We start from the raw sequence: 57,671 nt of genomic DNA, 5'->3' as shown, positions 1-57,671 counted from the left end.
TGATGGATTTATGAGCTGCATTACCTTTGAAAATGGCGTAAAGGCTTTGGTTGAGGTGGGCACCACCAACTATACCAAGCTCCCCCGCTGGTACGTAAAAGGCCTGGAAGGAACCGCAAAAATTGACGATTGGGATTTGTCCGGCGAGATCATTGCCGCTACCGGCCGCAAGGATGTCCCGGCTCCGGCGCCGATCCAAGCGGGTGTGGGACTCACCAAAACGATGGCGCCTCCTTCGGAAGAGGCCACCGAAAAAATCGCCTTCCCGGAGCCTAAAGCGGATTTTGTTCCGTTTTATCAAAATTTTTATGAGGTCGTTCGCGAAGGCGCGGAACCGATCGTGAAAAATCATGAAGTTCGCAAAGTCATGAATGTTATAGAGGATATTTTTAGGGTAAGCCATAAAGGATAATCCGGGAAATTCATTGGCCAGATGCAAATCCGCATCCAATTACCATTCAACACGAAAAAGGTTAACCAAGCGGTTAGCCTTTTCGTGTTGAAACAGCTTCGACTTCCTTCTTTAGTCTTTAGGCCTGAGCCTCGGGATGCGGCGTTCTATAAGCCCTGTAAAATGCGCGAATGTCATCGGCGAAAAGCTCCGGTTCTTCCATAGCGGTAAAATGTCCGCCGCGGGGCAGCGAAGTCCAGCGAGTTACATTCAGGTGGCGCATTGCCCATGCTTTGGGCGGCAGCAAGACATCTGCCCGGAACAGGGCAAGGCCTGTCGGAACCCCGATGTAGCCGAGTGGCGGCAAAGAATGCGCATTTTCATAGTACATATGTGCTGTCGATCCTACTGTGTTCGTCACCCAATAAATCATAATATGCGTGATGAGTTCATCCTCGCTGAATTTTTGCGCTAGGTCGCCGTCACAATCGCTCCATGCCCGGAATTTCTCTAGCAGCCAACCGGCCAAACCTGCGGGCGAGTCGGAAAGTCCATAAGCCAGCGTTTGCGGGCGTGTCGATTGAATGGACATGTAGCCTCCTTCCTGAGAGAGCCATGCCGCCGCATTATTCTTGTATTGCCGTTCTTCTTCCGAAAGCTTGGCCTGATCGGGCGAAGCCATGAGATCTCTGATAATCCCGATATCGGTGAGATGGATGCCGTATAACAACTCAGGATGGTTTGCTGCCAGGTATCTTGTTACGCCGGAGCCCATATCCCCGCCTGCGGCGGCAAATTTTTGGTAGCCCAATTCTTCTGTCATCAGCTTAGCCCACATTTCGGCGACACGAAAATTGTTGACGCCGGGGTGTTTAGGGCGGCTGGAGAACCCGAATCCGGGTATCGAAGGCACAATCACATCAAAAGCGTCCTCAGGGTTGCCGCCGTGGCTGGCCGGATCCGTAAGCAGCGGGATAATTTTTCGGTAACGAAGGTAACTGTCGGGCCATCCGTGGGTAAGAATCAGGGGCAAAGGGTTAGGTCCTTTCCCGCGCTCATGCACGAAGTGCACGTCGATCCCGTCGATATTGCAGCGAAACTGGGAAAAGCGGTTCAGCTCGGATTCTTGGGCGCGCCAATCGTAATGGTCTCTCCAATACGAAACTAGCAATTTTAAGTAACTTAATTCCGTACCTCGTTCCCAACCCTGGTTTTCAAGTTCATCCGGCCAACGGATGTGCTGCAGTCTGTATTTTAGATCGTCCAGGATTTCGTCGGAGACTTGAATATGAAAACGTTCGATAGCCATCAAGATTCCCCTCCTAAAAGTTTTGTGAGCCTTACTTCCTGAGTCAACTTCGCACAAACTTGCTTCGCCAAGCATGGACTTAGTTGTTACATCGTTATTATATCCCTCAAAATTGTGTGGTACACTGGCATAAATGAAGCATCTAACTATACTATTTGATAATAGGTGACTGCTATGCCGCAAATGGATCGATACAAAAACCGTACCGTGAACATCGAATTTGCCGCCGTGGAGGATTTTAGCAATCTTCCATATCCTGAACGTCTAACTCTGATTTTCATTACGTCCGGAAGCATGAGCGGGATATTAAACGAACGCCCGATCGTTATCGCCGCTCCCGGCGTTCTTTGCCTGGCTGAAGATGATGATCTGAAAGTCCTTGAGAAGCAGAACATTGCCGCACAATCCTTTAGTTTTCATCCCGAGTTTCTGAACAGCGTAACTCTTTCCGAAACCCAGGGTTACTTTCCGTCTGCTCCGAGAATACAAACAGGTCTTTCCTTTTTTGAATGTGATCATCCCAATAGAGGTGTGCCTCGTATAACCGAGAAAGCATATCCGCTTTTATTTGAATGGTTTTTTGTACTTGGTACGGAAGTGCAGGCGCAAAGCGATGAACGGTGGGCGTGCAGAATAAAAAAATACTTTATTCAAATTATGGGTTTGCTTGAGGATTTGAATCGCAATAGCGAACAATCGCCTGTTGATTTGGTGTTGGAATATATACACACGAATTATCCCAGAAAAATTACTTTGGAAGATTTGACGAATTGCGCTCATTTGAACCGTGTGACGCTTAATAAGTTGTTTCAGGAAAGATGCGGAACTACAGCGATCGGCTACTTGCTTTCGCATCGTTTGAAAGTAGCGGGTGATCTGTTAACGCATACGGATATGAACCTGAATGATATCGCCCGTGCCACCGGATTTGAGTATGATACCTACTTCATCAAGCAATTTACATCCAAAAAAGGGATCTCGCCGACAACGTATCGGACGATGTCCCGTAAGTTCTCGGCCGTTCAATAACGCAATGCTGAAATTGACAACATTCAAAGGATGCTTTTATAAAGCTACAGGAACGGAATACCTAAAACCTATTTTGGATGATGTGGACTTTTCTGGAGAATAGTCTCTATTTTCGCCACACAAAGGCCTTGCCGGTCATTTGTGTGGTTTTTTTGCGTTCACAACGTTCTTTTTTGAGCAGTTCTGTTGAAAAAGAAACCCCTCCTGTTTTAAAAAGTGCATTTCTGTCCACGGGAGGAGAATTAACCGTATTTATCGTATTTCCGCCAACGTTTTTATTTGACTTGGATGTTTTAGTGGTGGTGATTCCCTATGGATTAGCTCTGGGTATATTCGGAGTCGTTCTTCCGCCGCTTTTGTTTTTCAATTGGCATGCCGCATGTGGATGAACGCCAATTAGGCATTTATTGTTTAATTGGAGTTTTTTTATTTCGAGATCCTTGAAAATGCGGACTAAACATTTCAATAATCCTGACCGTACATTTTATCTTCTCTCGTGTTGATTATCTGACGCTAAGGAGAGCTTTTTATGAAACAATTCATCCAATAACAGGATTTCTGCTTTTTGGCTGACGGCATGGTTACCAAGCTTTACATCGATGATAAAGTCATTGCTCAGCATCTGGCGGTATGATGATATAATATCGCTCTCAGGCCATTCTCCCATTACCTTCATTTCAGGCGGGATTACCGGGATTCCGGCTTGCTCAACCAGGCGAATATTTTGTTTAATATCTGCGGCGACCTTGCTTAGCGTGCTCTCGCTTCTTGCCGTCTCTATATCCACCATTCCGTCATTTGTATAGAAATGCTTGTTGACTATAGCGAGCGCAGCATGTGAAACATGGAATGCCTGAATGTTATTCTGGATTTCATAATGCAAATCCGCTGCTTCTAATATTTTGGCAAGTTCTTTCAATCTTTCGGTCGTTTGTCCATGGATTTCACCAAAAATGGTTCCTTGATGTTTTTCGGAACCGAACTCTGCGTACAGAACATCTTCTTTGATATCTCCGCCTGCACCCGGGAATCCCGGGAGTAACCGGTCGCCCACGATTTCAAGCCAGGTGTCATATCCAATGGTGTTGGTCAAGGTGACAATGGTTTTGCTCTGATTATTCTTGATCGCTGTCAGGGCAGATTCGGCTTGATCATATCGTACGGGAACAAAGATGAAATCATAAATGTCCTCGTTTTCAAGTTTTTCTATCGTCTTGACCGATGTTTGCTTTATCGTTCCATTATCGTTGTATCTCAGTCCGTTCCTTTTCAACGATTCCAGCCTCTTTCCTCGTGCCAGTAAGGTGACGTCCAGTCCTGACTGTGCAAACCTGAGTGAATATACACTGCCAATCACACCGGCGCCAAATATCAAGAGTCTATTTTGTTTGGTATCCATGGTGATCCTTCCTTTCAACGAATTATTCACAGATTGCTTAAGCAACACCTGTCGGATAAAATGATAGTACAGCATTCGTATGATTTCAACCGGCAAAGTTAGCGAAAAGTCGCATAGACAACACATTGTGATAATTTGATGCTTAGTTAGGGGATATAGATATGGTAAATCAGGAAGATCCAAGGGTTTTGCGTACACGACAGTTAATAGGGGAAGCATTCAGAGATTTGTTGCAGAAGAAAGGATTTGATGCCATAACCATAAAAGATATTGCACAGAGAGCCACTATTAACCGCGCCACTTTTTATGCCCATTATGAAGATAAATATGCTTTGTTGGAAGAAATCACGGAACAGGCATTTCACGAGATGATTCCTGAACAAGTGGTGAATGCGCGGGAGTTTACCGATGAAATATGCGACCAGTTGATCTTGCTGACACATAACTACATTGTAGATTTTTATCGGATATGCAGAATAGATTCCAACGCATTTGCTACGCTTGTCGATGATAAAATAAAGAAAATGTTGCAGCAAACCATAGAAAGCATTCTTTTGAAAGAAGATACCAGACATAAGACAGACCGCGATCATGTAAAGATTATTGCGGCCATGACTGGTTCGGCAATCTATGGCGCTGCGCATTATGGGGTTACGGTTGGGGGAAACAATAGAGCTGATTTACTTGTAGATATAGTTCGTCCTTTTGTAATGAACGGACTGAGGCAGTATCGCAATGGGCTATAAGGTCCAGCAACCGGTTCATGAATCGGAGCGGCCGGTTGCTGGACGCGAATGGTTGCTACAGTCTGAGATCGAAGCCGGAAGCGCTGTTTAGCATGCGGTTCGTCCCCCATCCCGTCGCATAACCGTAGCTCGGCGACATGAGTCCTTGCCCGGCGATTGACAAAAGCGCTAGGCTCAACAGTTCTTTGTTCCGGCTGCCCAATCCGGCAATGAACGGGAACAGCATAGAGTAGGGGGATTGCGGGTAATTGCCCAGCCCCATCTCAGAAAGCCCAACATACGGATAGGAATTAAGGGATGGTGCTTCCGATAACATCGGAGTCAGGTAACTTGAAAAAGGCACCGCTCCGTTCTCCGCTTCAAGCTTTCGGACCGGGGATTCCATGCAGCGGCACACGTGGTCTCCCAATAAAGCGACTTGCATTCACGATCATCCTTTCATGCATCTGATTTATAAAAAGACTATAATTATAGTCCTTTTACCGAACAAAGCCCTACCTGCATCATTGCTTGTCAGTACAATGCCAGCTGTTCCAATTGCTCGAGACTGGACAGGTCCGTCAGCACGCTTTTGCCGACACCGAAGCCCCAATACTTGACGTAATTGTAAGGATATTGTATCGTCACCAGCACATGTCCTTCTTGTAATCCTTGTTCCCGGACCGAATCGCGAATCGGCTGCGTATCCACATAGATCGGACAATCCCTTTCGGTCTCCGAAAGTATCCGTAGGCGGGTCCGGAACTGCCCAAGCGGCAAGCTGTCAAAGTCTGACTTGAGCAGCATGGAGACGCTTGGGTTGTTGGACGGGAGGCCGCTCATTTGCTCCGCAATGCTGGACAGGGTCTGCTGACTGCGCGGATCGGTACGTTCGTCCAACCAAAACGCGTATAGTTTTGGTGAATTATCCGCATATAAAGCAGCGTACATATTGTTTGAAGGCAGCAGGCAAAAAAATAAGAAAACAAACAGGCAGACACCCGAGATAGCCTTGAGTTTGCCCTGGCGCTCGGTTCGGAAATTGGCGATCGTTCTGATCCGTTCCGCCAGTGGAGCGTGCCGGGTCACCAAGTTCGCTCCGATTCCGGGAAGAGAAGGCATGCTGTTCAACTCCCCTTGTCTAATGAGCAGCATCCCGTAGCGCGTTTGTTCCTCACGTCTGAGCAGCAGCAACACGCGCGAATCGCAGCGGATTTCCAGATCATCGCGATACTTATGTACGGCCAAGTGCACGAGCGGATTTATCCAATGAGCGATCTGCAAGGCTCGGGACAAACCGAGCAAGAGGAGGTCTTTTTGCTTGTAATGCATCAACTCGTGCAACAGAATAAACCGCAATTCTTCCGCCGAATAGTTCTTGTCGTAGTCGTATGGCAGCAAAATGACCGGCCGGCGTAATCCGTGAAGCGCGGGGAAGAGAATCCCCGATCTCATTAGACGGACATGCCCGCGTATGCCGGCTTCCTCTCGGCATTTGTCGAACAACTCAAGCAGTTCCCGGTCCTCGCATGAAAGTGCTGATCGGACAAGTCGGCGCGTCCGGCGGCTTCGTGTCCAATCGATGGCCGCATAAATGCAAATCCCGCCAATCCATACGCATGCGACCGCAATAACTACCTCCGTCAGGCTTGATTGGGTGCGGGTGGATTCGATCAATTGGTGCTCCAACGAAGGGAGGGGAATCCACGTTTCTTCGCCGTCACGGTACACACGCGTTTCCCGGGAAGGGGGGGAAAGGGCGGGTGGACCCAATACAACCTCCCTGACTTCACTCCAGCCCCTTCCTATAGAAGAGAACGCGGCGCCGACGCCGAATTGCCGCTCGTACAGGTAGGCGTCAGTCCAGTTTTCAATGCTGGTAGGACTCGGGATCGCGAAAGGCAGGCAAAGCTTTAACAGGAATAGGAGCCAGAGCCAGCATATCGTTTGGGGCCCCAGCAGTTTGCGTCCGAACCGGCGAAGCATCAGCACGAGGAGCGCGATCACGGAGGCCGCCAGCGTCAATTCGATTCCTTTCAAGGCGAGCAAAGGCAGCAGTATATCCATCAGGGCCGCTCATCCCCGCGGGGCTCGTCATTTTGGGACAACAGTTGTTTGAGCATTTCCGCCTCGCGCGGGGATAGGCCCCCGTCCTGAAGGAATCCTGCCAGAAGGGAGTGCCTGTTCCCGTTATAATACATATCCAAAAATTGCTGCCGCTCCTGCCGCAAATAAGCTTCCTCTTCGATCAGAGGAAAGTAATAATAGATTCGGCTGTCGTGTTCATCCACCTTAAAACCTGCGAATTGTTTCCTTACCAAATTTCGCAGCAGCGTCTTGATCGTGCGAAAATGCCATTCGGCTTCCATGGACACCTGATCAATGATGACACTGGCGGTGCAGTTTCTTTCCTTCCACAACACCTTCATGACGACCAGTTCGGAAGGGCTGATGCTCTGTGCTTTTTTTCTCAAAGAAAATTTCCCCTTTTCTACAGATGCGCTGGTTAGTTAAAAGATATATCGGTCGGAAGAAGGACTATGTTTATAGTCTAATGAATTTCATCTTGAGAAATCCATGTCTTTTTTCTAGAAAAATAGAATCAAAATCAGAAGAAAGGCAAAGGGAGTGCACCAATGATTTATCCAAGAAGCTTCAAGCTTCTTCTTGTACGAGTCGAAATCCCAACATATATCCCTCCTGCCAACCCAATCAAGCTGGCAGAGCAAATCAATGAGCTTGCACGCTGTATGCCAAAATCCATAATTTGGATGCAAAACCTTTGCAAACGGCAGAATGGTTTGAACTGGACAACGTACAATTTTTTTATCGATTTTTTCATAAGCATAAGCGGTTGTTTGAATGAAGGCAGACCAGATTTGTTCAGTAAGAAGCCTTTTCGCAGAATGCTGATTCTCGAAAAGGCTTCTCTATTAATAGAATGATGCGGTTTAATCTCAAAGCTTGAACACAGAAACGGAACGCTGCAGTTCTTCCGCCAGTTGGGCCAGCGATTGGGCGGTGGCAGCCGTTTCTTCACTGCTTGCGGCCGCTTCCTGCGTTGTAGCCGAGATATTCTCAACCGCGGAGAGCACGGTGGCGGTTTGCGCAGCCTGCTGCTCGCTGGCGGCAGCGATCTCTGCCACCTTTTGGCCGGCATCATTGACATAGCTGACGATGTGCCCAAAAGATTCTCCGGTGCGTTCGGACAATTCCGCACTTTCCTGCACGGATTTTACACTGGCGCGTGTATTTTCCTGCATTCCTTTAATGATGCCCGTAATTTGCTTCGTGGCTTCGCCGCTCCGTTCGGCTAATTTCCGTACTTCGTCGGCGACGACCGCAAACCCGCGCCCTTGTTCTCCGGCCCGCGCGGCCTCAATAGCGGCATTTAGCGCCAGCAGATTGGTTTGATCCGCAATATCTTCAATAACCCCGATAATTTCGCCGACTTTTTGCGAGTCATCTTCCAGTCTTGTCATCTGCAGGCTTACCGATTTCATGCTTTCGCTGGATGACTGAACGACCCCGCTGCCTTCTTCGGCGATGCGCACCGTTTCGCTGGACAATTCCGAGGCCTGTTCGGTATTGCGGGCCACAGCATGAATCGCTGAGGACAATTCTTTGAACAGCTCGCTGATGGTTTGGGCATCATTGGCTTGGCTTGCATTCCCGCTGGCAATCTCCTCGGTGCTGGCCGAAATTTGCTGCGATGCTGCGGCGAGGCTTTGGGAGTGGCTTAAAATGTTGCTGACGGTTTCCCGCAAGCTGGCCACCATGTTATTGACTCCTTGGGCGAGTTGTCCGATCTCATCCTTGGTGGATATATCCAGTGCGTTTTGCAGATTTCCGCCTGCTACTTCTTGGACGAGGTGAGCGACGCGGGCGAGGGGTCTCGATATAATCTGCGAGATCACGTATCCGAGCAAAATAGATATCACCACGGAAGCTGCGATAACAACAATGGATACATTCCGGGAGGAAACGTACAATGCTTCGCCCGCATCTTTGGTCTCGTCAGCCTCCGCCATATTGATATCGATCAAAGTGTTCAACAAGTCTCTGATTTTATTGCCGACCGTGGTCAAATCGTTGTTGATCAGCGTCTTCATCTCGTCACTGCGTCCATTCAATCCTAGTTGCACAGCTTTATCAACCAAAGGTGCATATTCATTCCAGAGTCCGTCAAACGGCTCCAAAGCAGCCGCGGATTTATCGCTCAGGACCGTATTGCGAAAAGCGTTCATATGATTCATCAGTTCTTTTTTCTCTGTTTCCAGGAGTTCTGCGTTGCTCTCTTGCGCGGCTCTGTCATCCGCCATATAGATGTTGCGAATCAGCACCCGCATGCGGGTGTAGCTGATCTGCGCCGATTGTACGGATTGTAAGGGAACAAGGCCATATTCGTACATGGACTTCACGGAACCATTCATTTTGTTCAAATTATTAAGACTATAAAAGCCAACAAAAGCGAGAATCAGAGATACTAGCAAAAATGCGGAAATCAGCTTTACGCTCGTTTTCAGATTATAGAAAAATTTCATTTAATGATGCCTCCTAAATTGATGAATTTGCCTGTGCATGGCCGGAAAGCTTAACAACGCTTTCCACGTCAAGAATAAGGGCCACATTCCCGCTGCCTAAAATGGTTGCTCCTGAAATGCCGCCGATTTTGCCGATAAAGCTGCCAAGACTTTTGATAACGATCTCCTGATTGCCCATCAGCTCGTCTACCGCCAGCGCGGCTCGTTTTTCGCCTCTTCCGATAATGACCATGGGCAAATAACGCCGAACGGGGGGACGCGGATACTGAAAATGATCGTGCAACCAGATGACAGGAATAACTTGATGACGAATCTTAATTACAGGTTTCCCGCGCAATCTTTTGATTTCTTTGGCTTCGATCCGGGTAATTTCCGCCACACTGCTCATGGGAATAATAAATACCCGCCCGCTGATATTAACGAGCAGTCCTGTGACAATGGCTAAAGTAAGAGGGAGGCGGATACGGAACAGGGTACCTTGTCCCTTAACGGTCTCAACATCGATCATGCCGCTCATTCGTTCAATATTGTTGCGGACGATGTCCATGCCGACGCCGCGCCCGGAGACATCGCTGACTGCGGAAGCCGTGGAAAAACCGGGCTTGAAGATGAGCTGCAAAGCTTCCTCATCGCTTAAGCGCCGGGCTTCGGTTTGCGATAGCAGCCCTTTGCTTACCGCGGATCCGCGAAGCTTGTCCGCATCGATGCCAGCGCCGTCGTCCCGGATTGAAATCACGACATGGTTGTCCTGATGTGCGGAGGACAAGGTGACCGTACCGCGTTCGCTTTTGCCGCTCAACCGCCGTTGCTCCGGCGCTTCAATGCCGTGATCAACGGCATTGCGCAGCAAGTGGATCAAAGGATCGCCAATTTCTTCAATTAATGTGCGATCCAGTTCGGTGTCTTTACCCTGCAAAATGAGGTCTACCTGCTTGCCCAAAGATTCGGCCAAATCTCTAATCATGCGCGGAAAACGGTTGTACAACTGCTCAATCGGAAGCATCCGGGCTTTCATCACACCGTCCTGCAGTTCGCCGATGAGCAGGCTCAAGTGATCGGAAAGCTGAAATAGCTCTTCCACAAGGTCATCAGAACCAAATCTTTGTCTAAATAACGTATTCACCTGTTGGATCCGCGTCTGATCAATAACCAGTTCACCCGCCAGATTCATCAGATGATCCAGCCGTTCAATATTGACTCGGATCGTTTGCGATTTGCTTTTTGTCTCCGTATAAACGGAGCGCTGCGCAGGAGGCTGTCCCACATCCCCCGGCAGTTCCTCCTTTGCACCTCCGGAAAATGCATTGGGGGGTTCGGGAATAACTGATTCCGAGGCAGCATTCATGCTGAACTGCTGAAGTTGCTGCAGAAGAGGAGAAATATCCGAAGTTTCGGCATCGGTTCGGACAATTTCCGCTTGGAGCCCTTTCATGACATCGAGTCCCGTGAACATTAGGTTGATCAATGGCTTGGTGACCGTTCGTTCACCGTTTCGCACTTGATGGAGCAGATGCTCAAGTTGATGGGTCACTTCCTTCATTTTGTGATAACCCATGGCTGCCGAGGAGCCTTTCAAAGTGTGCGCGGCCCGAAACAGCCGATCAACGGCCGTGTCGGTATCCCCCTCATGCTCAAGACGCAAAACTTCTTCTTCAATATATTGAAGCTGTTCATCCAGCTCTTCTAAAAATAATGCTCGGTATTCCGATAGATCCGTCACCGGTTCGCCTCCTAGCTGTTTCCGATAAGCACTTCATCCAGCTTTAGAATTCCCACCAGGCTTTCATCAGACGCCAACCCAATACCTGTAAAATAACTGCCGCTTACATCGGCAATCTTGTCGGGTGGAGGCTGAATGTCCCCAAAGGTAGTTACTTTGCTAACCTTGTCCACAATGATTCCGACCGCTTCCTGTTTGTGGTTGACGACCACGATACGCGTATTTTTCGTGTACTCGTCCGGCTCCAGCATAAATAAGCTTCTTAGGCTGATGACAGGTACAATCCGGCCGCGTAAATTGATGACACCCTGAACATATGAATAAGTATTGGGGATATCCGTGATTTCCTGCATTTTAATAATTTCATGAATCTCGGAGATGGAGATCGCGTAGTTCTCACCATCTACACAAAACTCGATGTACTGCTCATTGTCCGTTGAATGCATGCGCGATTTCCCTACCTTTCTTGAAAAAATTCGAAATAAGACGTGTCCGACTCAAGCAGTTCAAGTGTCAAGCGGGTGATATCAGGATCGAACTGGATGGCTCTGTTCCTCCATAGCTCCTGCTTGATCTGTTCCAATGGCAAACTTTGACGGTATGGACGTGCGCTCATCATGGCGTCAAAGGCATCGGCTACAGAGCAGATGCGGGCCAATAATGGAATGTCCTGTTCTCTCAATCCATAGGGGTAACCTTGCCCATCCCAACGCTCATGATGATAAAGAATCACTTCGATGACCGGTTCTTCAAATTCGGAGATGTTATGTAAAAGGTCGGCGCCCACCTGCGGATGGAGTTTGATAATTTTCCATTGGCGCGGGGTAAGGGGCGCAGCCTGCTCCAGCACATCCAAAGGCAGCATGATTTTCCCCAGATCATGAAGAAAGCAGCCGCGCAGCAAGTTTTCTTTATCGCATTCCTCCAGATTCATCTCCGTGGCTATACGTTCCGCCAGCATAGCTACCCGTATGCTATGCCGATAGACTTCAGGACGTTTTGCGCGCATAAAGTTGATCAACTGAATCAGTGATGTTGAATCTTGCTGTACCATAACCTGATTGTCAATAAATTTCTGCAAGGAGCTCATGGTGTTCTCTCCTTTTCTTGTGACATATTTGAAAAATAGAAGCCATCCAAGTTACGGCGTTGGCCTTGGTGAAAAGCCCTCCTTTCCTTTAAAACATAACCTCCGGCAGACCTGTGAATGTCTTTCCTCCTGCGCTGGTCCAAGGGCTAGTGAACAAAGTCCATAGCAGGTCGTATAATGATAATTATCCGACAAAATTTGGGGAGGATGGATAATGACTACCAATAGCAACAAGAATGCTGCAAATCAGTTGACTATGCTGCATACGAACTTGAATAACTTTAGCGACGAAAAAATCGTGCACATGTTTGTGAGTGCCTGCTGTACGGCAGACAATACGAGGAGGAGCTACTTGAGGGCAATCCATTGTTTTCGGGAGTTCATCGGGTTCAAGAAGCTTGATTCGGTAACATGGAGAGAGATTGAGGCCTTCAAGCTGTACCTGCAGCAACGCGAGAAAGTAACCTCCAAACGCGCATTGGCCCCGGCTAGCATCGCCGCTTTTATTGCTCCGCTAAAATCGCTGTACAAGTGGGGGAGCGACAGCAACGTAGGTTTTTTTGAAAAGAATCCTACAACGAATGTGCGTTTGCCGGTAATTCAGGTGACCAGCCACCGTAACTTTTTAACCAAAAAGGAAGTAGGATTGTTGCTTAAGCATTTGCAGCAGCAAAGCCAAAGAAATTATTTGATGGGGCTTTCGCTTGTATTGCTTGGTCTGCGGGTGTCCGAACTGAATTCGGTGTACTGGGGAAATTTCCATACTGATCCTATGGAGACCAGCGTTTGGCTTACGCTTCACTATACAAAAGGAGGGAGGACAAGAGAAATAAAGGTGCCCCAGCATTTATGGGAAATATTTGCGGAATATGCAAGGGGTCTAGCCGGTGGCGCGGAACCACCCGATACGCTCAGGCTGTTTCCTATTTCTACGAGACAAATTGAACGTATCATTCGTAAAGCCGGGGAAAGCTGCGGCATTACAAAAAAGCTTACGCCCCACTGGCTGCGGCATACCAACGCAACCTTGGCTTTGCTGGGAGGAGCTTCGCTTCAGCAAGTGCAGGAAACGCTTGGGCATGCGCATATCAATACGACTCAGCGATATTTGCATACTGTAGAGCAAATGAAAAAAGCAGCTCCGGATTATGTACAGGACTGCTTAAAGGAATTTATTAACTGACGTACTATGCAAAAGCGTGCTATTTGGCCTATAATTTGATTAAGCGCTCCGCAAAATTTTATTTTTTTCTACATTTTTACCCATGTCTTTTGTCGGATAATTATCATTATGCGACCTTTTTCATCATCATTACTATTTTAGGCTGTTTTCTCATTCTTTAAGCAACATATTGCTCAAGTTAATTATTTACAATTTGTACATATTGGCGATACCGTCCGAGAAGTTGGTTGCGATGGTCCTTCGCAGTTTTATCGGTTTACCGGCAGTTTTTTTTGTCAAGCGAGTCCTAGGTTATGTCATGGGAGCTCGCTTGATTTATTAACTCAACATTCGCAGAGCAAAAATCAGCTTGAGTCCCTGAGCTGAAGGTATTCAAAGAATTAAGAGTGGCAAGAAACGCGGAAGGGCGTTGAAAGCTTGAGGCATGGGGGGGAGGCGCGGCAGATCAACACTCGCGTCCGGAGACTTTGCACGATTATCCCGTTTGATCAGATAGCAGAGAGAAAGACAAGCTTGGGAGAAAAAAATATTTGGTGGAGAAGCAGATAGGTTCGAGATAATTTAGACGGGCTTAAGAGAAGGAATAAGGTTTAGGGGAGGTGAAACAGACCGGACAAAAGATCAAGTAACGGCTGCTGAATGGCTGAAGATCCGTTCCCGCATTGATCTCCATGTTTGCTCTCTCCCAAAGATTGAGAATTTTCGAACATAAGTCGACTTATTTTCATTATACAAAACATACGTTCCCTTATCAAGCCGAAAATGTCACCTGAACCGCCTCATTTTCCCCTCTCTTTTTCTTCTCACTTTTTTTGGAACCCTTGCTCTAGCCTCCTTCCCCCGTTCCCTGAACGAAAGGAATAATCGTGCAAAGGCAAGCGGCAGGCTGGAACATCAAGTGGAAAATGGTTCCTAATCCAAAACCAACATGCGGCATGCCGATTGAAAACAAAAGGGGAGGAAGGACGACCCCGAATACTCCCAGAGCTAATCCATAGGGGATCAACCCCATTTAAACATCCAAGTCCAATAAAAACGTAGGCGGAAATACGATAAATACGGTTAATACCCCTCCCGTGGAAAGAAGAGCGCTTTTTAAAATGGGAGGGGTTGCTTTTTCAACAGAGCTGCTCAAAAAAACGAATGTGGAAAAGGTTAATGCCGCAAGCATTCCCCAAATGCTTCCTGCCACGACAACGCCAGGCGTTCCTGAAACAGCATATTGGCCGCCAAAACGGAACCGACCAGAAGCAGCCCAATGGAAATAAGCTTACGCTTTGTCGGCTTTTTTATGGAACACCCACTCCAGCAGAGCACCGATCCCAATCCGGACAAGATTAGCTTCAATATTTGTATACGCGAAGAAATACTGTCCACCGGTTACTGCCGACACTGTGAAACCTGCCGAATACGCCAATTTGACAAAAGTGGACAATATTCCATAACAGCAACCGCCTAAAGGAGGTCAGGTGGATTGGCACATAAGTAGACGCATGAGTCTATGGTGGGACAAGAAACACAAGAAGCGGAAAGCTAGCCGCGTCAATGTCTTTGCCCTCCTACCTCTCGCTGGTCTGAAAACCGTATCGACTTGGGGTTAGCCGTATTGTCCAGGTTAAGCCGATTTTGGCTCTGCGAAAGTTCAATTAATAGGAGCCCGTAAATTGGACATGTCCCGGAACGATGTAGGCTTGGCTGGTGCCGTTTTCAGGCAGGGCGGGGATCGTATCGGTCAGCGTTTGACCCCTGATATCGGTGATGCGAATGGTCAGGTCTTTCGTACCCAGACCGGTTCCCAGAAAATGATTGTAAGGTTGCTTTTCGAGATTGACCCAGGTCCCGTTTTGCAGCACTTCCATTTTTAATACCGGGTATTTGTGGTTTCTGACTTGAATCGCCGCCCACCACTGGCTGCTGCCTTCTTTAATCCGGTACTGGACATTTCCGGTAATCGGCGCTTCAACCACTTTCCACTTGATATCAATTTTCCCGTCTACCATATTTCCGATTTTGGCAAATGCGTTAGGAGATAAGTCCAATGCACCGCTGGCCCCTTCAGGGTACAAATCGGTGACGTAAACCGTAGTGGTGCCGAGCGGTCCCTCCACTTCCAGGTAGGCCCCGGCGAGTGCGGCGTTGATGCCTCCATAGTTGTACTGTGCCGGATTCAAAGCGGTGATTTCCAAATCCGCCGGGATCGGATCAAGCAAAGCGGCGCCGCCTGAATAACCGGAGCCCGTGTAGGTCGCATATCCGGTGTACGTATCTTCCCAAGCCGCGGAAGCAGGCAGGGCAAACCCGATTAAACTTAACATTAAGGCGAGAGCCGGCACGCTTGTTTTCCAGCGGAATTTTACTTTTGTCATCATCATTCCCTCCTTTGGCAACCAGAAAAAATAGGTTATATTAAATCATTTCATGATCTGCCATATTTTTCAATAGGAATATTTAACCTAAAATATAATCCTAATTTCTTCTCAGCGGCGGAATCACCGGAACATGAGCGGCTTTGGGGATATCCGTAGGATCGACTTTAAAAGACGGGTTATATTTTTGCGGGTCCGTGATCGACTCCGGTTCTGTAGACCGCCAGATAAACAAGCATACCGGGCAATGATAGAGTTCCCAGGCTCCTTTTACCGGCGAACTCGCGAGCACGGACGCTTTTTCTGAATTGCAGCGCGGACAGGTTTTCATAGATATACACTCCTTTGTTGAATGGAAATGAGTCGCACGGTTATTTCTGTCTGAGCAGCTCAGCCAGCTTTTTCTCCCATACGTCCGTATTTAGCGGAGAGTCAAGCGGCTGCGAATAATGGCCCCGCGTTTCCGGCGCTTTTGGCGTGGTCGCATCGATAATCAGTTTATCGGTGATGCCGGCGGGGTCGGAACCCGGATCAAGCGGTAGAACGGACAAGTTCGGTAGGACAACGACGTCGTATTTCGGGTTCATTTTCGTGGAGATGGCCCACATGACCTGGGGCAGATTAAACGGGTCGACGTCCTCATCGACGACGATGATGACTTTGCAGTAACCCAGCCCGTGCGGTGTTGTCAGCGCGCGCATGCCCACGGCTTTGGCAAATCCGCCGTAACGGGTTTTGGTGGAAATGACGGCCAGCAGCCCGTGTGTATACATCGCATTTACCGCCACGATTTCCTCGGGATAGGCGTCTTTCAGTTGCTGATACAGAGGAACGCAGGTATTGATCGCCATCATATAATCAATTTCCGTCCAGGGCATGCCGAGATACAGATGTTCAAAAATCGGGTTGGTACGGTGGTAAACCTTGGAGATCTTGATGATCGGCATCGCGCGGCCTCCGGAATAATGCCCGGTGAACTCGCCGAACGGACCTTCAAACTCCCGGTAGCGGGAGACGATTTCCCCTTCCAGCACAATCTCGGCTCCCCAAGGGACGTCCAGGTTTCCATGCTCCAGCCGGACAATCGGATAAGGCGCCTCCTGGATCGCTCCGGCCATTTCGTATTCGGACTGGTCGTACAGAATCGGCGAACCTGCCACGGTGGTAATCACCGGTTCGCACCCCAGCGCGATCGCCACTTTGAGATTTTGCCCTGTTTCTTCGGCCTGGCGGAGATGAATGGCAATGTCGTGCTGAGCCACCGGTTGAATGCCCAAGGTATCCTTGTTTTTCACCTGAAAGCGGTATACGCCGGCGTTTTGCTTGCCGAAATGTTCAGGATCGTATTGGTCCCGCGAGACTACGACGGCTTTATCGATGTAAAATCCGCCGTCTCCCTGGTTCAGCCGGAACAAAGGAAATAGCTCAAACAGATTGATATCTTCGGTGATTTGGTTTTCCTGAAACGGCGCCTTAGTCTCGCGTCTTACGGCAACCGGAAACTTGGCGAATCTGCGGGCAAATTCAAAAAACTGCTCTTTGACCGGCGTGTTTTTCGGCAGTCCGAGCATCAGCGCATGATTCTCCCAGGAGCCGATCATGTTCATCGCTATGCGTGCGTTGCGATAACCGTAAATGTTTTTGAACAAAAGCGCCGGCGAGTTTCCCCCTAAATTAGCCACAGCGCGTCCGGCCGCTCCAATGTCGGGTTCGGGCTTTACCTCTTCTTCAATGTTCAGCAACTGCCCTTCCTGTTCAAGTGCACTTAGAAATTCCCTGAGATCTTGATACGCCATAGGGCGGTTTCCCTCCTTAAGATGGATTGGTTGTTTATTAAATTTCTTACATACAAAGTGTAGAGCGGGAGTTAGTATAGTTAAAATATTTGTTGGCTATGTTGTCCATACTTTTTGGCTATATATGGATTGGAGGCGGCCTTATATGGATATCAGACAGCTGAAATACTTTGTGGCGATCGCGGAGGAAGGCAAAATTACGGCAGCGGCAAGAAGGCTGCATATGGCGCAGCCGCCGCTCAGCAAGCAGCTTAAGGGGATGGAGGACGAGCTCGGCGTATTGTTGTTTGAACGGCATAAACGGAAGGTGAGCCTGACTCCTGAAGGGGAAGTGCTCTATCAAAACGCTAAGCAATTGCTCGCCAGCTTCTCCGAACTGGTCACGGAAATGCGGGAAATGAACAAGGAGGCGCACGGATTCATTTCTGTCGGTTCAAGTCTGTACTGTGCGGCATTAATGCTGTCCAAGATGAGGCGCATGCGCGAAAAATACCCCGATATGCAGTATAAAGTCTGGGAAGGGGACCCGGTTCGCCTGGGAGAATTGATAGAGAACAGGGAGATAGAAATCGCGATTAGCAGCAGTCCGCTTCCGGTAAAGGGCCTGAGCTCGTTTCGCTTGCCGCCGGACCCTTTAGTGCTGGTGATTCCCAAGCATTGGAGCTTGGCGGACCGTGAGCGGGAAGCGGTTGGGTTTCAACGAATTGCCGATCTGCCGTTGATTGTGCTGCGCTCTGCCAGCAGTGATGGGATGTACGGGCGAATTATGAAGTGTTTTGCCGATCTGGGTGAGGTTCCGCACATTTTATGTGAATGCCATGATTCGGCGATGCTGCTCAGTATGGTTACCGGCGGATTCGGGGCGGCTTTGCTTCCTAAATCCGTTTTGGACTTAAGTCCGCCGGGCAACTACAAAGTTTTGCAAATCACCGACTGTCCGCTTTGCTCCGAGCCGTCAGTCATTTACCGCAGCAGCGGGTACTTGTCCAAAGCCGCCAAAGAATATATGGAGTTGTTTAAATGATTTTGCATTAAAACAACAAGTTCGGACGGTGATGGACTTTCCGTGTTAGTGTTGTGCTTTTATTATTTAGTCCAGATGTTTTATATTGATAATCTATGTCTATAGCTTAGTGAATTGCGAAGATAGATAAACTGCCAAACCTATCGGGAGCAGTATCAAAATGTATCCTACCTTACAAAAATGATCGGATCATACAAAAAAGTGCGTACTATTCAAGCACAGGGCAACCTGATAACCTACATGTAGAACGGTCGATCCAAAATTCGCCGAGTGCGACGGTCGTTTAAAAACATATAGGTGAGGTGCGAAAGTATGCAGGAATATCAACTTACTTTGAATGATAAGCGAATCGTATGGGGGAAGGCTATCGATATTGAGCCTCTCATTGGCAAGTATCCCGGCGATTCCATCAGACAGGGCGTAAACGCGGCTTTGGATTGGAATTTGCCCGCGGGAATATATCGGGCGAAAGAGATCGTTATGGAGCTCGATAAGATGCTCGAGGCGATGCTGGTACAGCTTGGAGAACCGGTGAACAGCGATCCGGCGGTGCTGCTAGACAGCCTTCAAGCCAATTTGGCGATTTCCGGACGCGTGTCATCTTTGCCGCTGGGGCCATTGGCGCTTGAGGATAAAGCCGGCGCCGAGATTACGGCTCAAGCGGTGCGCATCGGCGAGCAATTGGTAAGCTGGGCCAGGGAGATAAATGCCGGGAAAAAGACGCTCGCCAAGTATGGGCCGGAAACGCTCGGAAAGCTGGAATTTAGAAGCCATTGTTACGGTCATGCCTTGATCCCGGAGGCGATTGCTCAGGTTTGGGGACCCTTCGGCGGCCCAAGGGTCATGCAGATTTATAATGAATACCTGCACCAATTCGTTTTGCTGCGGGATGCCTTGCTTCCGTTCGCCAATTGGGAGGAGGTTCCGTTCGAGGTCAAGGAGTACGCGGAGTTCAAAGGGCTGCGTTTTCTGGAGCCGGCCCGGGAGATTTTTTTAACGCAATTACTGGGGAAAAAGTTGACGCACAAATCGATGGTCCAGTATGCGCAAAGTGTGGTCAGTTCAGGGTTAACCAAAGCCGGTTACGGCTTCCAATATCGTCTGGGAACCGTCTTGCCGGCGGGTTTGGGAGAGCAGGCCGGGACGGCGGCGCGCTATCTGCTGAAATGGCATCCGGTACAAACCATAGCGGCAGATGGAGCGGATGAAACACAAGAGTTGGCCGCGGTCTCCTTTGACTATGAATATGAAGATTATTATGCCGCGCCGCGCAACGAGGCGGGAAAGGGGGCACCGGTAAACAAGGAGGAAAGGCTTGCTTATTCCGGGGAGCATAATGATGAACCAGCCATCGCCCGGTTGTTGCCAAATAGGAGAGACGATCGAACAACCCTGCGGTTCAGCTTGAAAATGGAAGGCCGCGAGTTTGCGGTAGATCTCGGCCAGCTTTTTAGGGGCCAGCGGTTTTTATATCGTCCGCATGGGAGCGACAATCCCGATACCGCAGCCGCGAAGCGAAACTCCCTCAGCCGGCACCTTGCGGCAGACATTCTCTCGCATTCCGGTCTGGTGACGAACACCGATGGCATTCATTTTATTCCAACCGGCGGAAATGAACTTGTGTTATGGGCTCTGCTAGGGAAGCTGTATCCCGAAAATGTGGTTTTATTGGACAGAGGGAATCCAGAGGAACTGGAAGCGGCATATGTTTCCGGCAAGGGGTTCGGAACGCAATTTTTAGTGCTGTAAGTCTTGCTCGCAGCGCTTCTAAAGCGGAGCAAGGGCTGGGCGGCCAATACACGAAGGAAGCTTGTGATCACGGAATACGCGGTTAAGGGGGGCCCTTTAACCGCGTATTTTCCTTAAGCATGCTTATGATTGGTGTACGATACTTCATCGGGAAAGCTTTCGATATAGGTGGTGCCAAAATCGCATAACATCAAAAGCATGGGAGCCAATTGTTTGCCAAGCTCGGACAAATCATATTCCACTTTTGGCGGTGAAACCGGATAAACCTTGCGGATAATGAGCCCATCGTTTTCCAGCATCTTGAGCTGCATCGTAAGCATGCGCTGGGTCGCTTCAGGGAGCAGCCGCCGTAGTTCATTATACCGTACCGGGCCTTTGGCTAAGTGGTTCAAAATGGCGATTTTCCACTTCCCGCTGATTAAGCTGAGAACAATTTCCGAAGTACAGCGATAGGTTTCGTTTCTAAAGTTGATCATCTATCAACACATCCTTGTCAGAAGTATTGAAGCATTTAGTTTCTTCCTTAAGCTGAATTAAATTACGGATTGATCATTCCATATATTAAGTTGGGGCAGGCTCCCTTGTCAAGGAGTTGTGGATCGATTAGTATAAAAATCATAAGGGAGGTCATCTTATGCCACGAACGGGACGTCCACGCGCATTTAATCGTGACGAGGCAGTGGCTGCCGCCATGCTTCTGTTCTGGGAATATGGCTATGAATCCACTTCACTGGCTCAGTTGCGGGCGGGGATGGGAAATATATCGGCGGCGAGTTTTTACGCGGCGTTCGAGTCCAAGGAAGCGCTATTCCGCGAAGCGGTGGATCGATATATATCGACTTATGGACATGTTTCGGAAATTTTCAGGGATACGAGCATATCAGCGAAAGAGGCCATGGAGCTGGGATTGCGGCAATCGGCGCGAATGCAGACGGAGAATTCCCATCCTCGGGGTTGTCTGCTGGTTTTGTCCGCTGTAAACTGTTCCCCCGAGCAAAAACACATCAGAGAGATGCTGGCCAAGGAAAGGGAGCGGGTCCGCGGTTGGCTGAACGATTGTATAGAACGGGCCGTGGCCAACGGAGAGTTGCCCAAATTCACGGATACCTCCATGGTGGTTACGTTATTTGAAACATTTTTACGAGGAATTTCCACGCAAGCCCGGGACGGCGTTCCTTACGAGGTTATTGACGCAGCCATTACAGAGCTGATGAGCGTATGGGATGCGCTAGCGGCCAAGCCGGGCGAGCAGGGGAGCGTTTGAGCGGGACAAATTATATGTCTAACCGCAGCAGTTGACTTGGGAATTACCTGTATTAGAAATGAGGAGAGTATGATGCTTCCATACACGGAACAACTGGGCCGTCTTCTCGGCAGCTATCCAAGGACTTCCGCAGCTATACTGGCTTCCTATTGTAAAGTTATTGCGTTATATGGTGATCGTGAAGATGCTGCGGCACTTTTCAGGCTTTTTCAGGAGCAGCCCGGAAATTATAGATATGTTATGCTGCTCGAACCTGTAATGAGATGCGGCGATCTGGAGCTTGCTGAAGAGATAGACCATACCCCGAGTGGGAAAACGATCAGGGTACTTCGAGTCGATTGTTACAGAAGTAATACCTAAATTTTGTGACAGAGGTGAATAAACATGCTTTGGACTCCATTATTTGAATCCGGGAAAAAAAGTAGAATAACAAAAAAGAAACCTGCGGATCGCAAGTGAAGTCCGAAGGTTTCTTTTTTTCATATTTCCGGTCACAGGCTGCGGATCCAATCGGCATGCGAGCCGATAAAACGGCATACGGCCGACGATTTTCTCGTTTGGTCTTGCAAGACTTGAGCCGGATCGAGTCCGGCCTGATAGCGGTGCAGGAAGTGCAGGAAGACGTCCAGCTTGCGGAGCTGGAGCAGCTCGGGCAGCCGTTCCAACTCCTCCGCCACAAGCGTGCGCACGCTGCGATAGCCGGCCAGCATTTCCTTCGCGACGGCTCTCGAGAGGCCGCCGGGAGCAGAGAGCTGCTCGGCCAGGCAGACGGCGAGTTCCATCGCCCGGAGATCGCGGGTGGCGAACTCGAAGTCAAGCACGGCGCGGATTTCCCCACCTTCCACGAGGACGTTGGAGTGCGAGAAGTCGCCATGAATCCATTGCCGCTCCAAGCGGCGGATGGATGCGGCCTGGGCGGACAACGAATTCAGGACGTCCAGCAGGAAGCCGGCATCTCCGGCCAGCGCGCTGAGAGCCGGATCCGTGTTATAGAGGCGGCGGGCGCTTGCCGCCGCTTCTTCAGTATCCGGGCCGAGCAGCTCATCGTAAGGCGGATAAGCGGGCGCGGCTGCAGGCTGCAGCTCCTCCATGGCCAACGTGAGCTCGCCGACGGCACGCCCGTAGGCGTAAGACAAGTCGTGGCGGCCGGCCGCCGGTTTCGCGCCGGGCAAGTACGCGAACACGGCTGCCAGCTTTCCGTCCGGCGCGGTCGTCCAGGTCCCGCCTTGTTTGGTATGAAGCGGGCAAGGGATTTGAAACGGCAGCGCTTGCCGCGCCAGCAGGAGCAGCAGCTCGTGTTCGGCCGCCAGCTTCAGGTCCGAACGATGGTTCTCATAAACGCGCAGAACCTGAACCTGTCCGTCCTCAAGGACGGCGTAGCGGGTGGTGTTGTTCATGCCGCTGTCGCGCTCTTCGATCCGCAGGGCGGGAGGTAGCGGATAAGCGGCCAGAATAGCTCGGTAGTATGATTGGTTTGTTGTGTCCATTTGTTTACAGGCTCCTTAGGTTGGTTCAGCAATCATTATATCATCGACTCTAAATGTTCCTTAATTGGCCCTACTATGACCATTAATTGCAAATCATACAACTAACTTTATATCCATTCACCCAATCCTTCGTTTAATTGCATTTCATACAGTTAGTTCCTCGTTTCTTTGCCTTATCTTAAAAGATGGCGGAGTAATTGCAGGTTTTACACTTAAACAAGCGCTGTGGCAGCATTCCCGGATTAGTAATTGTACATTTTACAACAATTCCATTCAACAATGAACCAAGAAAGCTGCAGTAGGCAGCAGGTACGCTCGAGTGGGGCGGCTCCACTACAACTGCTGCTATGATTCATAGTGACACTCTCCCATTTTGTAGTAGAATATGACTATAGTTCATATAGACTATTTCTAATAAAAAGTTTGTTAAGAATATGAACTTGTAAACGGGAGACATAATGACGGAGGAAGGAGAATTTATTTGGAAGCAAGGTATTGTTCTTCATGCGGACAGCGTACAAGTACGACAGCCCGCTTTTGTGAAAACTGTGGGAAACCTTTGGAGCACCAAGCTTATCGGCAGAAGGCAAATCAACAACAAATAAATCAACAACAAACGCATCAAGGGCGAACGTATCAACTTCAAGCCCCCACTTGGAAAAATCACCAATCAAACTCTAATGATGTGCCTGAACTTGAATGGTTAAGGTTGTATACCCACGGTGATAAATATATTGAAAAATGGCGTAAAGATTCTAAATGGAATTGGCCGGCTTTTCTTTTTTCGCCTGTATGGTTCGGTTATCGAAAAATGTATGCCGAATGCGCGATATACATAGGAATCACCGTCGTGTTGGGATTGTTTGAACTGTTATTGGGCTTCTCGCTTAGGTATGCGTTTACAATAATCTTTATCTTAAACGGAATATTCGGAAATAAATTGTATTACCGCAAAGCCAAAAAAGAGATTGATCACATCCTTTTATTGCATGCAAATCCGGAAATTCGCCGTAATCTAATTCAACAAAAGGGTGGAACCTCCGGTTGGGGCATTGCCTTTGGAATAATTATGCTTCTAATCGGAGCCATTATCCTGGGATATTTGGAAGAGTTAACCTACTAAACGACGTTATTGCATAACTTGGCGCAAATGCGAGAAAGGACAGTTCTCTATAAAGAGGGCTGTCCTTTTTTGCTTTCTGAGGAGGGGGAGAATCAGGCTAGCGAGAGTTGATTTAGAATGCAGCCGCTAACCGTTAAATCTTATATTGTTTGGGCTGCTCCTGAAAGTAATCGACGACATAATCCCGGAACGTGCGCGCGGCAACGGAAAGGTAGCGGTCCTTCAGCCAGGCGATTTGATACGTGCGCCGGCAGTCGGGGTTTTCGATACGGATCAGCCGAAAGCCCATTTCCTGACCTTCAAAAAGGGTTTCCGGCAAGAAGGCGACGCCAATCCCGGTGCGCAAAAAATGAATGACTCCGGATAATTCATCGACCTCGCAAACCACATTCGGAGCGAAGCCGGCCTGCTCGCAAAAAGCGTCGGTCATCTGCCGAAAAGGATTTTGCGCATGAATGCAAATAAACGGATCGTCCGCCAGCTCGCTTAAGTCGATGTTTGACCGATCGGCCAAACGATGCGCCAAAGGCACGGCGATGTTGATATTTTCGGTGAGGAACGGAATCCCTTCAATGCCTTCTTCCTGCAGCGGAGGGAAGGTGATGCAAAAATCGATGTCCCCGCTTCGCAATTGCTTGATTTTATCCAGGGTCGAGGCCTGGGTGATCTGCAGTCTGGCCTTGGGATGCCGGGAGATAAACGAGCCGATGACGTCGGTAAAACATTTGTGCGTCGTGGTCGACAGAAAGACGCGGCCGCCTTCCAAACCAGCCAAATCCGCAACCTCCGCGCGTCCCTCTTCGATTAGAGCAAGGGCAGGTTCAATCTTTTTCAAAAAGGCCTTCCCGTATCCGTTTAGCTTAATATGCCTTCCATTACGGTCGAACAAAGGAACCCCCAAATCGGCCTCCAGCCGCGCGATCGTTTGACTCAGCGCGGGCTGGGCTATGCGGATTTCCTCCGCGGCTTTCGTCATATGCTCAAGACGGGCGACGGTCCGGAAATACTGCAGCTGCAAAAGTTCCATAATCTACACCTCATATTCATACACTCAACAATATAAAAAGATAAGGAAATATATATTATTCAATATACAATAAAGCTTTTACAATAGCCATAGATACGGACACTGACAATACGTCCAGGTCCCGGACAGGAGGTGAACGATGGAATGGCGGGCGAAATGCTCAGTCAGTTAATCAAATGGAACCGGGTCTTGAGAACGGTTCGGCAAGAGGAGGGAGAGAGGGCATGAAAGCTGCGGCGATTGCTTCGTTTGGGCCGCCGGAAGTGCTGAAGGTTATGGAACTGGAGAACCCTAAAGCCGGTAAAGGTCAAGTTCGGGTAAGGGTAAGAGCCGCCGGCGTTCAGCCGTTCGATTGTTCGGTTCGCGGCAGCGGATGGGCGCCGCCGGGACTTCAGATCAGCTTCCCGCAAATTTTAGGCAACGAGTTTGCCGGCATCGTCGATCAGGTTGGAGAGGGCGTTGCGGATTTTTTCACCGGAGATGAAGTTTTGGGTTGGGCGCTGCTGGCCTGTTATGCCGAGTTCGTGGTCGTTTCTGCCGATCAGATCGTGCGTAAACCAAACGAAATGCCTTGGGAAGAAGCGGGCGGCTTGCCGGCGTCGGGTCAAACCGCTCACACGGCGCTTAAGGAGCTGGGCGTCGGCCCGGGCGACACGGTATTGATTCACGCCGCGGCCGGCGGGGTAGGCACCTTCGCCGTGCAGTTGGCCAAAGCTTGGGGAGCCAACGTCATCGGCACCGCCAGCTTGCGCAACCACGATTATCTCCGTTCGCTTGGCGCGATCCCCGTCGCTTATGGGAACGAACTCGTGCAAAACGTCCGCGCTCTTGCCCCCAATGGGATGGATGCCGCCTTGGACGCGGCCGGAGAAGATGCGCTGCGCAGCTCTTTGGCGATTGGGATCGACAAGCACCGCATCGGCACAATCGTTTCATTCGAGTTGGGGGAGCGGCTCGGCGTGCGTGTTATCCGCAGCCAGCGATCCAAGGAGCGCCTGGCCGAGCTTGTCGACCTATATGTTCAGGGGAAGCTTCGTATCCCCATCCGTAAAGCGTTTCCCCTCGAAGAAGCCGCAAACGCCCACCGGGAAGTCGAGTCCGGACACGGGTATGGTAAAGTCGTTCTTACGCTGAAGTAAAGCGTTAGAGAACGTCCTCTATAGTAAATCGTTGGGCTGTTTCAGTTCTATAAGGACTGAAATGATATCTTTAGTTGGGGGACGTGAATTAATGGGAAACGTAACCCCCTTTATTCCAGCAATAAATCGCTGTTAAAAATTACAAAATGAAAAAACCTCGTTCGCCAATTCTATAAACGAGGTTTTTTCATAGAATCTGTTACGCTTCGGTTTGAAAAGAAGCAAGCAAAACACCGCTGCGGTCGACCAAGCCAAGCTCATATGCTCTTTCAATTGCAGCATAACGTTCCGTGGCGAAATCGCTAAAGCTAAGGCCGTTGTTTTGTTCATAAATACGATTGTTGATCACTTCGTTTTCGGAAACTGGCCTAGCGTATGCATGATTTACTTCCTGATCTTTTTGGATCGCCTCCATGAACTGTTGGAAACTCATGGAATTGCTTTGGGTTTCAGTACGTATACCGCGAGCTTGATTTTGAATCCGATTGACGAGAACAAGTTTCGTATATGCGGCAAATTCGGGCGTGAATTGTCCATTGACCTTCGCATTTATAGCCATTGTTGATCCTCCTTTCTTCGGTTGACTCATAACTTTTATCGGCGAGAAGTCAATGGAATATTATAGGTTAGTTTCTAAATTACGACACTATGATAGAGATAAAATCGGTAAATGTTCTATGAGGAGTATTATAGTCTTGAGCGGAAGCCGAAAGAATACCGGTTGTTACGTCACTCAGATCAAAAGCGCGATAATGGACCGTCCCTATGACATACCCCCCTGAATCTGTTACATATTCGTTAGGCCGATCTTCTGTTGTTGGAACGAGTTCACCACCTTGACTGATGACCGGATAGTTCGGCGGCGCCCAGATCGTACCTTGACAATAAACTGCAATCACACACTCGGTTCCGGAAAGGTTTGAATTGCTCCCCTTGTAACCATTGCCATCGGGCGTGATGCCAACAATGCTGACACCGGTCAACGGCGGAGTTGGTGCGGCAGATGCGGAAGACGGCAGAAGAAAGAAAGCTAAGGCCGACATTAAGGATATACCGGACCAAACCATCTTTTCATGTCCTGCTTGGGGCGAGTTGCAAAAGATGAGATCCGCCTAAGTGCCGTAATTGCTTTCAGCAAGATGCCAGCCGGCCGCAAGGCCGGTTTTGTCACGCGCAAAAAAAACTATGCCCGGTCAACTAACGTATATCCTTATAAAGGTATAAAGGAACGAATACCAGGGACAAGGGCTGGGGAGGGCGCTTTTGCGAAAGGCTTTGCGGTTTGCCAAGGATCGGGGGTATTCCCGGACAATCCTGTGCGTCAACGCGGTAAACGAGCGTGCCAAGGCGCTGAATCTCCTGGAAGGTTTCAAAGACGTGGAATATGCGGTCAATTACCAACTGGATTTAATGTAAGGTATGGATATCCCGCAAAAAAGGGAATAGACCCTCGTGTCCTTGTCAGGAACGAGGGTTTTGTCGTTACAAACTTTGTTAAGACTGGGAGCGCGCCGCCTTCATCGCCGCCGTCTCTTCCTCGTTCGGCCCGTATACGCCCGGAGCCGCCAATCCCGCCTGACGCATCAAAATCGTGATTTGGGCTCGGTGGTGAATCTGATGGCGAACGAGCGTATTCAATACACCGCCAACGGTGGTGTCGATAAAGCCGAACAGCTTGATCGGCTCTTGCAGCTGGTCGTCCTTATCCGTCCAATTAGCGCTCAATTCCGTAATCGCCGATTCGCTTGCCCGGCGGTAGGCCTCGGCGATGGCCGACGCGGAACCTGCTACGGGCGTTGGGATCTCCTGCTGCAGCCCGATCTGATTGAAAAATACACCAACGCTCTGGGTGACATGCCAGGCGATTTCGCCAAGCGTACGCGGCTGTGCGTCCGACACTGCCTGACTCAGCGATGCGTCCGTCAATTTGTCCAATACTTGCAGCGTAAGCGAAGCCTCCTGCTTCCAATCGTTTAAGAATCCGTTAATCGTTGTATACATTTGCACACGCTCCTTTGTTCATAAAAATTCTAAAGCCTGTCTCTCTATTGTACTATAGATGGGAAAATGTTCAATTTTATTAGGTGTCCCTTTTGCTGCTTAAGTGTTATACAGTGGAAGAGGAGGGATGCAGCTTAATGGGGGTTGTGGAAAAATGCGCCATGGAAGTCAAAGCGGGCGAAATCAATAAGTATGTACATATGTGTCGATTCGTCCTTCCATCCCTTCCGGCGGAAGCCAGACAACAAGCGAATTCGGATTCATGAATGCCTGATAGACGGCGGATGGCGGCGCTTTTAAAATTCGGGATGCGGTGTCAGTTCTGCTTGAATCGCTCTTCATTTATTACCAATCCTTTATTTTGAGAATTAGCACTATAATATCATCATTCTACGGAATATATTGACCAATCAATAACAAAGTGATATATTGATTTCAAAGTTAGTGATTGATCAATAACAAAATTCATTAATGAGGTGATCCTGATGAAAAAAGCGATTGTGGTAGGAGCAACGGGAGGCACGGGGGCGTCGATCACGGAGGAATTGGTCAAGCGGGGGATTCGGACCGTAGCTTTCGGGCGATCCCGGCAAAAGCTGGAGCAACTGAAGACTAAGTTGGGACAGCCGGAGCATTTGACGATTGCCGTTGGCGATGCGTTCCGGACGGAAGACATCGTTTCCGCTGCGGAAGACGCCGAAGTCCTGTTCCACGCTGCGAACGTGCCGTACCACGAGATGGCAAGCAAGCTGATTCCTTTGGGCGAGTCGGTCATGGAGGCAGCCGAGCGGTTGGGCCTGAAGGTCGTCGCCATCGATGGCATCTATCCTTATGGGAGAAGCCGGATGGCCAGAGCAACCGAAGAGCATCCGAAGCAGCCGCATACGAAAAAGGGTAAGACCAGACTTGCCTTCGAAAAAATGCTGTTTGACGGCCGGTGGAAAAGAGCCAAAGTGCTGATTGCCCGCTTGCCGGATTATTACGGCCCCACGGCGAATGAAGCGTCTTATCTGGGCTCAACGCTCGAAGCGATCGCGGCCGGTAAGATGGCGTTTTTCATCGGCACCATGCGTGTTCCCCGGGAGTTCGTTTACTTGCCGGACGCGGCGTTCATGATCGTGGAAGCCGCCGGCCGGGACGATGCCTACGGACAGAATTGGCATATTCCGGGCGCGGGCTTAATCTCGGGCAAAGACATCGTGCGAATCGCCCGGAAGGCCAGCGGAAGTAGTAAGCCGGTGATTCCTCTCGGAAAAATCGGCCTATCTCTGCTCGGAATGGGTGTGCCGGTTATGAAGGAAGTGGTGGAAATGCTCTATTTGACCGTAGAACCGGTGGTCTTGAGCGGGGATAAATACAAACGTCTGATTGGACCGATACGTTCAACGCCCTTCGAGCAAGGAATCACGGATACGATTCGCGCTTTACAGGAAAATAAGTGATCAATCAATAATAGCTTTGTCTTCGCATACGGAAATCTTCGTCCATACCCCACAATTAAACGTACGGCGCAAGAAGAGAACGGCGTTCCAGGCGCTCTTCTTGCCGCCGCTCGCGGACGGTGTGGATAAAGCTATTTTTGTGTTGACAAAAGGATGGATCAAATATATTATAGATATGCAAAGTCCGTAATAGAAAGCGAATATGTTAACTGGGCAGCAGGAGTTATTTTTTTTGCAATATTACAGATATAAAATATCTATAATATATATATTCGAAAGGATGATCATGATGGCTATTAAGCACGCTACGGATTCAACTTTTAAGGAAATGGTGCAAACGGAGGGGGTAACCGTTGTGAATTTTTGGGCTGCTTGGTGTGGTCCGTGCAAGATGTTTGCACCTATTCTGGAGGAGTTTGCAAGGGAAGCAAACGGTTCAGTTAAAGTGGTCAAAGTGAATGTGGACGAAAATCCGGTAACTTCTTCGCAATTTCAGATTATGAGCATACCGACCACCCTGATCTTCAAAGACGGGAAGCTCATTAATAAAGAAGTGGGCATCTTGCCCAAAGGTGTCTTACAACAGCTCACTGCATAATAAACAGAAGGTGATGATTGCATTATGATGGTTGTCGCCTATTTTTGTTTGAAAAATGTGGGGGAGATCGAAAAAGCGAAGTTGGACCGCAGGTCGATCCTTTATTCTACTTTGGGATTCGGCGGCCTGTTGTACGGATTCAGCATCGTTGGCGAACAGGGAGTAAGCGCCCGTCTCTCATGTTCCATTATTGCGGTTGGGCTCATCATGGTGTTCTTGTTTGTGAAGCGTCAATTTGAGCTGGCTGTGCCTTTGCTTGATTTCAACGTGTTTCGGTATCCGCGATTTACATATCCTTCAATCATAGGCGTAATTTTGTATATCGTCATGGCTGGGGCGGAACTGCTGCTTCCGATTTATGCCCAAAATGTCAGAGGGCTGATGCCGAGAGAGTCGGGGCTCCTGCTTTTTCCGGGCGCTTTGCTTATGGGATTGTTCGGATGGCTATCGGGCCTTATGGCCGGGATGGGCTTTATGTTGACACCGATCACCGCTTTTGCCGTAGCAAGTCTTCCCAGTCCCCATAAGTACGTATGCTCCGCCTATGACGACGGCGATCCGTTTCTTGGGCATGTCCATGGGCGGGGCCTTGCTGATCACCATGATGACTTTTACTGCAGATGCCAGCCTGGCCGTTTTTCCTGTAAATATGCTCGAAGGGATTCATGCAGCGTTTTGGGCGCTAACTGCGGCGGCTGCGCTTGGTTTTTTTCTTACCTTCTTTATTCCGTTTGCTTCAGTTCAGCCGCAAGTACCGGAGAGCCGCCAGGCATCGTATTAACCTAGAGCTCGTCCATGTCCAATCATGATCATTAACCTTGACATCGCTCCGCATAAAAGTTATTTTGGATAAGTAAAGTCCTTGATTGAGGTGACACAACGCGATGAAGTTTTCCAAAGCGACGAACTATGCCCTTCACACCATGCTTTTTCTTGCCGCGGCCACTCCGAATAAGCTTGTTGGCGTACAGCAATTGGCGGAGCGGCAGGACGTTTCGCCGACGTATTTATCCAAAATACTAACCAAGCTGGTCAAGGCGGGAATGATTGAATCCACTTCGGGAGCTCACGGAGGGTACAGGTTAAAGCGGAACTGGGAAGAAATTTCGTTCCTGGATATAATTCATGCCATTGAAGGCACGGCTTCCTTGTTCGAATGCGAACTGAACCATGGACCGGAATGTCTGATCCAGAAGGTGATGGTATCGGCCGAAGAGCAGATGGAGGAGTATTTAAGAAACCAAAAAATGTCCGAGCTTGCCAAGAAAATAACGGTTGTTCTGTAAGGAACGACTGTTTTTTTGGATTTTATTGTAGATATAAAAAGTCTTTAAAATCTACTGAAGAGATGGAAGGAGATATGCAATATGAGGAATGATTTTTTTAATGAAGCCGCTTGGGAGCAAGCGTGGAAGGAAGATACGCATACCGCGGTGAACAAGATGAAAAACGCCGGGATCGATCCGGTCCGCACGTTTGACGATAAGGCAAAGTCATTCAACGAGCAAGCGTTTAACGAAGAGGGCAGACAAAGAGCAAGGAGGATTATGAATTGGCTGGAAGGGCAGGGCGTAACCTTCAAAGACAACACCATTTTGGACATTGGAGCTGCCTCGGGCGGATTTACGGTGCCGTTTGCGGAACGAGGGGCCCGTGTTACCTCGGTGGAACCTAATCTTTCACTGAGTGAGCTGCTGCGCGAAAATATTGCGGGAATTGCAAACGGGAAGGTGGATGTTGTAGCTGAGCCGTTCGAAGATATCGATATTCAAGCCAAAGGGTGGGAGAAAGCTTTTGATTTTGTATTCGTCTCCATGTGTCCGGTGATTGTCGATTGGGAAAGCGTGGAAAAGGTGCTGAGCTGCGCGCGGAAATTCTGCTATATCAGTCTGTCCGCGGGTTCCAGGGAACACAGTCTGGTGAACGAGATTTGGCCGCTGGTTACGGATCAGCCCATGAAAAACGAACATCTGGAGATGGCCTATTTGCTTCATTTACTCTATCTCAAAGGCTATTCTTATGAGTCGCTTGTGACCAAGGAACTGAAAACGACGGAGCTCTCCAGAGAAGCTGCCCTCCAGGAAGTGATGAACTGGCTGAAAATGTTTAATTTGCCTGCGGACGACCGGTCCCGGAACATTGTCGCGGATTATTTGGAACGGACTTATCCGGCGGACAAGGTGGAAATCCGGCAGGGCGGCCGTTTTGGCAAAGTGCTGATCCGCTTGCAGGATCAGAACATGTACACCAGGGAGCGTCCATAAGTCGGTGGGGGAAAAGCAGCGGCGGAACAGGGGGAACTTACCCGGTTTCCGCCGCAATCGCTTAATATCGCTGACCTTAAGGTCTGTGGTGTCCGTTAGAATTGAACTTCGATTTCCGGATCGTTCTGCTTAGGCGCTAAGGCCATCCATCATGGACGGCCTGTTACATTTTCATTCTGGACATATCGGTCCGAAATGGTATATACTTTGTTCGGGAGGTGGCACAATATGGTACGCCCGCGTAACTTCGATGAAGACGATGTGTTGAGAAAAGCAATGACACTTTTTAGGAGCAAAGGGTATGAAGCTGCGTCCCTGAGTGATTTGCTGCAGGCAACAGGGCTAAGCAAAAGCAGTCTTTATGAGACGTTTGGCAGCAAGCACGATCTCTTTATCCGAGCATTTGAATTGTACCGGATTAAACGCATGGCTGGATTAATCGAATGCTTGAACGACGAGAATGTGTACCGGGGGATTGAAACCTCCTTTCATGCGCTGCTTGACGGTGAGGGCAGTCAACTGGGCTGCATGACTTCGAATGAAGCGATCGAATTGGCTCCCCATGACGAGCAGTTCCGAAAGATGGTCGAAAGCGATTTTGACGATGTCGAGCAGGCTTATCTGGATGCCATTGAAAGAGGGAAAAGCAATGGCTCCCTCCCTACTGATATCGAATCGTTAAAACTTGCCCGCTTCCTCACTGTTTCTTTGCAAGGAATTAACGTCATGGTGCGAGCGCAATCCAAACGGGAAAGAATCGAGGATTCGATTTCGGTGATTTTGGAAAAATTGAAATAACCGGAGCGAGTTGCTCACTTTCTTTTTTATCGTTATGGACCGATCGGTTCGTAACATAGGCTAAGCCTGTTATTTTTTTGTCTATTATGGACCAATAGGTCCTTAATAAGAATATATACAGAAATGAGGAATGAAATATGAATCAAAAGTATGAATCCCTTTTCAAATCGTTTACCCTGTCTTCAGGTGTGCAATTGAAAAACCGGGTGCTTATGGCTCCCATGAGCATGACGGCATCCGGGGCAAATGGAGAATTGACGGATGTAGAGTTAGCTTTTTATAAAGCACGCGCTCAGGGAGTTGGGGCTGTAGTGACCGGCGCACTGGTGTCGCCAAACGGGAAGCTGATTGAACACGGTATTGGTATCGATAACGATACGCTGCTGCCTGGATTGCAAAAGCTGACGGTTGCTATACGGGAAAATGGAGCCAAAGCGATTGTTCAGCTTTATCATGGCGGACGCTTGAGCAATCCGGCCCTAGTCCCGGGCGGTCATATACTGGGCGCAAGTCCTGTCGCGGTAGAACGTGAAGGTGCAGCCGTTCCAAAAGCAATGACCGACGCGGAAATTGAAACCGTGATTGAAGAGTACGCTCAGGCGACGCGCAGAGCGATTGAGGCCGGTTTTGACGGCGTTGAAATTCACGGTGCCAACGGATTCCTGATGCAGCAATTCTTCTCCCCCCGTTCCAACCGAAGAGAGGATAAATGGGGCGGAACGTTGGAGAAACGCATGACTTTGCCTCTGGAAGTTGTAAGACGTGTAAAAGAAACGGTTGCAGCACATGCCACGTCGCCATTTGCCGTCGGATATCGAATCTCACCCGAGGAAAACGAAACTCCTGGAATCACTATGACGGATACACTTCATTTCGTAGATGTGCTAGCTGAACAAACCCTGGACTACATTCATATTTCCGTAGATCGTTTCTGGGCTGGCCCGAGACGGGACGACAGCATTAAAAAATCAAGAATCGTCATGATACAGGAACGAGTGGGCGACCGCGTCCCCGTGATCGGCGTCGGCGGGTTGTTGACTCCGGATGATGTCGTTCAAGCCCTGGAAACCGGCGTTCCTTTAATCTCGCTTGGCCATGCGATGGTTATGAATCCGGAATGGGTTGCCTTGGTGCAAAGCGGCCGTGAACAGGAAATTAAAACGACGCTTTCCCGTTCCGCGCAAAAAGAGCTGATGATTCCGGATGTTTTTTGGGGAATGATCACCAATACACCGGGCTGGTTTCAAGTGGTGGATTAAATCCCTGACAAATAGCTGTCAGGGTCTCCTCTTTATAATAGAAGCATCTTGGAACGAAAGAGGAGCGAGTGTCATGTCTTGGCAAGAATACATCGTTATACGGGGAGCGAGAGAAAACAACTTAAAAAATGTGTCCCTGCAAATTCCGAAGCGGAAAATTACGGTTTTCACCGGGGTATCCGGCTCGGGAAAATCTTCGCTTGTGTTCGACACGATCGGAGCCGAAGCGCAGCGGTTGTTGAACGAAACGTATACAGCTTTTATCCGCAATCGTCTCCCCAAATTTAAACAGCCGGATACGGATGCGATTGAAAATCTGTCGCCCGCCATCGTTATCGATCAAAGACGGCTGGGCGGCAACTCACGGTCTACGGTGGGCACCATCACGGATATTTATTCGATTCTGAGGCTCCTGTATTCACGCGTAGGCATGCCGTTTGTCGGGTACTCCCATGTGTTTTCCTTTAACGACCCGGCCGGCATGTGCCCCGATTGTCAAGGCCTTGGCAAAAAGATGGAGCTGGATATCGGCAAAATTTTTGATAAGTCCAAGTCCCTGAATGAAGGGGCGATTTTGTTTCCCGTATTTGCGGTAGGATCATGGTATTTGAAAACGTACACCCTGTCCGGCCTCTTTGACAATGACAAGAAGCTGGCGGATTATTCGGAACAAGAATGGGACATGCTGCTGTACGGCAAAGGGAAGAAGATTAAGCTGCCGTCAAAGGGAGGCCCGATCCAGTCCGACTATGAGGGGGTTGTTCCCAAATTTCAACGCCTGTATATTCAAAGAGACAGTAATGAATTGTCCGAAAGCACCAAACACAAGGTGGAGCGCTTCATCACCCAAGTCGAATGTCCGACCTGCAAAGGGACGCGTCTTAGTCAAAAATCACTCAGCTGTACGATAAACGGCTATAATATCGCGGAATGCGTGGCGATGGAGCTTGGCGAGCTATTCGAAGTCGTAAGCAGGATAGACGATCCGGTGGCGGCGCCGATGGTGTCCAGCTTGACGGAGCGGCTGCAGCATCTCATCGATGTGGGACTGGAATACTTAAGTCTGAACCGCGAAACGACAACCTTGTCCGGAGGCGAATCCCAGCGAATCAAGATGGTAAGGCAGCTCTGCAACAGTCTGACCGATATGGTGTACATCTTCGATGAACCGAGCATCGGGTTGCACCCGAGAGACATTCGGCGTCTAAATCAGCTGCTGCGAAAATTATGCGATAAAGGCAACACGATCCTGGTCGTTGAGCATGATCCCGATGTGATCCGGATCGCGGATCATATTGTCGATGTCGGGCCCCGCGCAGGAACCGAGGGAGGACGGATCGTATTTGAAGGCACGGTCCGGCAGTTGTACAACTCCGCTACGCTTACGGGTCAGCACTTGAACCGGCCATGGCCTTTAAAAGAAACGGTGCGCGCGCCGAAAGGACACTTTCGTATCGAAGGAGCCACCTCACACAACCTAAAGGACGTAACCGTTAGCATTCCGCAGGGCGTGCTCACGGCGATCACTGGTGTCGCCGGGTCAGGAAAAAGCTCGCTCGTCCACCATGAATTCATAACCAGGTATCCCGAAGCCGCGGTCATTGATCAATCGGCCGTACACACGTCCATTCGTTCCAATCCTGCGACTTATACAGGAATCATGGACATGATTCGAAATTTGTTCGCCAAAGCCAACAGAAAAAGCGCCTCCCTTTTTAGCTTTAACTCCAAAGGCGCTTGTCCGGACTGTCAAGGGTTAGGGTTCATTTATACGGATCTAGCTTTCATGGAAGGCATCAAGACGGCATGCGAGACGTGCGAGGGACGAAGGTTTAGGGATGAGGTGCTTCACTATAAATGGAGAGAAAAATCGATTACTGACGTTCTGGACATGACGGTGTGGGGGGCGCTCGATTTTTTTGAACAGAGAGAAATCGTTCAGCCGCTGCAAGCCCTAAACGACGTCGGATTAGGTTATTTGACGCTGGGTCAACCTTTGAACACGCTTTCCGGCGGGGAATGCCAGCGCGTCAAGCTGGCGAATGAACTGCACAAAGAAGGCCATATCTATGTGATGGATGAACCGACGACGGGACTGCATATGGCGGATGTCGGGCAGCTGCTGGCGATCATGAACCGGCTTGTTGACCAAGGAAGTACGGTGATTGTCATCGAGCATCATTTGGATATCATCAGACAGGCGGACTGGATTATCGATCTTGGACCGGAAGGCGGGAGCAAAGGGGGGCGCGTTGTTTTTGAAGGAACGCCAAGGCAGTTGTTGAATGCGAAAGGTTCCACCACCGGCATGTATATCGGGCAATGAGGAATGCGGCAACTCATTATCTCGGAGAAAGGAGGAATACGATTGAAGCTGGATCGCTTGCTATCCATCACGATGGCGCTGCTTGGCAGCAGGAAGCGGCTGACGGCCGAGGATTTGGCGGAGCGGTTCGAAGTCTCATTAAGGACCGTATATCGCGATATCGAGACGCTTAGTCAGGCCGGCATCCCCATCATCTCCTATCCGGGACCCGACGGCGGATACGAGATTATGCCGAGCTATCGGCTGGATAAACAAATGTTGACGCTTGAGCAACTGTATTCCCTCTATTCCGCCGTGCGGGGCATTCAAACGGCTACGGACAATCCCGATTTGACCGGGCTGCTGGAGAAAATCGGAGCTCTCCTGCCCGAACACTCCGCACCTCCTACGGCTGCAAGGTTGGACTTTCAACATGCTTCGAAGCCGGATGAGAGAGAGAAGATCCGCTCGCTCGATCTTGCTGTCCGCGAGCTGCGTGTGGCCGAGTTCGATTACATGGATTTCCGCGGGGAGGAGACGACCCGGACCGTTGAACCGATGGGACTATACCTGATGCGCGGAGCCTGGTATCTATGGGGATTTTGCCGTTTTCGCTCAGCGCTTCGGGTTTTTCGCTTATCCCGCATGAATCATCTGAAAGTGCTCTCGGAGAAATTTGATCGCCGCCATTTGACGATAGAAGATGTGGATAAAGGACGTCAAAAGCCTCCGGGCGGAGTAGAAGCCTTGCTGCAATTTCAACCTTCTGCAAAGACAAAGGTACGGGATGAATTCGATCACGGCCGGATCATCCTGAATGCCGACGGGACGCTGCATGTATCGGCTTATTATTATACGGTGGAACAGGCCGTTCAGCACATTATTCGATTTGGCGTGCAAGCGAAAGTGCTGGGACCGCCGGAGTTGATTCAGGCGTTCCGCAGCCATGTGCTGAAAATTGCCGGTTTGTACCCGTGAGAAAGTACAGAGGAATTTCTCTGATTTTGTCGAATCTTTATCTTTATGATGAAAAGAAGAAAAATCGCGGCCATTGTCGGCTTGTTTTTACTCGCCTTAACCTTGGTTCGCCTCGCTTGGATTAACGTACAGACGACTTCGACCCAAGTCGAAGCCGAAGGGGGGCTTTTGGATCTGCGTGATTGGGACCCCTCTTCCAAACCGGTACTTTCTCTCGTCGGGCAATGGGAATTTTATCCGTCGCAGCTGGTGATGCCCGGTCCGGACGGTACGATTAAGCTGGAAAGCGGCATAGCCAAAACGGCAACGGTCCCCGGAAGCTGGCAGCGGGATTTTTCTCCGCCGCACAGATCGACTTTCGGATACGGGACGTACCGCCTGCGTGTTCTACTGCCGTCCGGAGACTTGCCGAAGTTGACCGTTCGCGTGCCGAGAGTTTCCGCATCCTCGTCTTTGTATGTGAACGGGCGGCTGCTGGGCGGATCCGGTCAGCCGGCGGACAGTGCATCATCCTACACGGCGGGCAATGTGCCGTATTCCGCCACGTTCGCCGCCGAGCAAGGCGTTCTGGATATCGTGCTGCAAGCGGCGAATTATGATGACCGCGTCATGGGCGGCCTGAACGAGCCGATCAGTTTCGGAACGGCCAAGGCAATGAGCCGTGCTTATTGGTTCTCCGCCGGATCGCAAGCGGCGATGTGCCTGCTGATGATCATGCATGCCATGTACGCTTTCGTTCTTTATTTTATCGGCGCCCGGCAGAGGCCGCTTCTGATTTTCTCCCTGCTGGCGCTTTTCGGGGCCGCCGCCATTGCTGTCGACCAGGACCGTATTCTGTCCGCCTGGTTTGGGGTCGATTACGAAACGACTTATAAGGTTTTCTATCTCTCCTACTTAGGTGTAGCGGCGCTGCTGTTGCAATATATTAGAAGCTTATTGCCGGAGTTCCCGATCCTTCGCCATTCCCGCTGGCACTTGGCCGCTTGCATTGTCTTCGGGGGGCTCGTTCTTGCGCTGCCGGCTAGGCTGTACACCTATGCCGACGGGCTGCATACCGTGCTGATGCTGGTTTCGTTCGTAACCGCCCCGATTTTCCTCTATCTGGCGGTACGGAAAGGCGTTCCCGATGCGATCTATTTGCTGCTCGGGATAGTAGCGATCGCGGGGAATGTAGTTTGGGGAATCGCGAGTTACTCGCTTTTTCTCGATATCGGCTATTATCCTTTCGATATGCTGGCTTTGTTTACCGCTTTTGCATTGTACTGGTTTAGGCAGTATTTCCGCAATGCCGCCGAGACGGCCAGGCTGGCGGAACGGTTGCAGGCCGCCGACAAGCTCAAGGACGAGTTTCTGGTCCAAACCTCGCATGAGCTGCGGAATCCGCTTCACGGCATTTTGAATATGGCCCAGACCGTGCTTGACAGCGGGGGGCGATCAGACGATGAGGCCAATCGGGAGCGCTTGAAACTGCTCGTTTCGGTGGGGAGGCGCATGTCCTTCCTTTTGAATGATCTGATCGATCTGACCCGGCTGCGGGAGAACCGGATCCGGCTGAATCCGGTCCCGCTCCGGCTGCAGGCGGAGGCCGCCGGCGTGCTGGACATGGTCCGGTTCATGACGGATGGAAAGCCGGTCAGGCTCGAGAACCGGATTCCGGATTCGCTGCCGCCGGTACTGGCGGATGAGAACCGGCTGGTGCAAATCATGTTCAACCTTCTGCATAATGCGGTTAAATTTACGAACGAGGGGCGAGTTGCGGTCGAAGCGGAGGCCGAAGGCGGCAGGGTGGTGATCCGCGTTTCGGATACCGGGATCGGTATGGACGGGGCGACGGTGAGCCGGATCTTCCAGCCTTACGAACAAGGCGCGGCACAGGCGGAGACGAATGCGGCGGGATTTGGGCTGGGGCTTACGATCACCAAGCGCCTGGTGGAGCTTCATGGCGGAGAGCTGACGGTCAGTTCGGCGCCGAACGCCGGTTCTGTGTTCCGGTTTACTTTGCCCATGGCGGAACCGGGTGAGGCCGGACCGGCGGCGAATGCGGCCGCCGCAAGCCGGCCGGTCGAAGACGCTGGGGTTCTTACCTTCGTCGAGACGGTCGCCGCTTCCGTGCCGGAGGAAGCTCCCGTGCGCGAAGACCGGCCCCGCATTCTCGCCGTCGACGACGATCCGGTGAATCTGCGCGTTCTGACCAATGCGCTGGCCCCGGATCAATATGAAATCGTGACGGCAACAAGCGGCTCCGAGGCATTGTCGCTGCTGAATGCGGGAGCGTGGGATTTGGTCGTCGCGGACGTGATGATGCCGGAAATGTCCGGCTACGAGGTCGCCCGGACCGTCCGTTCTCTTTTTTCCCATTCCGAGCTGCCGATTTTGCTGCTCACGGCCCGCTATCGAACGGAGGATATTGAAGCGGGCTTCCGCGCAGGGGCCAACGACTATATCGTTAAGCCTGTCGACTCCCACGAGCTGAGAGCGCGGGTAAAGGCGCTCACGAATGTCGCCCGGGCCGCGCGCGAGCAATCGCGCTTGGAGGCGGCGTGGCTGCAGGCGCAAATTCAGCCGCATTTTCTGTTTAATACGCTGAATTCTTTGGCCGCGCTTGTCGAAGTCGACATTGACCGCATGCGAAGCCTGCTGCTTGCATTTGGAGATTACCTGCGGGCCAGCTTCGACTTCGCCAACCTGGAACGCTTGGTTCCGCTGCGGAAGGAATTGGAGCTGGTGCGAGCTTATCTGTACATCGAGCAGGAGCGGTTCGGAGACCGCGTTCAGGTGGAGTGGGAGGCGGACGACCGTCTTGAGCTGCAAGTTCCTCCGCTTTCCGTTCAGCCCTTGGTGGAAAATGCCGTCCGGCACGGCGTGCTTAGCCGCACCCAGGGAGGTACGGTCCGGATTCGGGTGCTCGACTTGGGGGACCGTGCGGAAATATCCATTGAGGATGACGGCGTCGGCATAGATCAAGGCGCGCAGCAGAGGATTCTCCACCAGGGGGAGGAGCTCGTTGGAAAACCGGGCGTCGGTCTGGCCAACACCGATCGCCGTTTGAAGCAATTGTTCGGGAGAGGCCTGCAAATTCAGGGCTCTCCCGGACAGGGAACGGTCGTCTCCTTTACGGTCCCCAAAGAAAGCAAAAGGCATTAGATGAATTGGGGGCTTCTAAAGGTAAGACTTGATCGCGATCGAACAAGAAATGAAGAAGATTATTCAAGAGGACCTGCCGATCATCAGGCACGTCGTGAGCCGCCAGGATGCCATGAACATGTTCGAAGCGCTGGGGGGAACCGCTGAAATTGGAGCTGATTCGCGATTTGCCCGAGGACGCCGTCATCACAGTATACCGTCAGGGCGAGTTTGCTGATCTTTGCCGGGGACCGCTTTTCCTTCCACGGGCCGGATCAAAGCGTTCAAACTGATGTGCGCGAGAAAAATAATTGAAATAATTGAAAACTAAATATAATTAATATATAGTATGTTTAGAAAATACAAGATAGGATGGATTCCATGGCTTATTCCACGGCGTTGTCGCAGGCGGTTTCCATATTGCTTTATATTCACGGGATCTCGGAGGAGCCCTGCGCGAACTTTTTATCGACCAAGGTCATTTCCGAGCAATTGAACATTCCCATGCCGACCACGGTCAAAGTGATTCGGAACTTGAGCAATGCCAAGCTTACGGTGGCCAAGGAGGGGGCAAAAGGCGGTATTATGCTGGCCAAGCCTTTAACGGAAATCACTCTGCTGGACGTATTCTTGGCGGTGGAACCGGGCAAGCCTTTATTCAAGCTTCATACGGATGTGGCGGTGCAAGGCAAAGACGCCGAAGTCGCCGCAATCCAGCAAAAGCTGAGCGGCCGCCTTCAAGCGGCGGAACAGACGCTGCGGCAATCGCTCGCGGAAGTTAGATTAATTGATTTGATAAAGTAAAAACAAGGACGGCCAAGCGAAATGGAATTCCGTCCTTTTTTTGCCCATAAATAAATATAATTTATATATAGAATATTGAGAATATTTTAAATAGTTGAAAGGTAGAGTAATATGATGACTAAGATGACTTTGGAGACAAAGACGGCAGAAGCGGCGAATGGCGTTAAAATCCCTCAACTGGGCTTTGGGGTCTACAAAATTAATAAATACGCCGAGTTTGAAACGGCGATTGTCAAGGCGATCCGCACCGGTTACCGCCATTTCGATACGGCCAAAATCTACGGCAACGAAGAAGCGCTAGGAAGAGAGATTCAGAAGAGCGGAGTACCGCGTGAGCAATTTTTTATCACCTCCAAGGTCTGGAACACGGATTTAGGTTACAAAACGGGGAAGAAGGCGTTTGAGCAAAGCCTTAAAAAGCTGAACCTCGATTACCTCGATATGTACCTCATTCATTTTGAGGCACCGGGTTACCTGGAAATGTGGCGGGCGATGGAGGAGTTATACGCGGAAGGGAAAATCAAGGTGATCGGTGTGGCCAATTTTGAGATCGGGCATCTCGAGCATTTGCTGAGCCACGCGGAAATCCCGCCGATGATTAACCAGATTGAGACCCACCCGGAGTTTGCACAAAACGAACTGCACGAGTACATGCTGAAACACCGGATTTTGCACGAGGCCTGGGGGCCGCTTGGTCAAGGGAATAAAGCGTTACTGGAACATCCGGTCTTGCAACAAATCGCCGGCCGGCACCAAAAATCCGTGGCCCAGGTCACTTTGCGCTGGCATCTGCAGCGGGGAATCATCGTTATTCCAAAATCCTCCAATCCGCAAAGAATCCGCGAGAACAGCGAAATCTTCGACTTCGAACTCACCGGCGAAGACATGGAGAGGATTGCCGGGCTCGATACGGGAAAAAGATATGCGATCAGCCCGACCGGTTATATCATCCATCCATTATACAATAAGCTGTTGATCGGCAGATGAACATCCGTTGTCCAGACGCTTTGCACGATTATCCCGTTTGATCAGGTAGCAGAGAAGAAGATACATTCAGGAGAAGAAGAGATATTTGGGGGGAGTGGGTAGATTGGGAGTATAAGATATTTTCGATAGAAACATACATATTCAAGATCATTAGACAGATTTGTGAGAAGGAGGTTTAGGAGAAGGGAAGCAGACCTGACGGAGGGATGGGGGAAGAAAACGGGAAAAATGAAAAGACCGTGATCAGGCTACAACCGCAAGGGGCTGGTTCGGTTGGCGTGCGATCAGCCGGCGGTAAGGGATCGCCGGAATCGCCACACACATGCGTAGTAACTTCTGCCGCATTGTTTCTTCCGCTCCCGGCAGTCCTCCTTGCAGGCGCAGCCGGCGGCGTCCGGTGTATTCGTTCAGGTACGCCTGCAGATGCTTCAGTCCCAAGGCTCCATACGTACTCTTCAGCGATTCCCACGCCTCTCTCACCACTTTCCGCAAGGGAGCATACAGCCGAAAGGCCTGAGGGAACAACTGTACCGCCGATGTACGGACATCCACATGCCCGCCAATAAACGCGGTTAGATCGTGACGGTTTGCCCTCTTTTCGCCTCCCCGCTTATGCGGCACCAGGCGGATTTTGACCTGTTCCGGCTCGCCCGACTCCGTGACCGTGCATCCCGCTACGACCGCCGAGGCGTACGGATGCGAAAGCTGACACCGGGACGGATTACGCCCATACTGATCGCTGTTCACCTTCACGTCTCCGGAGAGCAGCTCCCGGGCATCGAACTCCCCCACGGCATGACGTATTTTGTGCAGCACTAACCAGGCGGTTTTGTAGGCGACACGGATCTCCTTGCGCAGCCGCAGCGCTGAGATGCCGCCCTCAAGCAGGAATAACTCCAGGGCCTGGAACCACTTCACCAAGGGGAGATGCGTTCCTTCAAAAATCGTGCCGACCAAAGGCGATGTTTGATGCTTGCATTTTCCGCACTCGAATAAAGGGATATGCCGGGAAGTCAGACGGCTGCACCGGGTGTGAGCGCAGCGCGGGCAGACAAAGCCGTTTGGCCACTTCATCGCGATCAGCGCCTCCATGCAGTCCTGCTCGCTGTTAAAACGGCTGCTGAATGGCTGAAGTTCCGTTCCCGCATTGGCTTCCATATCCGCTTACCTCCCGAATCAAGAATACACGAACATAAGTTCCATTTATTTCATTATACCAAACATAAGTTCTCTTATCAAGCCAAAAATCTCACCTGAACCGCCTCATTTTTTCCCCTCTTTTTTGTTCTCTCTTTTTTGGAACCCTTGCTCTACCCCCCACCCCCTGCTCCCTGCTCCTGAAAGAAGGGGATAATCGTGCAAAGGCAAGCAGCAGGCAGGGACACCAAGACACGAAGCCAAAAATATTATTATAAAAAGGTATAAAAGCACCTACCTTTATATTCTATTATATGTTAAATAATAGAATACGAACCATCAATTTCATGCGAAGGGAGATAGCTATTTCAAGTCGGTAAATCTATCACTTTTGAAAAAGAAAGGATGATTTGATGATGTCCACACAGCGAAAATGGTTGTTAGCTCTTCTGTCCGCAATGTTGACGGTCCCCCTGACCGGAACCGCCACGGCCTTGGCCGAGACGCCGCAGAGTTCTGCGATAACGCAAAGCGAAGAGTCTATCCAAGCCTCATTGTCCGACATGCCTGCATCATTGAGACCTTCCATTGAATGGGTCTACAAGAACCGCATGTTGAAGGAAAATTCCGTAGGCCGTAAAAATTTGATTTTTGACCAAATCTTTGCCGGTAAGGGAACGATCAATTATGTGGTGCGCTGGCAGTCGGCCAAAAATTTGGCGCTACAGCAGCGGCAGGATATCGAAAGGATGCTGGGACGCCAGTTGAATAACTGGACAAAACATCTTAAGGGGTATGACGGATGGCCTTATGGTGATATCCCGGTTAAAGTGGTGGGCTGGGCTGTTGCCAATCCCGCGCAAATTCTTAACAAGCAACCAAATGAAATCGTTTACACGCAAACGATTGTGGATGAGCTTAGCAAAACTGACCCACGCATTCCGGCGGCCCTCCCCGTTGCTCCCAGCGCGTTGTCCCGGTTCGATCACTTTACCGACCCGAATTATGCATATCCCGGAGGATTGGACAAGCGGTTTGACATGTATTTGTGGGGTACGACTAATTTTGGCGGCGGCGCCGGAGGCGATTGGGGACAGCGCATGTCGGACGATTATATTTTGAGCACGGTCAACAACAACGAGATTCAGATTACAGAGCATGAGATCGGCCACGGTTTCGGCATGCCGGACTTCTATGGAGAGAATGATCGTCCGCAGGGAGGGTTCCCGGTGCCGACGATTATGTGGGCGGGCAACTCGGCGAAGATCACGGATTGGGATGTATGGCTGCTTCGCTATACCTGGAGCCAGCTCAAGCAGGATTCGCAGCGGTTCCGCTTGTAAAGAAGTGAATCATAACGCCGATCATTAAGGCAAAGGCTGGTCCATCATGACAAGTGGGCCGGCCTGTTTTTTTGCTGGGCTATCCTGCCGGGCATCGTCATCTGGAGATTGTACAGTTCGGAAGCGAAAGCGTAGTTTCGTTAAAGAAGACCGGTAAATCGGGCGGAGTGGAATTCCGTCCGTTTTTTTGCTATCCAGAATATCTAATTTTGTCTATTCTTTGTCGAGATTTTGTCGAGTTTGTAGTGATATGTTGGAAATACGCACTGTGTGGGATTGGCACATTCTTCCACATATACAGTGTGTAATAGCAAAGATGCTCGAAGGAGGGGAGACGACTAAGCATTGATCAGCGTCCCGCACACCCGCGGCCCTTATTCGGTCATCTGAAAGGGCATAGGTTTCGACGACGCGAAAGGGGTGCTGGGGCAAGCAAATATCGTAAGGAGAGCTTTGACATGAAACGAAGAGGTCGTGTAAGAACATCTTTAGTATCTTTCTGCATGGCGATAGTGATCGCCTTGCAGTCAGTGACGTTCTCTGCTGCAGCTTATGCGGAGAACGCGTCAGATGGTTTCGGGACAGCGGCCGAACCGTCGTCGGTATCTGAGGCGGTGTACGCTGCGCCAGACGAACCATCGTCAGTGCCTGAGGCGGTGTACGCTCCGCCGGTCAATTTTGCACTGATGGCGGCAGACCCGAAGGACAAAACGGCGGTGTTGGTGAACGCCAATCCGACGTTTAACCTCACAGTGAAGCAGGGTGACCCTGCGGTTGTGATTCAGCCGGGGGGCGAGATTAACGGACGGGACAACTTTACCATTGCCCTGAACGATATCGCCGTGCCGACCCAGGGCGACTATCCCAGTGCTCCGCCCGATACCGTAATTCAGCAAGGGGATTATGCCGTCCTGGATAAGACGACCTACTTCCCTGAAGTGAATTTAACGCCTGCAGGTCCTATGCCAATCACTCAAGGCAGCCTGAAAATTGCTACCGTTCAGTTTTTTGACGATTCCATCAAAATTACGTTTGATGGCGCAGGGGTATATGACGGCGGTAGAAACAGTGTCAAAATCGGCTTTTCCGCTAACGCCAAGGCGGCGGATCAGACCCCCGGCGGCGGCGGGGAAGCGAATATTTTCGGAGACGGCTATAAGTTTAAAAACTCGGCTTTGGTGCCGGAGTATACCATTGTCGCCAGTTCCTTAAGCAACGGCGGCTATGACAGCGGGATCAACAACCCCTCTTTTCAAGAGGGCGCTATTACATGGCGAGCGGTTGTGACTGCCACCGACAAGGATGATAAGACCATCCCCATGCCGCTGGACGGGTTGACCTTCTCTGATGAGCTTGCGAACGTCGGCGTATATGTGCCTGGGTCCTTCTTGGTGGATGGAATTGCGGCAGATCCTGCTTTTGCTGCTGATCGCACGCTTTCCTACAAGTTCCCAGAGGTATCCACTAAAGAAAACGTCAAAAGCAAGGCGACTATCACCTTCAAAACGTGGATTCCTAAGAAAGCTTATTACAATGAAAAGAACGGCAATTTTGCTGATCAGTATGGATGGTACCGCATTGATAATGCCGCAAAGCTTTTGGATGACACTGCCGATATGAAGGCTTTATCAAATACCCATCGGATTGCCATACGCCCTAACTGGATTGCAGTGAGCGGCAAGCCCAGCAAGAGCGGAAACGATACGCTGATCACATGGACGGTTGTGGTCAACCAGAGAATCAACAATAACAGCGTGCTGTCTAAATCCGGCTTGCAGAATGTTAAGATTGCAGACAAGCTGCCAGACGGGACGGATTTTGTGTCCGCAACCTATAAGAATGGGGACAACGGTACGAATACTCCAATAACCCGCAACGCTGCAGGGGAGTACGACATCGGAACCGTCATCGGCGGGAAACTGGACGGCCCTCTCTATATGACGGTCGTGACGAGGGTGACAGACAGCAGCAAGGCAACCTTCGACTATACAGCGCGTGCAAACTGGGAATTGAATGTAATGGATGAAGGAACCGCCATCCAGAACAACGATGCGACCGACTGGACCGCTCCCGCTGCCGTTGTGGAAACCGCACAGGTTAAAATCGGCGCACATGCCTTCACGAAAAGTGCCGCCACAACCACCGCACTGCACAACATCGCAGGCACCAAGTGGACGATAAACTTGACGCTGCAGTACAACCTGGATGCTCCAGTCGTCTATGATTTGCTGATTCATGGCGGTTCTCTCGATGTGCTGAATAATCTGGATGATGCGAATTATGATAAGATACCGAAGACAACTCTCGATGCCATCAGGAGCCAAATCGACGACAAGCAGCTCTGGCAGAAATACCGCGAGGGTACGCTGACTGTGAATAGCGGCGGACTGACCGGCAAAGTGATCCCCTTGACGGTGGACGGCGAGCCGGTGGCGGATCTTATCAAAGTGACCGGGTATAAAGGAGATGTGCCGGGGAGCGTTTCCTTTGAGGCCATCACAACCAACCCGGATAACCTGTTTAGCCAGGAAAACGCCGGAAACACATGGAGCAACCGGGCGCTGCTCTTCGATGGCGACGATTATATGAGTCGCGCCGAGGCCAACACCTCGAACTATGTGCGGATGTTGAACAAGGAGATGCTGTATGCCAACACGGTGGGTGTAGAGGGGGTTGCAGCCGATTGGAACCGAAATTATTATGGCCAATATAGCGGCAGCATATGGACGCGGTCAATTCTAGTAAACGATCCGAACTGGTATACGGACAACTCCCGTCCTGACAATTACATCCTGGCAGGCTATGACCGCAAGGATAGAACGGTCACTTTCCGGCTGGCGGTGAACATGCCGGGCTTCAATACGGAAGAGATGGCCAAGGATGGCGGCACCCGCGTAGCCAGCGACATCAAGCTGGTGGATACGTTACCGGATGGCTGGGAGTTTGTAGATCTTGCTCCGGGCGAGGCTTATAGGCTATATAAAGGTGGTACGGGCTATAGAACCGACGGTAAAGGCGGGAATGGTAGATATGCCCAGGCCGTTTCGGAAATTTCGGCGGGTACGCCTCAGCATGTAGTGAGCTTCTCCAAGAATGGCAATGTAGGCACATTCACCTTCTCCAAGCTGGAGAGTCCCTACGTCATTCTGGTTAAGGCGCGTCCGACCAATGCCAAGCTGGCGACCTACCAGATAGGCAACAATGATGCCGGTGAGAATCAGGCTGAGTTCTCCATGAAATGGGGAGACAAGTCTTATAGCACCACCGAAAAGCACAGAATCATTGTGCCTGTGCAGTCTCTGAGCAAGACGGCGAAAAAGCCTGTTTCCGGCGTGCAGGAATGGACAGTGAACTATACGCCTCCGTTCAAAATGGAGAAAGGCGTCTATTTGCTGGATACCCTTGCCAAAGGGCTGAAGCTGCGCAAAAATGCGGAGGGTGGTCTATCTCTCGAACCTTCCGATATCGCAGTTTATCCTGGCAAGATGAAGCCGGACGGCAGCCTGGAGCGTGACGGAGGGCCGCTGAATCTAGCGGATCCGAATAGTGAAGTGAAGGTTACCGCAGGCACAGACCCGGCAACTGGGGGATCGACGCTTAGGTTTGATTTTGCCGACCCGAACAAGTTCTATCAGATCGTTTACCAGACCGAATCTCAGGGCATGCAGCCGGGAACGGCCGGCAATTCCATCAAGCTGATGGGCGACGATACCCTTCCGCCGATCGAAGCGCAGAGCAGTATTATGCTGGACGCAAACGATGTGGCGGGAAGCGCAAATGAAAATGGGCTGCTCTACCTCCTGAAGATTGGTCCCGACGAGAAAACACCGCTGAAGGACGTCAAGTTCAAGCTATATAATCCTGATGGTACTCCGGCCAAGGATATGAACAACGATGAGATGGAAGAAAAAACGACTGGTCCGGACGGCAAGACGAGTTTCATTATTCAAGTACCGGGTGATTACTTGCTCAAGCAGACGTATATTGATCCTGATACTTACTTGCCTACGACTACGGTGTACCGGGTGCGTGTCATCGATGCGCCGGGTAAGCCTGTCCTCGTTGACGGACAGAAGGTGGATTCGAACAATCCGCTGAAGGTGCCCACACCGGCCCAAGGCAAGCTGACCATCACCAATAAGGTGGAGGGCAACGGTAGCGATCTGGGCAAAGTGTTCGAATACACCGTGATCTTCACCGGCGAAGGCAAGGATGGAGAGTATACCTATAAGAAGCCGGATAATACGTTTGGCACGATCAAGAGCGGAGACAAGATTAACCTCAAGAACGGGGAATCTGCAACGCTCCCGGCACTGCCAGCGGGTCTGACCTATACCGTAACCGAGGCCGATTATACAACCGTTGACGGTTACACGACTGAGCCGGAGACGAGAGAATATTCCGGCACAATCGTGAATAAAAACGACCACAAAGCGGATTTCGTCAACAAGCGAAACGTTCACAATCTGATCGTCAGCAATACCGTCACGGGGATCGGTGCAGAGCGGGACAAGCCGTTTAAGTACACGGTGACCTTTGATGGTACAGGTAAGGGTCAAACCTACAACTATGAGCATTCAGACGGTAAGACGGGCACGATCACTTCTGGTGGCACCTTCGAGCTCAAGCATGGTGAGACCTTTAAAATTAAAGACCTTCCCGACAACTTGAAGTATACGATCACCCAGGACGGTTACAAGAACGACGGCTACGCGACCACCCCTGAGACATTGGTTGATGAGGGCGTCATGGCGGGCGCCGATCGCGAAGCGGACTTCTCCAATGAACGGACCGTCAACAAGCTGACGATCAGCAATACGGTCATGGGCAACGGCGGCGACAAGACGAAGGAGTTCGAGTACACCGTCATCTTTGAGGATACAGGCAAGGATGGAAGCTACGCGTATACGAAGTCGGATGGCAAGACGAATACACCGGGCACGATCAAGTCTGGCGAATCCTTCACACTTAAGGATGGAGAGACGCTGGAAATTGTGGGTCTGCCTAAGGATCTGAAATACACTGTGACTCAGAAGGACTACACAACTGACGAATATGTGACCACGCCTGAGGAACGGCATTATACCGGGGTCATGGTGGGCAAAGATGAAGTTGCCCCGTTCACGAACGTGCGAGTCATCGAAGGCGGCCTGATCATCAGCAACACGGTTAAAGGCAAAGACGACGACAAGAAGAAGCCGTTCACGTACACAGTCACCTTCACAGGCGAAGGAGCGGACAAATCCTACTCCTATGAGAAGTCGGACGGCAGCAAGGGCACGATCACGAGCGGAGACACCTTCGAGCTTACAGATGGCCAAACGTTCGTTGTGCAAGGACTTCCGACGTATCTCAAGTATTCGGTGACCCAGGGTGATTATTCGAAGGACGGTTATGTGACGGATCCTGTGAGTTTTGAACGCACAGGCACCATTCCGGAGAAAAAAGTGGCCGAAGCACACTTTGTCAATACCCGCCCGTATCTGGAAGGTGTGTTGCGTGACAACAACACAGGAGAAATCATTCCGAATGCGGAAATCATTGTGACTAACAAGAAGACCAACGAAACGCAGAAGATCCGGACGAATGAGAAGGGTGAATATTCCGTCCCAGCTGCGGCCGATACCGACTATACGATCACATATACGAAGTGGTATCAGGCAAGCGGGAAGGATGTCCCTGTCGAGTTCACGCAAAAAGCAAATGTGGACGGCAGCGTGAAGGACGAGACCGTTCCGGCGGACATTACGGCGGTAGGGATCGTTCTGTTCAAGCAGTTGGATGGAACAACTGAGTTATTCAACGAGTCGTTTACCAGCAATATGCGTATCTATTTGAAGGACAAGAACAACAAGTATATTGAGGAAAACGGCAAGCCCAAGGCGTTTCCGATGGCTTCGAACGGAACTTTCTCCGTGGAAGGGCTGAGCGAGCAGAAGTACACCATGGAAGTTCGCTATCAAGCCGAGACCGGCGAGGAACTGCTCATCAAAGTGACACAGCTGGACGTAAAGGCAGACGGAGAGCTGAATATCTCCGAGGAATTGGTCGACCCTTACGGTACGGTTTATGATGAAACGACAGGAAATGCCACCACTGGGAAGAAAATTGAGGGAGCCAAAGTTACACTGTATTATGCGAATACGCAGCGGAATGTAGAAAAAGGGCGCATTCCGGATACGAAAGTAACGCTCCCTCCGTTTCCGAATTTTCCGCCGCACGACAACGCGAGCCCAGAGCAGGATAGCGACGCAAATGGCTTCTATGCGTACATGGTGTTTCCTGAAGCGGATTACTATCTGATCGTAACGAAGGACGGATACGAGACGTACAGGAGCGATACGATCTCTGTCGATTTTGACATTGTAAAACACGACGTGCCAATGAAGCCAATCCGTTCCGGTGGCGGTAGTGGCGGCGGCGGTGGCGGAAATGGACCCGAGCCAGAGCCTGAACCGGGCAAGCCCCAGCCGCAAAATCCTGTGTCTGGCAACGGCGATAGTAGAAGCGACAATGACGTCAATGGAGCTGACAACGTCGGCACTCCAGTTGACGACAGCAACACCGAAACCGGCAACGTCAACAGCCCAACCGACGACGGCAACGCCGACATTCCGACCGACAATAGCAACACCGAAGTCGGCAATGTCGACATTCCGAGCGACAACAGCAACACCGAAGTCGGCAACGTCGGCATTCCGAGCGACAACAGCAAACCCGAAACCGGCAGCGTCGATATTCCAACCGGCAACGGCAGCAGCGAGCTGGATGATGTTCCGCAAACCGGGGATAACAGCGCACCGCCAACATTCTATATGGCTTTGGCGCTGATGTCCTTGATTACGATCGGACTTTGTCTGCTCGGCAGCAAGAAGAAAAAGCACATCCAGTAAACCGGAAAGGCGGTAAGAAAATGAGTAAAACCAAAAAAATTCTTATCGCCGTTTCCTTTCTTCTGTTGGTATTTTCTCTCTTCGAAATGGCGAGAACTTTCCTGCAGGATTACGCTGAACGGAAGAAAATTGTAGAGTTGTCAAAAGTTTGGGGAGAAAAGTCGGGCAAAGACGGAGGGGAGGCACTCCCCTCCTCTTTGATCATGAAGGCGGGCAAGCCGGTCATGCTTCCCGAATTTCGCGAGCTTTACGAGAGGAACCCGGACATCGTCGGATGGCTGAAGATCGACGGCACCCGAATTGAGTACCCGGTCATGCAGAATCCACAAGATGCGCAGTTCTATCTCAATCATGATTTCGATAAAAAGAAAAACAAAGGCGGCCTCCCATTTTTGGACGCTCACAGCCGGATCAACGGTTCGGGCATTTTGCTGATTCACGGACATCACATGAAAAGCGGATGGATGTTTAAAGACTTGGTGAAGTACAAGAAAGAAAGCTTTTATAAGGAGCATGCAACGTTCCAGTTCAATACGCTTTACGAAAAGGAAGAGTATGAGATTATTGCTGTAATTCTGTCAAAAGTTTATCGCAAATCGGACGACGTTTTTAAGTACTACCGGATTGACAACGTAAGTACGCCCGCCGAGTTCGATTCGTATGTACAGAACATCAAAAAACTCGCTCTTTACGACACCGGCGTGACAGCCCGCTATGGCGACAAGCTTATTGTACTGTCGACGTGCGAGTACTCGACCGACAACGGCCGGTTGGCGGTGGTCGCCCGAAAGCGTAAATGACGATATATACAACAACCGCTGTCGGCTATACTGCTGACGGCGGTTGTTTTTTGAATCAATGTTAGATTGGCGTTTGTTTATTGCGCTACATTATGCTACGTCACGTTTCCATCTGTTGCACCCGCTTCAAGTATGCAGTGACGTTTCTGTCATCATCAAGCGGATACTCGTAATTCAACTGTTCCGCAACCTCTTTCGCCGTGCCGCGAAATAAATCCAATGCGGTGAACAAGGCGTTCCACACTGCTTCATATGTTCCCTGCGGATAAGTGGACATCAATGCCAGCCAGCTCTGCTTCGGCAGGTAGTTTTCCAAATACTTGCCGTTTTTTCCCGTGCTAAGAGAGAAACCGGTGTCCAAACCAACTTTCCACTCCAGCATTTTGATCAGCATAGGTCTTACACACATGTTCAAGTGGTCCATTGCGTAAGTCATTTCTCGTCTCCACAAGCCTTTGGCCACATAGGTGGAAACCCACCAAAATTCGTTGCAGCAATCTGCGTAAAGTGCGGCTGACGGACGCTTCACCCAGTAATCTTGATCGGTTGGTTCCGGGAGATGGGGTAGAGCGCAATCCTTATCCAGCAGGACAATGGATAGTTTGTCGCCGTTGATCCAATTTGCTTTTTTCTCGACAGGACAAAGGGTAAGATCGATCCGGTTGCCATCCGAGAACAGCATAAGATAAGAGTAGTTCCCATCCAATTCAGGCGGAAGCAGCTTCATGTCTTCCGGCGTTTGCATGATGATCCGGCTTCCGAAGCAGTCCACCCAATGTTTATCCGCGATAAAAGAATTCATGTCCGTAACCAAAAACACAATATCGTAATCCTGAAATCTGTCTTTCGGCGCGTTCGGATTCGTTCGCGATCCGTTCATCCCAACCGCGCGGACCCGGTTATCATTTTTTGCGTAGTCCAAAATCATTTGCATCATTTCTTGTTCGCCTCTCATCCTGGACCCAGCCTCCCGTTTTTTTATTTGGATGTTGTTAATTAAGAAGGAGGGCGGGCCGCGGATTCGATAGAAATAAAGCGCTCTCCTGAAAAAACGTTACAATTTATCCAACTGCTTTTTCATAAGTTGCTGCCTCCCTTTATCTTAATTACTCAACTTTCGCGGAACCAAAAGGTTTAACCGCTGATGCTGCCTATTTATACCGCCTGGTCGGATGGCGGGCAAAAGTGTGCTTGACCGGGCTTAGCTCTGACCATTAATTGCAAATCATACAGCTAACTTTATATCCATTGGCCCAAACATTCGTTTAATTGCATTTCATACAACTATCTCCTCGTCTCTTTGCCTTTTCTACGAAAGATAGCGGAGCAATTGCAGGTTTTACACTTAATCAAGCGCTGTGGCAGCATTTGCGGATAAGTAATTGTACATTTTGCAACTATTCCATTTAACAATGGGCCAAGAAAGCTGGAGTATGAAGCAGTTACGCTCAGGTGGGGCGATCGCTTTATTACAACTACTGGATATGATCCACGAAGTCGCCTCGAAAACCGGGAGGAGCTTTCTCCTTTGATCCAATGTCAACACTCAGGTCTGGATAGCTGCTTCGCCCAGTTACATCAACGCTTATTTGCCAAATCCGTGTTGCGAAAGTTGAGTTGATCACTACGTTATATTCTATCACACGCCCTTGCCCGGTTAACTGTCCTCATTGTTTCCGGGTAGCGAGACTCTACTATGCTGTTAAATTTCGACACAAATACGAACGTACATTCCTGTATTTTGTGATATGATTTTCTCAAACCATGGTGTTGGAGGAAATAATATGAAACAGCTGTTAACTTCCGAACTGGATGAGTTTTTAACATTTGTCAGGTCATTGGACAGTTTGAATGATGAAGTTTGGTTTTCACCAATCGGTGAGGGGAAATGGAGCATCCACGATATTATCGTCCACATCATGAAATGGGACGAATACTTCAATCGGGTTACTTTTCAGGCGCTGGCCGAAAGCGAGTTCCCGGAATTAACCGAGCACCCGGATTATTTAGGATACAACGAGCTATCCGTACTTTACGGAAAAGGGATGACCAAAAAGGCGGCGATGGAAGAAACGATACGAAACCGTGAGCTTATGATCGATCATCTGAGCAGGCTGGAGGATCGTAAATTTACGATGGTTTATCCGGGCAAGCGCGGGTTCACGTTGGAGTCCTATATCAGAGAATTTTTTATTTCTCATGATCAGCATCATATGAAACAGATCAAGGACTCCTTGGATTAGACGATCCCGCCCCCTGTTTATACGGGAGTTATTTTTTCGACCGGCTCACGCATTGTTTGATCTTTCCCACGGTCAACAGCAGCAGGGGAAGGCCTACCATGTTGACGGGAAGCGCGACGGGAATCCAATAATTGAGCAAGTAATGGTTGACCGCTTCGGCTACGTTCTGCGGAATCAAGGCGAAAAGAAGGATGACCGGCGCGATGAACCAGATCATGAATCGCCAATTTTCAATATTCAGAAATTGCGCCGTCCCGTAGCTGGTTATGAACAAATATATCGCCAGTTTGATGAACACGCTGGCGAACCAAACGATAATCGGCAGCGGATCAAGGTTTTCGATAAATCCGAATATCGATATTTTCCGGGACATTTCAAAAAAAGGATACCACATTTTGGAGGTTAGCGTCACCCCGATTGTCGTCGTAGCTATCGTCATGGCGATCAGGACGACAAACACGGCCACAATCACCGCTGCGAAGGCGTACCGCCCCCCTTTGCGCGGGGTGGTCAAAAAGCAGGCAAGCAGAAGATACTCTACGGAGTGTCCAAGATAGGAGGCGGGGGCAAGCGAACCTTTGAGTATCGCCGCGATGCCGCTGTCCGCGTACACGGGAAGCAGGGAATTCAGGTTCACGTTGTTGATGCTGGCGAGCAAGGTAAGAAACACCATGATGATGACGATGGGGCCGAGAATCTCGCTGCAGCGGGCGATCGTTTCAATTCCCCCCGAATAAGTCGCATAGACGATCAGGGCAATCATAATCAACATAATCGCCCAACTCGGCGTCAGCGGCAGCATCATGACATGGATGACGTCGTTAAATTGCCGCAAAACGATTGGGAGGATGGTGTACCATTGAATGAAGTAAACCAGTATAACCGCTTTGCCCAGCCATTTCCCCAAGAGGGTCTGGGATAATTGAATTAAGTTCTGGTCCGGGTGCAGCAGTGTCGTTCGTGTGGTTATCAAGGTAACCAGAAATGCAATGCAGCCGGCAACGATAATGGACATCCATATATCCTGCCTGGCCGCGCTTACGCTTGGGGTTAACGTCATGATTAAGGTCATTCCCATAGCCATCAAAGTGATCATCCAGAAAACCTGCATGCCGGTTACCTTCATGCCAACCATCCTCAATTCTTTTGTTGATCATTCTTTAATAAGATGTCCGGCAGCCTGTGTTCTTCCGAATCGCTCGATTCGGACATCGATATTCACTTCGACCGGAATCGTCGGGTACATCGCATCCCATTGCTCCTTAAGATTCTTCCAGGCATAAGGGTGGTCGATATGGACCTGCCTGCCGAATCCGAATATATCCGATTTGAATTTCTGTTGAGAGATCGAGACGGCGTTTTCCATCGCTTTTTTCAGTTCGTCTTCAAATGTCCGTTCCAGGCGATCGTGTACCTCCGACTTGGCCATGTCGAGCTCCGTGTCGTTGGCGCTGATTCTGCCCGTTACCGTAAGATGAACGGTGATTTCGGGCTTCTCCTCAATCATTCGGGTGTGAATATTCGTCTTCACTTTCAAGATGCTTAGACTAACGGTTCCTTTATATTCGGGTTTCGGGGTATCGAACTGTACCACCCAGCTCAATGCCTGGATATTTTCCCGAAACAGGCGAAACGCTTTCTGCTCGTCTCCGGAAAGAAATCCGACCAGCTTGTTATCACGGTAAGCCGCAATTGTGTCCAGTGTGAAGGTCGGATTTCCGGTCCCATCTTTTGTAACCCGGATGCCCGCGGTTACCGGAGACTTCCCATAGGTGGCGAGCGCATCCAAAAACTCGTCGGTTCTGACGGCCAGGGTGAAATCGCTCTGCATAATGTTGTTTATGCCGACGGCGGGAATTTCCTCGAGCAGGTAAGGGGTGCTGAGGACCTCTTTGGCCGTCGTTTCATAAGCGGTTACGATATAGCTGTTATACCTGCTTTCCGGGGAGCGCAATAGCGTATCCAACACCTGGTTCAATCCGTGTCTGCCGAGACTTTCGCCGATGACGATCACTCTCCGGTGTCCCAGATCGATGCTCCGCGACAATTGCTGCTGCTCCTTGTTCAGGGTATCGATGCCGTTCTTTCCTTCTTTCGTAAGAACTACAAACGACTTTTTTCCTTTGGATTGCACGGGAGTCGGAAGTCCGATCGGCAAGGCGACTTGCAAGGAAGTAACCATTTCCCCGCTTTCGGACAGATCGAGACCGGAAGCCGTGACAAAAGCAAGCTCGTCCATCTCCTTGCGGTCCCAGCATCCCGTAAGCATGGCGAGACAACACCATAAAGCTGTGAACGTGAAGGCGATTCGGCGAAAATTCATTTCTTCTT

General features: G+C 50.2%; 48 protein-coding genes and 6 pseudogenes (2 of these 54 cut by a window edge). 30 read left to right on the top strand and 24 right to left on the bottom strand.

From position 1 onward, the window contains the following. A protein-coding gene (locus DYE26_RS07385; protein WP_036623282.1) for a Gfo/Idh/MocA family protein crosses the window boundary here: on the top strand, positions 1-412 show its final stretch. 626 nt of this gene lie to the left of the window's left edge; 412 of the gene's 1,038 nt are visible here — the last part of the coding sequence; its start codon lies beyond the left edge, outside the window; the stop codon is at positions 410-412. A 118-nt stretch (positions 413-530) separates the two neighbouring features. Here the strand turns inward: DYE26_RS07385 and DYE26_RS07380 are convergent, their stop codons facing one another. Next, complete coding sequence (locus DYE26_RS07380) at positions 531-1,700, bottom strand: epoxide hydrolase family protein (RefSeq protein ID WP_036623281.1); 1,170 nt, start codon at positions 1,698-1,700, stop codon at positions 531-533. 174 nt (positions 1,701-1,874) lie between these two features. Here DYE26_RS07380 and DYE26_RS07375 point away from each other — a divergent pair, with 174 nt between their 5' ends. Together DYE26_RS07375 and DYE26_RS07370 are read left to right on the top strand one after the other, a co-directional pair. Next, on the top strand, positions 1,875-2,729 hold the full coding sequence (locus DYE26_RS07375) for a helix-turn-helix domain-containing protein (protein ID WP_036623278.1): 855 nt from the start codon (positions 1,875-1,877) through the stop codon (positions 2,727-2,729). A 170-nt stretch (positions 2,730-2,899) separates the two neighbouring features. Further along, a pseudogene (locus DYE26_RS07370) lies at positions 2,900-3,113 on the top strand (EamA family transporter); the annotation flags it as partial. Between the two features lie 100 nt (positions 3,114-3,213). Here the strand turns inward: DYE26_RS07370 and DYE26_RS07365 are convergent. Next, positions 3,214-4,128, bottom strand: a complete 915-nt coding sequence (locus tag DYE26_RS07365; protein ID WP_036623277.1) for a ketopantoate reductase family protein — start codon at positions 4,126-4,128, stop codon at positions 3,214-3,216. A 161-nt stretch (positions 4,129-4,289) separates the two neighbouring features. Here DYE26_RS07365 and DYE26_RS07360 point away from each other — a divergent pair, with 161 nt between their 5' ends. After that, positions 4,290-4,874, top strand: a complete 585-nt coding sequence (locus tag DYE26_RS07360) for a TetR/AcrR family transcriptional regulator (protein ID WP_036623274.1) — start codon at positions 4,290-4,292, stop codon at positions 4,872-4,874. Between the two features lie 55 nt (positions 4,875-4,929). On the opposite strand, the gene DYE26_RS07355 is transcribed toward DYE26_RS07360, so the two are convergent. From DYE26_RS07355 to DYE26_RS07345, 3 genes are all read right to left on the bottom strand, one after another. Beyond that, positions 4,930-5,298 (bottom strand): hypothetical protein, encoded by a 369-nt coding sequence (locus DYE26_RS07355; RefSeq protein ID WP_036623273.1) that lies wholly within the window; start codon positions 5,296-5,298, stop codon positions 4,930-4,932. A gap of 89 nt (positions 5,299-5,387) precedes the next feature. Next, a complete protein-coding gene (locus DYE26_RS33340) occupies positions 5,388-6,920 on the bottom strand; it encodes a M56 family metallopeptidase (RefSeq protein ID WP_063836310.1) in 1,533 nt (510 codons plus the stop codon). Then, entirely contained in the window at positions 6,920-7,327 is a 408-nt protein-coding gene (locus DYE26_RS07345; protein WP_036623272.1) for a BlaI/MecI/CopY family transcriptional regulator, read from the bottom strand. The genes DYE26_RS33340 and DYE26_RS07345 overlap by 1 nt, the downstream gene beginning before the upstream one ends. A 162-nt stretch (positions 7,328-7,489) precedes the next feature. On the opposite strand from DYE26_RS07345, the gene DYE26_RS34070 reads away from it, so the two are divergent. After that, positions 7,490-7,798 carry a hypothetical protein gene (locus DYE26_RS34070; protein ID WP_036623270.1) on the top strand — a complete coding sequence of 103 codons (309 nt, stop codon included), beginning with the start codon at positions 7,490-7,492 and terminating at the stop codon, positions 7,796-7,798. Positions 7,799-7,810: 12 nt separating this feature from the next. Here the strand turns inward: DYE26_RS34070 and DYE26_RS07335 are convergent, their stop codons facing one another. The 4 genes from DYE26_RS07335 to DYE26_RS07320 are packed head-to-tail and all read right to left on the bottom strand — an operon-like array spanning position 7,811 to position 12,207. Beyond that, a complete protein-coding gene (locus tag DYE26_RS07335; protein ID WP_036623267.1) occupies positions 7,811-9,397 on the bottom strand; it encodes a methyl-accepting chemotaxis protein in 1,587 nt (528 codons plus the stop codon). A 13-nt stretch (positions 9,398-9,410) separates the two neighbouring features. Then, positions 9,411-11,117 (bottom strand): chemotaxis protein CheA, encoded by a 1,707-nt coding sequence (locus DYE26_RS07330; protein ID WP_036623264.1) that lies wholly within the window; start codon positions 11,115-11,117, stop codon positions 9,411-9,413. An 11-nt stretch (positions 11,118-11,128) separates the two neighbouring features. After that, complete coding sequence (locus DYE26_RS07325; RefSeq protein ID WP_036623263.1) at positions 11,129-11,563, bottom strand: chemotaxis protein CheW; 435 nt, start codon at positions 11,561-11,563, stop codon at positions 11,129-11,131. An 11-nt stretch (positions 11,564-11,574) separates the two neighbouring features. Continuing rightward, a complete protein-coding gene (locus DYE26_RS07320; protein ID WP_051985462.1) occupies positions 11,575-12,207 on the bottom strand; it encodes an HD-GYP domain-containing protein in 633 nt (210 codons plus the stop codon). A gap of 214 nt (positions 12,208-12,421) precedes the next feature. On the opposite strand from DYE26_RS07320, the gene DYE26_RS07315 reads away from it, so the two are divergent. After that, positions 12,422-13,390 (top strand): tyrosine-type recombinase/integrase, encoded by a 969-nt coding sequence (locus DYE26_RS07315; protein ID WP_036623260.1) that lies wholly within the window; start codon positions 12,422-12,424, stop codon positions 13,388-13,390. A 904-nt stretch (positions 13,391-14,294) separates the two neighbouring features. Here DYE26_RS07315 and DYE26_RS34065 read toward each other — a convergent pair. The 4 genes and pseudogenes from DYE26_RS34065 to DYE26_RS07295 form a co-directional block, all read right to left on the bottom strand. Next, positions 14,295-14,828 (bottom strand): annotated as a pseudogene (locus DYE26_RS34065) (EamA family transporter); the annotation flags it as partial. A 208-nt stretch (positions 14,829-15,036) separates the two neighbouring features. After that, positions 15,037-15,759: an expansin ExlX gene (gene exlX, locus DYE26_RS07305; RefSeq protein WP_036623254.1), complete on the bottom strand. Its 723-nt coding sequence runs from the start codon at positions 15,757-15,759 to the stop codon at positions 15,037-15,039. A 97-nt stretch (positions 15,760-15,856) separates the two neighbouring features. Further along, a complete protein-coding gene (locus DYE26_RS07300) occupies positions 15,857-16,087 on the bottom strand; it encodes a non-oxidative hydroxyarylic acid decarboxylases subunit D (protein ID WP_036623250.1) in 231 nt (76 codons plus the stop codon). Positions 16,088-16,127: 40 nt separating this feature from the next. Then, a complete protein-coding gene (locus DYE26_RS07295) occupies positions 16,128-17,552 on the bottom strand; it encodes a non-oxidative hydroxyarylic acid decarboxylases subunit C (RefSeq protein WP_036623248.1) in 1,425 nt (474 codons plus the stop codon). A gap of 145 nt (positions 17,553-17,697) precedes the next feature. Between DYE26_RS07295 and DYE26_RS07290 the strand changes: the two genes are divergently transcribed. Further along, positions 17,698-18,576 (top strand): LysR family transcriptional regulator, encoded by an 879-nt coding sequence (locus DYE26_RS07290; RefSeq protein ID WP_036623246.1) that lies wholly within the window; start codon positions 17,698-17,700, stop codon positions 18,574-18,576. A 312-nt stretch (positions 18,577-18,888) separates the two neighbouring features. Next, positions 18,889-20,325 carry a hypothetical protein gene (locus DYE26_RS07285; RefSeq protein ID WP_036623245.1) on the top strand — a complete coding sequence of 479 codons (1,437 nt, stop codon included), beginning with the start codon at positions 18,889-18,891 and terminating at the stop codon, positions 20,323-20,325. A gap of 113 nt (positions 20,326-20,438) precedes the next feature. Here DYE26_RS07285 and DYE26_RS07280 read toward each other — a convergent pair whose 3' ends face one another. After that, a complete protein-coding gene (locus tag DYE26_RS07280) occupies positions 20,439-20,801 on the bottom strand; it encodes a winged helix-turn-helix transcriptional regulator (RefSeq protein ID WP_036623243.1) in 363 nt (120 codons plus the stop codon). Positions 20,802-20,959: 158 nt separating this feature from the next. Between DYE26_RS07280 and DYE26_RS07275 the strand changes: the two genes are divergently transcribed. Continuing rightward, positions 20,960-21,589 carry a TetR/AcrR family transcriptional regulator gene (locus DYE26_RS07275; RefSeq protein WP_036623240.1) on the top strand — a complete coding sequence of 210 codons (630 nt, stop codon included), beginning with the start codon at positions 20,960-20,962 and terminating at the stop codon, positions 21,587-21,589. A 491-nt stretch (positions 21,590-22,080) separates the two neighbouring features. Here the strand turns inward: DYE26_RS07275 and DYE26_RS07265 are convergent, their stop codons facing one another. Further along, positions 22,081-23,076: a phosphotransferase gene (locus DYE26_RS07265; protein WP_036623236.1), complete on the bottom strand. Its 996-nt coding sequence runs from the start codon at positions 23,074-23,076 to the stop codon at positions 22,081-22,083. Positions 23,077-23,557: 481 nt separating this feature from the next. On the opposite strand from DYE26_RS07265, the gene DYE26_RS07260 reads away from it, so the two are divergent. Beyond that, entirely contained in the window at positions 23,558-24,199 is a 642-nt protein-coding gene (locus tag DYE26_RS07260) for a DUF2628 domain-containing protein (RefSeq protein ID WP_155620615.1), read from the top strand. 133 nt (positions 24,200-24,332) lie between these two features. On the opposite strand, the gene DYE26_RS07255 is transcribed toward DYE26_RS07260, so the two are convergent. After that, complete coding sequence (locus DYE26_RS07255; RefSeq protein ID WP_036623234.1) at positions 24,333-25,226, bottom strand: LysR family transcriptional regulator; 894 nt, start codon at positions 25,224-25,226, stop codon at positions 24,333-24,335. Positions 25,227-25,450: 224 nt separating this feature from the next. On the opposite strand from DYE26_RS07255, the gene DYE26_RS07250 reads away from it, so the two are divergent. After that, the gene (locus DYE26_RS07250) at positions 25,451-26,365 is read left to right on the top strand and encodes an NADP-dependent oxidoreductase (RefSeq protein ID WP_036623233.1); all 915 of its coding nucleotides are present in this window, start codon (positions 25,451-25,453) and stop codon (positions 26,363-26,365) included. Between the two features lie 199 nt (positions 26,366-26,564). Here the strand turns inward: DYE26_RS07250 and DYE26_RS07245 are convergent, their stop codons facing one another. Beyond that, positions 26,565-26,924: a hypothetical protein gene (locus tag DYE26_RS07245; RefSeq protein WP_036623231.1), complete on the bottom strand. Its 360-nt coding sequence runs from the start codon at positions 26,922-26,924 to the stop codon at positions 26,565-26,567. 79 nt (positions 26,925-27,003) lie between these two features. Continuing rightward, positions 27,004-27,432 (bottom strand): hypothetical protein, encoded by a 429-nt coding sequence (locus DYE26_RS33090; RefSeq protein WP_127463426.1) that lies wholly within the window; start codon positions 27,430-27,432, stop codon positions 27,004-27,006. A 175-nt stretch (positions 27,433-27,607) separates the two neighbouring features. Here DYE26_RS33090 and DYE26_RS07240 point away from each other — a divergent pair. Beyond that, positions 27,608-27,781 (top strand): annotated as a pseudogene (locus DYE26_RS07240) (GNAT family N-acetyltransferase); the annotation flags it as partial. 78 nt (positions 27,782-27,859) lie between these two features. Here DYE26_RS07240 and DYE26_RS07235 read toward each other — a convergent pair. Beyond that, on the bottom strand, positions 27,860-28,366 hold the full coding sequence (locus tag DYE26_RS07235) for a DinB family protein (protein ID WP_036623230.1): 507 nt from the start codon (positions 28,364-28,366) through the stop codon (positions 27,860-27,862). A 485-nt stretch (positions 28,367-28,851) separates the two neighbouring features. Between DYE26_RS07235 and DYE26_RS07230 the strand changes: the two genes are divergently transcribed. From DYE26_RS07230 to DYE26_RS07170, 13 genes and pseudogenes are all read left to right on the top strand, one after another. Further along, on the top strand, positions 28,852-29,808 hold the full coding sequence (locus tag DYE26_RS07230; protein ID WP_155620617.1) for an SDR family NAD(P)-dependent oxidoreductase: 957 nt from the start codon (positions 28,852-28,854) through the stop codon (positions 29,806-29,808). 289 nt (positions 29,809-30,097) lie between these two features. Further along, the gene (trxA, locus tag DYE26_RS07225) at positions 30,098-30,406 is read left to right on the top strand and encodes a thioredoxin (protein ID WP_036628220.1); all 309 of its coding nucleotides are present in this window, start codon (positions 30,098-30,100) and stop codon (positions 30,404-30,406) included. Between the two features lie 544 nt (positions 30,407-30,950). Beyond that, positions 30,951-31,187 carry a hypothetical protein gene (locus tag DYE26_RS33085; protein ID WP_124332186.1) on the top strand — a complete coding sequence of 79 codons (237 nt, stop codon included), beginning with the start codon at positions 30,951-30,953 and terminating at the stop codon, positions 31,185-31,187. Positions 31,188-31,290: 103 nt separating this feature from the next. Next, positions 31,291-31,692 (top strand): Rrf2 family transcriptional regulator, encoded by a 402-nt coding sequence (locus DYE26_RS07215; RefSeq protein ID WP_036623229.1) that lies wholly within the window; start codon positions 31,291-31,293, stop codon positions 31,690-31,692. Positions 31,693-31,773: 81 nt separating this feature from the next. Then, on the top strand, positions 31,774-32,670 hold the full coding sequence (locus DYE26_RS07210) for a class I SAM-dependent methyltransferase (RefSeq protein WP_036623228.1): 897 nt from the start codon (positions 31,774-31,776) through the stop codon (positions 32,668-32,670). 228 nt (positions 32,671-32,898) lie between these two features. Next, positions 32,899-33,468 (top strand): TetR/AcrR family transcriptional regulator, encoded by a 570-nt coding sequence (locus DYE26_RS07205; RefSeq protein WP_036623226.1) that lies wholly within the window; start codon positions 32,899-32,901, stop codon positions 33,466-33,468. A 137-nt stretch (positions 33,469-33,605) separates the two neighbouring features. After that, positions 33,606-34,727: an NADH-dependent flavin oxidoreductase gene (locus DYE26_RS07200; RefSeq protein ID WP_036623224.1), complete on the top strand. Its 1,122-nt coding sequence runs from the start codon at positions 33,606-33,608 to the stop codon at positions 34,725-34,727. A 73-nt stretch (positions 34,728-34,800) separates the two neighbouring features. Then, positions 34,801-37,053, top strand: a complete 2,253-nt coding sequence (locus DYE26_RS07195) for an ATP-binding cassette domain-containing protein (RefSeq protein ID WP_036623222.1) — start codon at positions 34,801-34,803, stop codon at positions 37,051-37,053. 42 nt (positions 37,054-37,095) lie between these two features. After that, positions 37,096-38,010 carry a helix-turn-helix transcriptional regulator gene (locus DYE26_RS07190; RefSeq protein WP_036623221.1) on the top strand — a complete coding sequence of 305 codons (915 nt, stop codon included), beginning with the start codon at positions 37,096-37,098 and terminating at the stop codon, positions 38,008-38,010. Positions 38,011-38,055: 45 nt separating this feature from the next. Further along, positions 38,056-41,154, top strand: coding sequence for a hybrid sensor histidine kinase/response regulator (locus DYE26_RS07185; RefSeq protein WP_240534137.1), 3,099 nt, complete (start codon positions 38,056-38,058; stop codon positions 41,152-41,154). A gap of 25 nt (positions 41,155-41,179) precedes the next feature. After that, positions 41,180-41,428, top strand: a pseudogene (locus tag DYE26_RS34060) (threonine--tRNA ligase); the annotation flags it as partial. Positions 41,429-41,514: 86 nt separating this feature from the next. Continuing rightward, entirely contained in the window at positions 41,515-41,937 is a 423-nt protein-coding gene (locus DYE26_RS07175; protein ID WP_036623219.1) for an RrF2 family transcriptional regulator, read from the top strand. A 123-nt stretch (positions 41,938-42,060) separates the two neighbouring features. Then, complete coding sequence (locus DYE26_RS07170) at positions 42,061-42,924, top strand: aldo/keto reductase (RefSeq protein ID WP_036628215.1); 864 nt, start codon at positions 42,061-42,063, stop codon at positions 42,922-42,924. A gap of 243 nt (positions 42,925-43,167) precedes the next feature. On the opposite strand, the gene DYE26_RS07165 is transcribed toward DYE26_RS07170, so the two are convergent. Beyond that, the gene (locus DYE26_RS07165; RefSeq protein ID WP_115311191.1) at positions 43,168-44,082 is read right to left on the bottom strand and encodes a transposase; all 915 of its coding nucleotides are present in this window, start codon (positions 44,080-44,082) and stop codon (positions 43,168-43,170) included. Between the two features lie 395 nt (positions 44,083-44,477). On the opposite strand from DYE26_RS07165, the gene DYE26_RS07160 reads away from it, so the two are divergent. The 3 genes from DYE26_RS07160 to DYE26_RS07150 all read left to right on the top strand — a co-directional run bounded on the left by DYE26_RS07160 (position 44,478) and on the right by DYE26_RS07150 (position 53,097). Next, complete coding sequence (locus DYE26_RS07160; RefSeq protein WP_036623216.1) at positions 44,478-45,404, top strand: dockerin; 927 nt, start codon at positions 44,478-44,480, stop codon at positions 45,402-45,404. Between the two features lie 458 nt (positions 45,405-45,862). After that, positions 45,863-52,297 carry a DUF7601 domain-containing protein gene (locus DYE26_RS07155; protein WP_036623215.1) on the top strand — a complete coding sequence of 2,145 codons (6,435 nt, stop codon included), beginning with the start codon at positions 45,863-45,865 and terminating at the stop codon, positions 52,295-52,297. A 20-nt stretch (positions 52,298-52,317) separates the two neighbouring features. Beyond that, positions 52,318-53,097, top strand: coding sequence for a class B sortase (locus DYE26_RS07150; protein WP_036623213.1), 780 nt, complete (start codon positions 52,318-52,320; stop codon positions 53,095-53,097). A gap of 100 nt (positions 53,098-53,197) precedes the next feature. Here the strand turns inward: DYE26_RS07150 and DYE26_RS07145 are convergent, their stop codons facing one another. Then, positions 53,198-54,052: an aminoglycoside 6-adenylyltransferase gene (locus DYE26_RS07145; protein WP_036623211.1), complete on the bottom strand. Its 855-nt coding sequence runs from the start codon at positions 54,050-54,052 to the stop codon at positions 53,198-53,200. A gap of 502 nt (positions 54,053-54,554) precedes the next feature. Here DYE26_RS07145 and DYE26_RS34795 point away from each other — a divergent pair. Next, a pseudogene (locus DYE26_RS34795) lies at positions 54,555-54,713 on the top strand (IS4 family transposase); the annotation flags it as partial. A gap of 168 nt (positions 54,714-54,881) precedes the next feature. Beyond that, positions 54,882-55,340, top strand: coding sequence for a DinB family protein (locus DYE26_RS07140; protein WP_036623209.1), 459 nt, complete (start codon positions 54,882-54,884; stop codon positions 55,338-55,340). A 28-nt stretch (positions 55,341-55,368) separates the two neighbouring features. Here DYE26_RS07140 and DYE26_RS07135 read toward each other — a convergent pair whose 3' ends face one another. The 3 genes and pseudogenes from DYE26_RS07135 to DYE26_RS07125 form a co-directional block, all read right to left on the bottom strand. Beyond that, on the bottom strand, positions 55,369-56,466 hold the full coding sequence (locus DYE26_RS07135; protein WP_036623208.1) for a GerAB/ArcD/ProY family transporter: 1,098 nt from the start codon (positions 56,464-56,466) through the stop codon (positions 55,369-55,371). Between the two features lie 27 nt (positions 56,467-56,493). After that, positions 56,494-57,663, bottom strand: a complete 1,170-nt coding sequence (locus DYE26_RS07130; protein ID WP_082207782.1) for a Ger(x)C family spore germination protein — start codon at positions 57,661-57,663, stop codon at positions 56,494-56,496. Continuing rightward, a pseudogene (locus tag DYE26_RS07125) lies at positions 57,660-57,671 on the bottom strand (spore germination protein); it runs 1,394 nt beyond the window's last position. The gene DYE26_RS07130 and the pseudogene DYE26_RS07125 overlap by 4 nt, the downstream one beginning before the upstream one ends.

It is taken from the genome of Paenibacillus macerans (assembly GCF_900454495.1).
GTDB lineage: Bacteria > Bacillota > Bacilli > Paenibacillales > Paenibacillaceae > Fontibacillus > Fontibacillus macerans.
The sequence above is the reverse complement of the archived record's forward strand: the minus strand, read 5'-3'. Positions and strand labels throughout refer to the sequence as shown.

Bases quoted from the DNA above. Each gene is read 5' to 3' on its own strand.
- DYE26_RS07380 (WP_036623281.1), bottom strand. From the start codon at position 1,700: ATGGCTATCGAACGTTTTCATATTCAAGTCTCCGACGAAATCCTGGAC.
- DYE26_RS07375 (WP_036623278.1), top strand. From the start codon at position 1,875: ATGCCGCAAATGGATCGATACAAAAACCGTACCGTGAACATCGAATTT.
- DYE26_RS07365 (WP_036623277.1), bottom strand. From the start codon at position 4,128: ATGGATACCAAACAAAATAGACTCTTGATATTTGGCGCCGGTGTGATT.
- DYE26_RS07360 (WP_036623274.1), top strand. From the start codon at position 4,290: ATGGTAAATCAGGAAGATCCAAGGGTTTTGCGTACACGACAGTTAATA.
- DYE26_RS07355 (WP_036623273.1), bottom strand. From the start codon at position 5,298: ATGCAAGTCGCTTTATTGGGAGACCACGTGTGCCGCTGCATGGAATCC.
- DYE26_RS33340 (WP_063836310.1), bottom strand. From the start codon at position 6,920: ATGGATATACTGCTGCCTTTGCTCGCCTTGAAAGGAATCGAATTGACG.
- DYE26_RS34070 (WP_036623270.1), top strand. From the start codon at position 7,490: ATGATTTATCCAAGAAGCTTCAAGCTTCTTCTTGTACGAGTCGAAATC.
- DYE26_RS07335 (WP_036623267.1), bottom strand. From the start codon at position 9,397: ATGAAATTTTTCTATAATCTGAAAACGAGCGTAAAGCTGATTTCCGCA.
- DYE26_RS07325 (WP_036623263.1), bottom strand. From the start codon at position 11,563: ATGCATTCAACGGACAATGAGCAGTACATCGAGTTTTGTGTAGATGGT.
- DYE26_RS07320 (WP_051985462.1), bottom strand. From the start codon at position 12,207: ATGAGCTCCTTGCAGAAATTTATTGACAATCAGGTTATGGTACAGCAA.
- DYE26_RS07315 (WP_036623260.1), top strand. From the start codon at position 12,422: ATGACTACCAATAGCAACAAGAATGCTGCAAATCAGTTGACTATGCTG.
- exlX (WP_036623254.1), bottom strand. From the start codon at position 15,759: ATGATGACAAAAGTAAAATTCCGCTGGAAAACAAGCGTGCCGGCTCTC.
- DYE26_RS07300 (WP_036623250.1), bottom strand. From the start codon at position 16,087: ATGAAAACCTGTCCGCGCTGCAATTCAGAAAAAGCGTCCGTGCTCGCG.
- DYE26_RS07295 (WP_036623248.1), bottom strand. From the start codon at position 17,552: ATGGCGTATCAAGATCTCAGGGAATTTCTAAGTGCACTTGAACAGGAA.
- DYE26_RS07290 (WP_036623246.1), top strand. From the start codon at position 17,698: ATGGATATCAGACAGCTGAAATACTTTGTGGCGATCGCGGAGGAAGGC.
- DYE26_RS07285 (WP_036623245.1), top strand. From the start codon at position 18,889: ATGCAGGAATATCAACTTACTTTGAATGATAAGCGAATCGTATGGGGG.
- DYE26_RS07280 (WP_036623243.1), bottom strand. From the start codon at position 20,801: ATGATCAACTTTAGAAACGAAACCTATCGCTGTACTTCGGAAATTGTT.
- DYE26_RS07275 (WP_036623240.1), top strand. From the start codon at position 20,960: ATGCCACGAACGGGACGTCCACGCGCATTTAATCGTGACGAGGCAGTG.
- DYE26_RS07265 (WP_036623236.1), bottom strand. From the start codon at position 23,076: ATGGACACAACAAACCAATCATACTACCGAGCTATTCTGGCCGCTTAT.
- DYE26_RS07255 (WP_036623234.1), bottom strand. From the start codon at position 25,226: ATGGAACTTTTGCAGCTGCAGTATTTCCGGACCGTCGCCCGTCTTGAG.
- DYE26_RS07250 (WP_036623233.1), top strand. From the start codon at position 25,451: ATGAAAGCTGCGGCGATTGCTTCGTTTGGGCCGCCGGAAGTGCTGAAG.
- DYE26_RS07245 (WP_036623231.1), bottom strand. From the start codon at position 26,924: ATGGCTATAAATGCGAAGGTCAATGGACAATTCACGCCCGAATTTGCC.
- DYE26_RS33090 (WP_127463426.1), bottom strand. From the start codon at position 27,432: ATGGTTTGGTCCGGTATATCCTTAATGTCGGCCTTAGCTTTCTTTCTT.
- DYE26_RS07235 (WP_036623230.1), bottom strand. From the start codon at position 28,366: ATGTATACAACGATTAACGGATTCTTAAACGATTGGAAGCAGGAGGCT.
- DYE26_RS07230 (WP_155620617.1), top strand. From the start codon at position 28,852: ATGAAAAAAGCGATTGTGGTAGGAGCAACGGGAGGCACGGGGGCGTCG.
- trxA (WP_036628220.1), top strand. From the start codon at position 30,098: ATGGCTATTAAGCACGCTACGGATTCAACTTTTAAGGAAATGGTGCAA.
- DYE26_RS33085 (WP_124332186.1), top strand. From the start codon at position 30,951: ATGACGACGGCGATCCGTTTCTTGGGCATGTCCATGGGCGGGGCCTTG.
- DYE26_RS07215 (WP_036623229.1), top strand. From the start codon at position 31,291: ATGAAGTTTTCCAAAGCGACGAACTATGCCCTTCACACCATGCTTTTT.
- DYE26_RS07210 (WP_036623228.1), top strand. From the start codon at position 31,774: ATGAGGAATGATTTTTTTAATGAAGCCGCTTGGGAGCAAGCGTGGAAG.
- DYE26_RS07205 (WP_036623226.1), top strand. From the start codon at position 32,899: ATGGTACGCCCGCGTAACTTCGATGAAGACGATGTGTTGAGAAAAGCA.
- DYE26_RS07200 (WP_036623224.1), top strand. From the start codon at position 33,606: ATGAATCAAAAGTATGAATCCCTTTTCAAATCGTTTACCCTGTCTTCA.
- DYE26_RS07195 (WP_036623222.1), top strand. From the start codon at position 34,801: ATGTCTTGGCAAGAATACATCGTTATACGGGGAGCGAGAGAAAACAAC.
- DYE26_RS07185 (WP_240534137.1), top strand. From the start codon at position 38,056: ATGATGAAAAGAAGAAAAATCGCGGCCATTGTCGGCTTGTTTTTACTC.
- DYE26_RS07175 (WP_036623219.1), top strand. From the start codon at position 41,515: ATGGCTTATTCCACGGCGTTGTCGCAGGCGGTTTCCATATTGCTTTAT.
- DYE26_RS07170 (WP_036628215.1), top strand. From the start codon at position 42,061: ATGACTTTGGAGACAAAGACGGCAGAAGCGGCGAATGGCGTTAAAATC.
- DYE26_RS07165 (WP_115311191.1), bottom strand. From the start codon at position 44,082: ATGGAAGCCAATGCGGGAACGGAACTTCAGCCATTCAGCAGCCGTTTT.
- DYE26_RS07160 (WP_036623216.1), top strand. From the start codon at position 44,478: ATGTCCACACAGCGAAAATGGTTGTTAGCTCTTCTGTCCGCAATGTTG.
- DYE26_RS07155 (WP_036623215.1), top strand. From the start codon at position 45,863: ATGAAACGAAGAGGTCGTGTAAGAACATCTTTAGTATCTTTCTGCATG.
- DYE26_RS07150 (WP_036623213.1), top strand. From the start codon at position 52,318: ATGAGTAAAACCAAAAAAATTCTTATCGCCGTTTCCTTTCTTCTGTTG.
- DYE26_RS07145 (WP_036623211.1), bottom strand. From the start codon at position 54,052: ATGAGAGGCGAACAAGAAATGATGCAAATGATTTTGGACTACGCAAAA.
- DYE26_RS07140 (WP_036623209.1), top strand. From the start codon at position 54,882: ATGAAACAGCTGTTAACTTCCGAACTGGATGAGTTTTTAACATTTGTC.
- DYE26_RS07135 (WP_036623208.1), bottom strand. From the start codon at position 56,466: ATGAAGGTAACCGGCATGCAGGTTTTCTGGATGATCACTTTGATGGCT.
- DYE26_RS07130 (WP_082207782.1), bottom strand. From the start codon at position 57,663: ATGAATTTTCGCCGAATCGCCTTCACGTTCACAGCTTTATGGTGTTGT.